The organism is Faecalibacterium sp. Marseille-Q0746, from assembly GCF_017377595.1.
Classification (GTDB): domain Bacteria; phylum Bacillota; class Clostridia; order Oscillospirales; family Ruminococcaceae; genus Faecalibacterium; species Faecalibacterium duncaniae.
The window spans coordinates 1-55,948 of the sequence record NZ_JAFREI010000003.1; the positions used below are offsets into that span (position 1 = coordinate 1).

The 55,948-nt window shown below is 59.8% G+C and carries 52 protein-coding genes, 1 tRNA gene, 1 rRNA gene and 1 riboswitch (1 of these 55 cut by a window edge); of the genes, 12 read left to right on the forward strand and 42 right to left on the reverse strand.

What is annotated here, in order from left to right:
• The 13 genes from J3351_RS02540 to J3351_RS02600 form a co-directional block, all read right to left on the reverse strand.
• Nucleotides 1–108: ribosomal RNA gene (locus J3351_RS02540) — 16S ribosomal RNA — on the reverse strand; the annotation flags it as partial.
• Nucleotides 109–647: 539 nt separating this feature from the next.
• A complete protein-coding gene (locus J3351_RS02545; protein WP_207697067.1) occupies nt 648–1,550 on the reverse strand; it encodes a CPBP family intramembrane glutamic endopeptidase in 903 nt (300 codons plus the stop codon).
• Nucleotides 1,547–1,858: a heavy metal-binding domain-containing protein gene (locus tag J3351_RS02550; RefSeq protein WP_005929259.1), complete on the reverse strand. Its 312-nt coding sequence runs from the start codon at nt 1,856–1,858 to the stop codon at nt 1,547–1,549. The genes J3351_RS02545 and J3351_RS02550 overlap by 4 nt, the downstream gene beginning before the upstream one ends.
• Nucleotides 1,839–2,492: a MerR family transcriptional regulator gene (locus tag J3351_RS02555; RefSeq protein ID WP_207697068.1), complete on the reverse strand. Its 654-nt coding sequence runs from the start codon at nt 2,490–2,492 to the stop codon at nt 1,839–1,841. The genes J3351_RS02550 and J3351_RS02555 overlap by 20 nt, the downstream gene beginning before the upstream one ends.
• Nucleotides 2,493–2,683: 191 nt before the next feature.
• Nucleotides 2,684–3,871, reverse strand: coding sequence for a DEAD/DEAH box helicase (locus tag J3351_RS02560; protein ID WP_005929262.1), 1,188 nt, complete (start codon nt 3,869–3,871; stop codon nt 2,684–2,686).
• A 129-nt stretch (nt 3,872–4,000) separates the two neighbouring features.
• A complete protein-coding gene (locus J3351_RS02565; RefSeq protein WP_207697069.1) occupies nt 4,001–4,312 on the reverse strand; it encodes an HU family DNA-binding protein in 312 nt (103 codons plus the stop codon).
• Between the two features lie 140 nt (nt 4,313–4,452).
• Nucleotides 4,453–7,704, reverse strand: a complete 3,252-nt coding sequence (gene carB / locus J3351_RS02570; RefSeq protein ID WP_207697070.1) for a carbamoyl-phosphate synthase large subunit — start codon at nt 7,702–7,704, stop codon at nt 4,453–4,455.
• Nucleotide 7,705: 1 nt separating this feature from the next.
• Nucleotides 7,706–8,815, reverse strand: coding sequence for a carbamoyl phosphate synthase small subunit (locus J3351_RS02575; RefSeq protein WP_005929268.1), 1,110 nt, complete (start codon nt 8,813–8,815; stop codon nt 7,706–7,708).
• 34 nt (nt 8,816–8,849) lie between these two features.
• Entirely contained in the window at nt 8,850–9,443 is a 594-nt protein-coding gene (gene pyrE, locus J3351_RS02580) for an orotate phosphoribosyltransferase (RefSeq protein ID WP_035393285.1), read from the reverse strand.
• Nucleotides 9,444–9,579: 136 nt separating this feature from the next.
• Nucleotides 9,580–10,506, reverse strand: a complete 927-nt coding sequence (locus J3351_RS02585; RefSeq protein ID WP_005929272.1) for a dihydroorotate dehydrogenase — start codon at nt 10,504–10,506, stop codon at nt 9,580–9,582.
• Complete coding sequence (locus J3351_RS02590; RefSeq protein WP_005929274.1) at nt 10,506–11,279, reverse strand: dihydroorotate dehydrogenase electron transfer subunit; 774 nt, start codon at nt 11,277–11,279, stop codon at nt 10,506–10,508. Before J3351_RS02590 ends, J3351_RS02585 begins: the two co-directional genes overlap by 1 nt.
• Nucleotides 11,260–12,126, reverse strand: coding sequence for an orotidine-5'-phosphate decarboxylase (gene pyrF / locus J3351_RS02595; RefSeq protein ID WP_117506121.1), 867 nt, complete (start codon nt 12,124–12,126; stop codon nt 11,260–11,262). The genes J3351_RS02590 and pyrF overlap by 20 nt, the downstream gene beginning before the upstream one ends.
• A 119-nt stretch (nt 12,127–12,245) precedes the next feature.
• Nucleotides 12,246–13,436 (reverse strand): dihydroorotase family protein, encoded by a 1,191-nt coding sequence (locus tag J3351_RS02600; RefSeq protein WP_005929278.1) that lies wholly within the window; start codon nt 13,434–13,436, stop codon nt 12,246–12,248.
• Nucleotides 13,437–13,918: 482 nt separating this feature from the next.
• Between J3351_RS02600 and epsC the strand changes: the two genes are divergently transcribed.
• Complete coding sequence (gene epsC / locus J3351_RS02605) at nt 13,919–14,590, forward strand: serine O-acetyltransferase EpsC (protein WP_097772761.1); 672 nt, start codon at nt 13,919–13,921, stop codon at nt 14,588–14,590.
• Between the two features lie 141 nt (nt 14,591–14,731).
• Here the strand turns inward: epsC and J3351_RS02610 are convergent, their stop codons facing one another.
• The 16 genes from J3351_RS02610 to J3351_RS02685 form a co-directional block, all read right to left on the reverse strand.
• Nucleotides 14,732–15,151: a DUF3842 family protein gene (locus J3351_RS02610; RefSeq protein ID WP_098923257.1), complete on the reverse strand. Its 420-nt coding sequence runs from the start codon at nt 15,149–15,151 to the stop codon at nt 14,732–14,734.
• Entirely contained in the window at nt 15,151–16,539 is a 1,389-nt protein-coding gene (locus J3351_RS02615; protein ID WP_207697071.1) for a Sapep family Mn(2+)-dependent dipeptidase, read from the reverse strand. The genes J3351_RS02610 and J3351_RS02615 overlap by 1 nt, the downstream gene beginning before the upstream one ends.
• 122 nt (nt 16,540–16,661) lie before the next feature.
• The gene (locus J3351_RS02620; RefSeq protein WP_097769953.1) at nt 16,662–17,147 is read right to left on the reverse strand and encodes a small multi-drug export protein; all 486 of its coding nucleotides are present in this window, start codon (nt 17,145–17,147) and stop codon (nt 16,662–16,664) included.
• Between the two features lie 39 nt (nt 17,148–17,186).
• The gene (locus J3351_RS02625) at nt 17,187–17,939 is read right to left on the reverse strand and encodes an exodeoxyribonuclease III (protein ID WP_035393287.1); all 753 of its coding nucleotides are present in this window, start codon (nt 17,937–17,939) and stop codon (nt 17,187–17,189) included.
• A gap of 14 nt (nt 17,940–17,953) precedes the next feature.
• Nucleotides 17,954–19,327 (reverse strand): MATE family efflux transporter, encoded by a 1,374-nt coding sequence (locus J3351_RS02630; protein ID WP_207697072.1) that lies wholly within the window; start codon nt 19,325–19,327, stop codon nt 17,954–17,956.
• Nucleotides 19,328–19,480: 153 nt separating this feature from the next.
• Entirely contained in the window at nt 19,481–19,660 is a 180-nt protein-coding gene (locus J3351_RS02635) for a hypothetical protein (protein ID WP_207697073.1), read from the reverse strand.
• 189 nt (nt 19,661–19,849) lie between these two features.
• Nucleotides 19,850–21,004, reverse strand: a complete 1,155-nt coding sequence (gene metK, locus J3351_RS02640; protein ID WP_117534534.1) for a methionine adenosyltransferase — start codon at nt 21,002–21,004, stop codon at nt 19,850–19,852.
• 104 nt (nt 21,005–21,108) lie between these two features.
• A riboswitch (SAM riboswitch) is annotated at nt 21,109–21,208 on the reverse strand.
• Nucleotides 21,209–21,344: 136 nt separating this feature from the next.
• Nucleotides 21,345–22,010 carry a deoxyribose-phosphate aldolase gene (gene deoC, locus J3351_RS02645; protein WP_207697074.1) on the reverse strand — a complete coding sequence of 222 codons (666 nt, stop codon included), beginning with the start codon at nt 22,008–22,010 and terminating at the stop codon, nt 21,345–21,347.
• 14 nt (nt 22,011–22,024) lie between these two features.
• On the reverse strand, nt 22,025–22,162 hold the full coding sequence (locus J3351_RS02650; RefSeq protein WP_005929299.1) for a hypothetical protein: 138 nt from the start codon (nt 22,160–22,162) through the stop codon (nt 22,025–22,027).
• A gap of 149 nt (nt 22,163–22,311) precedes the next feature.
• Nucleotides 22,312–22,899, reverse strand: coding sequence for a GtrA family protein (locus tag J3351_RS02655; RefSeq protein ID WP_207697075.1), 588 nt, complete (start codon nt 22,897–22,899; stop codon nt 22,312–22,314).
• 181 nt (nt 22,900–23,080) lie between these two features.
• Complete coding sequence (locus J3351_RS02660) at nt 23,081–24,991, reverse strand: bifunctional 4-hydroxy-3-methylbut-2-enyl diphosphate reductase/30S ribosomal protein S1 (protein WP_005929303.1); 1,911 nt, start codon at nt 24,989–24,991, stop codon at nt 23,081–23,083.
• Nucleotides 24,992–25,125: 134 nt separating this feature from the next.
• A complete protein-coding gene (locus J3351_RS02665; protein ID WP_207697076.1) occupies nt 25,126–25,737 on the reverse strand; it encodes a 1-acyl-sn-glycerol-3-phosphate acyltransferase in 612 nt (203 codons plus the stop codon).
• Nucleotides 25,738–26,403, reverse strand: a complete 666-nt coding sequence (gene cmk, locus J3351_RS02670; RefSeq protein WP_207697077.1) for a (d)CMP kinase — start codon at nt 26,401–26,403, stop codon at nt 25,738–25,740.
• Nucleotides 26,404–26,437: 34 nt separating this feature from the next.
• A complete protein-coding gene (locus J3351_RS02675; RefSeq protein WP_242699283.1) occupies nt 26,438–27,820 on the reverse strand; it encodes an NAD(P)/FAD-dependent oxidoreductase in 1,383 nt (460 codons plus the stop codon).
• A gap of 135 nt (nt 27,821–27,955) precedes the next feature.
• Nucleotides 27,956–28,747 carry a M23 family metallopeptidase gene (locus tag J3351_RS02680; RefSeq protein ID WP_207697078.1) on the reverse strand — a complete coding sequence of 264 codons (792 nt, stop codon included), beginning with the start codon at nt 28,745–28,747 and terminating at the stop codon, nt 27,956–27,958.
• Nucleotides 28,748–28,892: 145 nt separating this feature from the next.
• On the reverse strand, nt 28,893–29,594 hold the full coding sequence (locus tag J3351_RS02685) for a Bax inhibitor-1/YccA family protein (protein ID WP_207697079.1): 702 nt from the start codon (nt 29,592–29,594) through the stop codon (nt 28,893–28,895).
• Between the two features lie 113 nt (nt 29,595–29,707).
• Between J3351_RS02685 and hemW the strand changes: the two genes are divergently transcribed.
• Nucleotides 29,708–30,790: a radical SAM family heme chaperone HemW gene (gene hemW, locus J3351_RS02690; RefSeq protein ID WP_207697080.1), complete on the forward strand. Its 1,083-nt coding sequence runs from the start codon at nt 29,708–29,710 to the stop codon at nt 30,788–30,790.
• A gap of 447 nt (nt 30,791–31,237) precedes the next feature.
• Here the strand turns inward: hemW and J3351_RS02695 are convergent, their stop codons facing one another.
• The 3 genes from J3351_RS02695 to J3351_RS02705 form a co-directional block, all read right to left on the reverse strand.
• On the reverse strand, nt 31,238–31,816 hold the full coding sequence (locus J3351_RS02695; RefSeq protein WP_207697081.1) for an ATP-binding cassette domain-containing protein: 579 nt from the start codon (nt 31,814–31,816) through the stop codon (nt 31,238–31,240).
• The gene (locus tag J3351_RS02700; RefSeq protein ID WP_207697082.1) at nt 31,809–32,585 is read right to left on the reverse strand and encodes an ABC transporter permease; all 777 of its coding nucleotides are present in this window, start codon (nt 32,583–32,585) and stop codon (nt 31,809–31,811) included. Before J3351_RS02700 ends, J3351_RS02695 begins: the two co-directional genes overlap by 8 nt.
• Nucleotides 32,586–32,648: 63 nt before the next feature.
• Entirely contained in the window at nt 32,649–33,671 is a 1,023-nt protein-coding gene (locus J3351_RS02705) for an ABC transporter substrate-binding protein (RefSeq protein ID WP_207697129.1), read from the reverse strand.
• Between the two features lie 178 nt (nt 33,672–33,849).
• Here J3351_RS02705 and J3351_RS02710 point away from each other — a divergent pair, with 178 nt between their 5' ends.
• The 3 genes from J3351_RS02710 to J3351_RS02720 all read left to right on the forward strand — a co-directional run bounded on the left by J3351_RS02710 (nt 33,850) and on the right by J3351_RS02720 (nt 36,238).
• Nucleotides 33,850–34,530, forward strand: coding sequence for a Crp/Fnr family transcriptional regulator (locus J3351_RS02710; RefSeq protein ID WP_156066649.1), 681 nt, complete (start codon nt 33,850–33,852; stop codon nt 34,528–34,530).
• 149 nt (nt 34,531–34,679) lie between these two features.
• Nucleotides 34,680–35,657, forward strand: coding sequence for a glycosyltransferase family 2 protein (locus J3351_RS02715; RefSeq protein WP_117534545.1), 978 nt, complete (start codon nt 34,680–34,682; stop codon nt 35,655–35,657).
• A complete protein-coding gene (locus J3351_RS02720; RefSeq protein ID WP_207697083.1) occupies nt 35,654–36,238 on the forward strand; it encodes a flavin reductase family protein in 585 nt (194 codons plus the stop codon). The genes J3351_RS02715 and J3351_RS02720 overlap by 4 nt, the downstream gene beginning before the upstream one ends.
• Nucleotides 36,239–36,431: 193 nt before the next feature.
• Here the strand turns inward: J3351_RS02720 and J3351_RS02725 are convergent, their stop codons facing one another.
• The gene (locus J3351_RS02725) at nt 36,432–38,516 is read right to left on the reverse strand and encodes an elongation factor G (protein ID WP_207697084.1); all 2,085 of its coding nucleotides are present in this window, start codon (nt 38,514–38,516) and stop codon (nt 36,432–36,434) included.
• A 243-nt stretch (nt 38,517–38,759) separates the two neighbouring features.
• Here J3351_RS02725 and J3351_RS02730 point away from each other — a divergent pair, with 243 nt between their 5' ends.
• The 6 genes from J3351_RS02730 to J3351_RS02755 all read left to right on the forward strand — a co-directional run bounded on the left by J3351_RS02730 (nt 38,760) and on the right by J3351_RS02755 (nt 43,272).
• A complete protein-coding gene (locus J3351_RS02730; RefSeq protein ID WP_035393303.1) occupies nt 38,760–39,239 on the forward strand; it encodes a dCMP deaminase family protein in 480 nt (159 codons plus the stop codon).
• A gap of 328 nt (nt 39,240–39,567) precedes the next feature.
• Entirely contained in the window at nt 39,568–40,566 is a 999-nt protein-coding gene (argF, locus tag J3351_RS02735; protein ID WP_207697085.1) for an ornithine carbamoyltransferase, read from the forward strand.
• 219 nt (nt 40,567–40,785) lie between these two features.
• A complete protein-coding gene (locus J3351_RS02740) occupies nt 40,786–41,358 on the forward strand; it encodes a hypothetical protein (protein ID WP_242699284.1) in 573 nt (190 codons plus the stop codon).
• Between the two features lie 103 nt (nt 41,359–41,461).
• Nucleotides 41,462–41,953 carry an RNA polymerase sigma factor gene (locus J3351_RS02745; protein ID WP_005929342.1) on the forward strand — a complete coding sequence of 164 codons (492 nt, stop codon included), beginning with the start codon at nt 41,462–41,464 and terminating at the stop codon, nt 41,951–41,953.
• The gene (locus J3351_RS02750) at nt 41,940–43,106 is read left to right on the forward strand and encodes a DUF4349 domain-containing protein (RefSeq protein WP_207697087.1); all 1,167 of its coding nucleotides are present in this window, start codon (nt 41,940–41,942) and stop codon (nt 43,104–43,106) included. The genes J3351_RS02745 and J3351_RS02750 overlap by 14 nt, the downstream gene beginning before the upstream one ends.
• An 89-nt stretch (nt 43,107–43,195) precedes the next feature.
• A tRNA-Met gene (locus tag J3351_RS02755) sits at nt 43,196–43,272 on the forward strand.
• 128 nt (nt 43,273–43,400) lie between these two features.
• On the opposite strand, the gene ilvD is transcribed toward J3351_RS02755, so the two are convergent.
• The 4 genes from ilvD to ilvB all read right to left on the reverse strand — a co-directional run bounded on the left by ilvD (nt 43,401) and on the right by ilvB (nt 48,600).
• Nucleotides 43,401–45,059 (reverse strand): dihydroxy-acid dehydratase, encoded by a 1,659-nt coding sequence (gene ilvD / locus J3351_RS02760; RefSeq protein ID WP_005929346.1) that lies wholly within the window; start codon nt 45,057–45,059, stop codon nt 43,401–43,403.
• Between the two features lie 204 nt (nt 45,060–45,263).
• Nucleotides 45,264–46,283, reverse strand: coding sequence for a ketol-acid reductoisomerase (gene ilvC / locus J3351_RS02765; RefSeq protein WP_156066795.1), 1,020 nt, complete (start codon nt 46,281–46,283; stop codon nt 45,264–45,266).
• 75 nt (nt 46,284–46,358) lie between these two features.
• Nucleotides 46,359–46,922, reverse strand: coding sequence for an acetolactate synthase small subunit (ilvN, locus tag J3351_RS02770; protein WP_156059906.1), 564 nt, complete (start codon nt 46,920–46,922; stop codon nt 46,359–46,361).
• Between the two features lie 13 nt (nt 46,923–46,935).
• On the reverse strand, nt 46,936–48,600 hold the full coding sequence (gene ilvB, locus J3351_RS02775) for a biosynthetic-type acetolactate synthase large subunit (RefSeq protein ID WP_207697088.1): 1,665 nt from the start codon (nt 48,598–48,600) through the stop codon (nt 46,936–46,938).
• A 331-nt stretch (nt 48,601–48,931) separates the two neighbouring features.
• On the opposite strand from ilvB, the gene J3351_RS02780 reads away from it, so the two are divergent.
• Complete coding sequence (locus J3351_RS02780) at nt 48,932–50,140, forward strand: ATP-binding protein (protein WP_207697089.1); 1,209 nt, start codon at nt 48,932–48,934, stop codon at nt 50,138–50,140.
• Nucleotides 50,141–50,261: 121 nt separating this feature from the next.
• Here J3351_RS02780 and ilvA read toward each other — a convergent pair whose 3' ends face one another.
• The 5 genes from ilvA to J3351_RS02805 form a co-directional block, all read right to left on the reverse strand.
• Nucleotides 50,262–51,467, reverse strand: coding sequence for a threonine ammonia-lyase (gene ilvA, locus J3351_RS02785; protein WP_156074647.1), 1,206 nt, complete (start codon nt 51,465–51,467; stop codon nt 50,262–50,264).
• Nucleotides 51,468–51,725: 258 nt separating this feature from the next.
• Entirely contained in the window at nt 51,726–52,496 is a 771-nt protein-coding gene (locus tag J3351_RS02790; RefSeq protein ID WP_207697090.1) for a ThiF family adenylyltransferase, read from the reverse strand.
• Between the two features lie 102 nt (nt 52,497–52,598).
• On the reverse strand, nt 52,599–53,702 hold the full coding sequence (mnmA, locus tag J3351_RS02795) for a tRNA 2-thiouridine(34) synthase MnmA (RefSeq protein WP_035393312.1): 1,104 nt from the start codon (nt 53,700–53,702) through the stop codon (nt 52,599–52,601).
• 64 nt (nt 53,703–53,766) lie between these two features.
• The gene (locus J3351_RS02800; RefSeq protein ID WP_207697091.1) at nt 53,767–55,146 is read right to left on the reverse strand and encodes a CCA tRNA nucleotidyltransferase; all 1,380 of its coding nucleotides are present in this window, start codon (nt 55,144–55,146) and stop codon (nt 53,767–53,769) included.
• Nucleotides 55,143–55,948, reverse strand: partial view of a ribonuclease Z gene (locus J3351_RS02805; protein WP_207697092.1) — the 3' portion only. It continues 133 nt past the right edge of the window; only the last 806 of its 939 coding nucleotides appear in the window; its start codon lies beyond the right edge, outside the window — the gene reads right to left on this strand; it ends in the stop codon at nt 55,143–55,145. The genes J3351_RS02800 and J3351_RS02805 overlap by 4 nt, the downstream gene beginning before the upstream one ends.

Sequence of the window (55,948 nt, forward strand, 5' to 3'; positions counted from 1 at the left end):
CCGTTCGCCACTCGATTGAGGAAGCAAGCTCCCTCTCTCTCGTTCGACTTGCATGTGTTAGGCGCGCCGCCAGCGTTCGTCCTGAGCCAGGATCAAACTCTTTATAAATGATATTTATCACTTAAAAAGTGTTAAATCTTCTTCGCTCAGCACGCAATCGCTTGCGTCCTGTGTGAATTACTTTGTTTGGAATTGTTTAACGTGTTTTTCCAACACGAAAATAGGTTCCGTTACAAGTTTTTCGATATTGTTCAATTTTCAAGGTCCTGTGCGCCTCAGCCTTAGCGACTGACGACTTGATTATTTTACCACAGAAGTGATTTTTTGTCAAGCACTTTTTTCGGAAGCTTTTCGATCTTTTCGAACTTGTGGTTCGTTTTTCAACGTATCCATATTGGTTCTTTCGCTTTGCTTCTGCCGCTTTCAGAAGTCATTCTTTCCGGCGGCCCTTGGCGCTCAAGTATAATACCATATCCCTGAGCTCCTGTCAACACTTTTTTGCATCTTTTTTGAGTTTTTTCTATATTTCGCAAAATGAGTACTTCCGGGCAGGTTTTGCGACACTTTTCTGCCTGCTTTCCTTATTTATATTATAGGCACAGAAATCCCCGGCAGTCGATCTGACCGCCGGGGACTGCGTTTTCTTCTTACTGTTCCTGTTTCATCTGATGCAGGGTCAATCCTACTGCCACAGCAAGCATGGGCAGCACAGAGATCAAACCGATGGGCATGGGACCCAGTACATTATAATATGCATCTGCCGGGGTGATCAGTACCTGCGGCAGCGCCGCAATGGCATTGAAAGCCCCATGCGCAATGGCAGACACCCAGATACAGCCTGTTTTCTCGTAGAGGAGATCCAGCAGGGTGTTCAGGGCAAAGCAGACCACACACCACACTACAAGCCCCAGCACCGGTGCGCCCAGATAGTTTGTGCCGTACTCGTAACCCACCAGCAGCATCAGGGGCCAATGCCAGACACCCCACACAACGCCGCCCAACAGACGACCATTCAGCAGGCCGAACCGCTCCTTCAGGCGGGGCATCATGTAGCCGCGCCAGCCGACTTCCTCGCCCAGCGCGGGAAACATGTTGATGGCGGGGGCAAGGATCACCGCAAACAGCCCGTTTTGCAGCAGATAGCTGAGGGTAGAGACCCCCAGCTCGCTGCGCAGGGTCTGGGCATCCATCTCACCGCCGTAGGCGGCTACCAGCCAGCTGCAGGAAAAGTCCAGCCGGGAGGGGAACACGGCAAAATACAGCACTGCGCCCAGCAGGGTGAACACTGCCGGGCCAAACCACGCGGCCAGCCAGAACCGCCGTTTGCCCTGCACCTTCCAACCGATACCGACAGGCTGGCGCAGAAACACTTTTTGCACCAGCTGCACAGCCAGCAGCGGGCAAAACATAGTGGCGATCAGTGCCAGCTGATACAACACGGCATTCTTCTGCTGGAGCAGGGCCATACAGCCGCCCACCTGGCACAGCCACGCCAGACCAAAGGCAATCAGGAAATAAAGGGAAAAGCCCTGCTTTTCTTTTGCACTCATACAAATTTCACCGCCGTTCCGTAAGCAATGACCTCTGCCGCACCCTGCATGACACTGGCGGAGGCGTAACGCATCCCAACCACAGCATCGGCTCCCAGTTCCTCCGCATTCTTTGCCATACGGCCTGTGGCGATCTGCCGGGCCTCGGTGAGCATCTCAGCGTAGTCTGTGACTTCGCCGCCCACAAGGGTGCGGAACCCGGCCATGATGTCGTGGCCAAGGTTGCGGCTCTGCACGGTGCTGCCCCGCACCACCCCCAGAGCCTCGATCTTTTTACCGGGGACTTCGTTAATAGTTACGATAAGCATCTTCTTCTCCCTTTCCAATCTCTTTGAGACGATCCACCAGCACCTTCAGCGTGCCGATGATGCAGCCCGCCGGGATGCCGAACAGCACCACCAGCAGCGGCAGAGGCGGCACATCCTGCGGATCGACGCAGAACGCCCACGCCATGATGCCGATGGACAGCAGCATGATTGCAGTAAACAATCCGGCTCCCACCAGCGCACCCCGGACACGTTCTGCTTTCCGGTCTGTCTGCTCAATGTTCACAAAACTCACTCCCTGTTCTTCCTTTGCAGTCAGGCGCGCCAGCGTCTGTTCCACATCCAGTTCATTGAGGCTGACAGGTTCCCTTTGAAGCAGGGTGCAGAAGTTCACTGCCTCGTCCAGATCGGTGCGGCGGGTGTTCAAGCGTTCCAGCTGGCGGGTCATTCCCTCAGCCAGCGTGCACTCTCCCTCCAGCATCTGCCGGATCTCGGCCAGCGGCACATCCAGTTTGCGCAGCAGCTTGATGCGCCGCAGACGCTCGACATCCGCCTCCGAGTAACTGCGGTAGCCGTTGCCGGGCTCCCGCCGGGGGCTGATGAGCCCCTCTTCCTCATAAAAGCGGATATTCTTTTTGGTCACGCCCACGGCGGCTTCCACCTCGTTGATCTTCATTGGCTCTGCAGCCTCCTTACAGGCACCATCTTACACCTTCCAGAAAGGGGAAGGTCAATGGTTTTTTGAAAAAAGAACTCCCTTCGTCTCGCATTCGCTCGACACCTCCCTCAGAGAGGGAGGCTTACCGCACGGGCAGGCTCCCTCCTTGAGGGGGCTGTCTGCGGAGCAGACTGGGGGAGTTTCTTCCTTTAGAAATAGCACTTGATCTGGAACCGATCGGCATTGTCCTGCTTTTTCTCCACCACGATGCGCTCATGGTTGAAATCAAAGTGGACCGGGGTACACAGGTCGGTGTTGCGGGTCAGGCGGAGAAGCTCCTGCACCCGCTTTTTCTCCTCGGGCACATAGAACAGATAGCTCACGCCCTCCTTTTTGGCGCGGCCGGTGCGGCCGATCCGGTGGGTGTAATGTTCGTTGTCGCCGGGGACATCGTAGTTGATGACCGCATCCACATCCGAGACATCGATGCCGCGGGCGGCCACATCGGTGGCCACAAGGATAGCCAGCCTGCCGTCCCGGAAGTTCTGCATGATCTGGTTGCGTTCCTTCTGGGAGAGGTCGCCGTGGAGGCAGTCCACAGAGAAGCCCAGACGGGCCAGCTGGTTGGCCAGGGTGGCGGTATTGAACTTGGTATCGCAGAACACCATGACCCGCTTGTAGCCCTCGCCAATGATGATCTGGGCCAGGTCGGACAGCTTGTTGCGGCCGGAGGTCTCCAGCATGTACTGGGTGATCTTGGGCTGGCTCTCCTCCCTGGGCTGAACGGTGATCTCCTCGGCGTTGTTCTGATACAGCCAGCCGATGTCCATGACCTCGCGGCTGATGGTGGCGGAGAACATGGACAGGCTTTTGCGGGCCTTCATCAGCTCAATGATATGCCGCACATCCTTATAAAAGCCCATGTTCAGCATCTCATCGGCCTCGTCCAGCACCACCTGGGTCACATGGGCCAGATCGATGCTGTGGTGCTTATAGTGGTCCATCAGGCGGCCCGGGGTGGCCACCACGATCTGACACCCCTCTGCCAAACGCCTGGCCTGCTTTTCCATGTTGGCACCGCCGTACACGCAGGCCACCTGCACCTCAGGCATAAAGTAGGTCAGCTCGGTCAGCTCCTCGGCGATCTGCTGGGCAAGCTCCCGGGTGGGGGCCATGATCACAGCCTGCGGGTACTTTTTTTCCGGGTCGATATGTTCCGCCACCGGGATGCCGAAGGCACAGGTCTTGCCGGTGCCTGTGGGGGCCTTGGCGATCACATCCCGGCCTGCCAGCATCACAGGGATGGTCTTTTCCTGAATTTCTGTCATCTCTGCAAAACCCATCCGCTCCACGGCCTTGTGGATGGCTTCACTGCACTGCAACTCACTGTAAAGCATGTTTGATACTCCTTATCCTTCTACCCTTGTTTTGTTCAGTATACCATGAAACGCGGCGCTTGTCAGCACGCAAAAAGAGCCGCGCCCTTTGGGGGCACGGCTCTGCGGTTGGATCTGGGATGTACGCGCTCAGGCGGTCTCTTCCACGCTCTGAGTGGCGGCACGGCCTGCTTCCAGCTTCTGCTTGAAACGGCCGCTGGCCTTGAAGCCGGGGATGGAGGTGGACTCCAGACGGCTGGAGACCTTGGTCTTGGGGTTGGTGTAAGCCTTGGGCTTGCGGGGACGCATCTCAAAACGGCCAAAGCCGGCAATGGTCACCTTCTCGTCTGCACGCAGGCAGTCAGCGATCTGGTCAAACAAAGCGTCCATCGTGGTCTCGACCTGTGCTTCGGTAAAGCCGGTCTTGCGTGCCACGGTTTCGATCATCTGGGAACGAGTCATTGTATCGATATCCTCCTGGAACGTCCAAAAGTAACGTCTTTTGGCAAATTTTGCGTTGTTGAGTATAACAAATGCAGCCCCTCATTACGAGAGATTGCGCACGAAACGCATAATATTGCGCACGAGTTACATTTTGTGCGTTATTTTTTATGATACAGCGTTGCAATATCCACCAGCGGGATATTCTTCAGGTCATGGTCGCTGCGCAGGCAATCGACCAGTGCGTTGGCGGTATCCACAGCAGTGATGCAGGGGATGCTCAGCTCCACGGCCTTGCGGCGCAGGCGGACAGAATCGCGCTTGGGGTCACGGCCCTTGGCACTGGTGGAGAACACATAGTCCACCAGACCGCTCTGGAGCAGGTCCACGATGTTGGGGGACTCGCCGGACATGTTGCGCACCTCGTTGCAGGGGACCATGTGCTTGTTGAGCCATGCACAGGTGCCGGAGGTGCCGTACAGCTTGTAGCCCATGCTCTTGAGCTTCCAGGCGATATCCACGAACTCGGGCTTGTCGCTGTCCTTCACGGTGAAGATACAGCAAGAGGCGGGGCCGGGGGTCTTAAAGGTATAGCCCGCGCCGATCAGGCCCTTGAGCAGGGCATCGTGATAGTTGGGGGCAATGCCCAGCACCTCGCCGGTAGACTTCATCTCAGGGCCGAACTGGGTATCCACGCCGTGCAGCTTTTCAAAGCTGAACACAGGCACCTTAACGGCCACATAGGGGGCGTTGGGGTGCAGGCCGGTGCCGTAGCCCATATCTGCCAGCTTCTCGCCCAGGCAGCAGCGCACGGCCAGATCCACCATGGGCACGCCGGTGACCTTGGAGATGTAAGGCACGGTACGGGAGGAACGGGGGTTGACCTCGATGACATAGACCTTGCCGTTGGAAACAGCGTACTGGACATTGACCAGACCGGTGACGTGGAGCTCGCGGGCAAAGCGGCCGGTGTAATCCACTATGGTGTCGATCTCGGCCTGGGTCAGATGCTGTGCCGGGTAGACACAGATCGAGTCGCCGGAGTGGACACCGGTACGCTCCACCTGCTCCATGATGCCGGGGATGAGGAAGTTCTCGCCATCGCAGATGGCATCGACCTCACACTCGGTACCCATGATATACTTATCCAGCAGGACAGGGTGATCCATGTCCACATGCTCGGTGATAACGCCCATGTACTCGATGACATCGGCCTTGGTGTAGGCAACGATCATGTTCTGACCACCCAGAACGTAGGAGGGACGCATCAGGACAGGCAGGCCGATCTCATCGGCAGCAGCCAGAGCCTCCTCCAGATTGAACACGGTGCGGCCGGGCGCACGGGGGATCTTGCAGCGCTCCAGCAGCTCGTCGAAGCGCTCACGGTCCTCTGCCTCGTCAATGGCATCCGCCGGGGTGCCCAGGATGGGCAGGCCGATCTCATCCATGTGCTTTGCCAGCTTGATGGCGGTCTGGCCGCCGAACTGGACCACGCAGGCATCGGGCTTTTCGGTGGCGATGATGTTGTCCACACTCTCCGGGTTCAGGGGGTCGAAGTACAGACGGTCGCCGGTGTCAAAGTCGGTGGATACGGTCTCGGGGTTGTTGTTGACGAGGATAGCCTCGCAGCCGTGGTTCTTCAGGGTCCAGACACAGTGGACAGAGCAGTAGTCGAACTCGATGCCCTGACCAATGCGGATGGGGCCGGAACCAAAGACCAGCACCTTTTTCTTCTTGGGCTGGCCGTTGGCGGCAGCCTCTGCCTCTCTGGCAGCAATAAACTCGGCGGCCTCGTTGTCGCCGTCGTAGGTGGAGTAGAAGTACGGGGTGTTGGCCGAGAACTCAGCAGCACAGGTATCGACCATCTTGAAACCGGCGCGGTAGTTCTCCACAGGCAGAGCATCCACCTGTGCCAGACGCTTGATGGTCTTATCCTGGAAGCCATACTTCTTGGCGGTCTGATACTGCTCCAGGCTCAGAACACCGTTGCACTTTGCCAGACCCTTTTCCAGGTCAGCCAGGTGCTGCATCTTATCCAGGAACCACCAGTCGATCTTGGTGATCTTCCAGATGGTCTCGTGGTCGATGCCGCGCTTGAGGGCCTCGTAGACACAGAACACGCGCTCCGCATCCTGCACATGCAGGTGGGCCACGATCTCGTCATCGGTCAGCTCCTCAAAGGGCTTGTGGGTCAGGGTGTCCATACCCAGCTCGATGGAGGAGACCGCCTTCATCATGGCCGCCTCAAAGCTGTTGCCAATGCTCATCACCTCGCCGGTGGCCATCATCTGGGTGCCCAGAGACTTGTCGGCGTAGACGAACTTATCAAAGGGCCACTTCGGGTACTTGACCACGATGTAGTCCAGCGCAGGCTCAAAGCAGGCGCAGGTCTTGCCGGTGACATCATTGGTGATCTCGTCCAGCGTATAGCCGATGGCGATTTTGGTGGCCACCTTGGCAATGGGGTAACCGGTGGCCTTGGAGGCCAGAGCGGAAGAACGGGACACACGGGGGTTGACCTCGATGACCGCGTAATCGTAGCTGTCGGGCTTCAGGGCAAACTGGCAGTTGCAGCCGCCCTCAATGCCCAGCTCGGTGATGATATCCAGTGCAGCGGTGCGCAGCATCTGGTACTCGTGATCGGTCAGGGTCTGGGAGGGAGCCACGACCACAGAATCGCCGGTGTGGATACCGACGGGGTCCAGGTTCTCCATGTTGCAGACGGTGATCACGTTGCCCTTGTGGTCGCGCATGACCTCGTACTCGATCTCTTTCCAACCGGCGATGCACTTTTCCACCAGGATCTGATGGATGGGGGAAAGCCGCAGGCCGTTGGTGCCGATCTCGATGAGCTTTTCCTTGTTTTCGCAGATGCCGCCGCCGGTGCCGCCCATGGTAAAGGCAGGGCGGACAATGACGGGGTAGCCGATGCGGTCCGCACAGGCCAGCGCATCCTGCAGGGTCTCCACGACCTCAGAGGGGATGATGGGCTGATGCAGCTTTTCCATCGTCTCCTTGAACAGCTCACGGTCCTCGGCGCGGTCGATGGTCTCGGGCTTGCAGGCCAGCAGGCGGATGCCGGTGCGGTCCAGATAGCCGGAACGGGCCAGCTCCATGGAGAGGTTCAGGCCCATCTGACCGCCCAGGTTGGGCAGAACGGAGTCGGGCTTCTCGATCTCCAGGATGCGCTCCACCACCTCAAGGGTCATGGGCTCGATATAGACATGATCGGCCACATCCGGGTCGGTCATAATGGTAGCGGGGTTGGAGTTGAGCAGAACGGTCTCAATGCCCTCTGCTTTCAGGGCGCGGCACGCCTGGGTGCCGGAGTAGTCGAACTCAGCGGCCTGGCCGATGATGATGGGGCCGGAGCCGATGACCAGCACCTTTTTGATTCTGGGGTCCTTGGGCATTTCAGCGCACCTCCTTTTTTGCTGCTTTGACATTGTTCAGGAAGCGGTCGAACAGGAACTCCGTGTCTTTGGGGCCGCCGTTGGCTTCCGGGTGGAACTGGACTGTGAAGCAGTTCCACTTCTTGTACTTGATGCCCTCGCAGGTGCCGTCGTTGGCGTTCACCTGTGCCACCTCGCCCATCTCGGCAGGCAGCTCCTCGCCCACGACCGCATAGCCGTGGTTCTGGCTGGTGATGAAGGTGCGGCCCGACTCAAAATCAGTGACAGGCTGGTTGGCACCGCGGTGGCCATACTTCAGCTTCATGGTCTTGGCACCGGCGGCCAGAGCGCTGAGCTGGTGGCCCAGGCAGATGCCGAAGGTGGGGATGCCCAGCGCAAAGATCTGCTTCAGGTTCTCGATGACCTCCACCGGCTCGGCGGGGTCGCCGGGGCCGTTGGACAGCATGATGCCGTCCGGGTTCAGAGCAGCCACCTCCTCAGCGGTGGCAAAGGCGGGCATCACCGTTACCTTGCAGCCGCGCTTGACCAGGCAGCGCACGATATTGCGCTTGCAGCCGTAGTGCATCAGCACGATGTGGGTCTCGCCCTTCTCGTGAAAGACCTCGGGCTTCTCGCAGGTCACGCTCTTGACGGCATCCGTCACGGCATAGGCGCGGATGGTCTCCAGCAGCTTCTCCGTCTCGGCCTTGTTGGCAGGGTCAGCGGGGTCAAAGGTGGTCAGGATGGCACCGTTCATCACGCCGCTCTCCCGGATGATGCGGGTCAGGTGGCGGGTGTCGATGCCCTCGATGCCGATGGTATTGTTTTTCTTCAAAAAGCTGTCCAGCGTCTCCTCACAGCGCCAGTTGGAGGGGGTGGTGCAGGCCTCGCGCACAATGTAGCCCTTGGCCCAGATGCGGTCCGACTCCATATCGTCCTTGTTCATGCCGTAGTTGCCGATGAGGGGATAGGTCTGGGTGATGATCTGGCCGTAGTAGCTGGGGTCGGTCAGGGTCTCTTCAAAGCCCACCATACCGGTGGCAAAGACGACTTCGCCCACGGTAACGCCCTCAGCACCCACTGACTGGCCTGCAAAGACCATGCCGTTTGCCAAAAGAAGATAAGCGTTCATAGGTACTCCTTGTTTCAACACGGTTGTTGTCAAGTTACAGGGTCTGCTTGGCTTCCTGCTTCATCTTGCGGCTGCCCAGGTGCACCAGAGGCAGCTTGCCCTCCTTGCAGATGGGGCACTCCTCGGGTGCGTAGTTGGGCAGGTCCAGTTTCAGGGCGCTGGCCAGGATGGGAATGGGAGACGGAGCCTCAGGCTTGGTGCGGTCTACCACGCAGGTGATGCCCAGGCAGATGCCGCCGGCCTCTTCGATCACGCGCTTGGTCTCCAGGGAGGAGATGCCGGTGGTGACAACGTCCTCAGCAATGATGCACTTCTCACCCGGATGGATGGCAAAGCGCTTCAGGGTCATCACATTGTCCACGCGCTCGGTGAAGATGGCGCGCTTGCCGGTCTGGCGGGCCAGCTCGTAAGCATAGACGATGCCGCCCATGGCAGGTCCCACGATGACATCCACATCCAGCTTCTTGATCTGATCGGCCACAGCCTTCATTACCTCGGCGCAGCGGTCAGGGTACTGCTGCAGGTAGGCCATCTGGCAGTATGCGCTGGAATGGCGGCCGGAGGAGAGCAGGAAATGGCCCTCCAGGAATGCGTCACAGCTCTTCAGAATTTCAAGTGCTTCACTCATTGTAGTTCTCCCTCTCTTTTTTATGAAAAATATCTTTTGAACGGTATTGTACCACGCTTTTGCAGCAATTGCAAATTTATGCGCAAATTTTCACTTTATACGCATAATCCGTGGTTATTCTGGTATATCAGCTCGATTATTCAGCATTTCGTGCGCAGCCGCGGATCTCCTCCAGCGTTTTCACGCCGTGGGCATCCATCCACTGTGCCATCTCGTCGGCAATGGTCTCCATGGCGCGGGGGTTGGCAAAGTTTGCCGCGCCCACCTGTACCGCCGTGGCACCTGCCATGATGAATTCCAGTGCATCACGGCCGGTGGCAATGCCGCCCAGACCCACCACCGGGATGTTCACGGCACCCACAGCCTGCCAGACCATGCGCAGGGCAATGGGCCGCACCGCCGGGCCGGACAGACCGGCAAAGATGTTGTTGAACACCGGCTTGCGCTTTTCCAGATCGATGGCGCAGGCCTGGAAGGTGTTGGTCAGGCTGATGGCATCCGCACCGGCGGCCTCCACAGCCTTGCACATCTCAGGGATGTTCTCTGCCTGGGGGCTCAGCTTGACCATCAGGGGCTTTTTGCAGGCCGCGCGGACCATCCGCACCACCTCACCGGCAGCCTCGGCCTTCACGCCGTAGGCCATGCCGCCCACCTTGACGTTGGGGCAGGAGATGTTCAGCTCCACGATGTCCACTGCGCTCTCACTCAGCAGAGCCGCGCCCTCAACATACTCTTCCTCACTGTGTCCACCCAGGTTGGCAATGGCCACTGTGCCGTATTTCTGCTTGAGCTCCAGCATCTCGTTCAGTTCCACGTCAATGAAGTGCTGAACGCCGGGATTCTGCAGGCCGATGCTGTTGATGAGGCCGGAGGGGGTCTCCCACAGGCGCTCGCCCTTGTTGCCGTACTGACCGTGCAGGGTCAGGCCCTTGCCGGAGATGCCGCCGATCTTGGAAAAATCAGCCAGCTCTTCGTACTCCACACCGTAGCCCACAGTGCCGGAAGCGCCGATGACCGGGCTGTTCATCACAAAGCCCAGCAGGTTTGTTTTCAGGTCAGCCATCAGAAGAACACCTCCGTTGCATCAAAGACCGGGCCATTCTTGCACACGCTCTTGCCCTCGCCGCCCTTGGTCTCGCAGGTGCAGCCAAGGCAGGCACCAATGCCGCAGGCCATCTTCTTTTCCAGGCTCACGAAGCAGGGAGTGCCCTTTTCGGCACAGATCCGGGCAGCGTTTTTCATCATCACGGTGGGGCCGCAGATCAGCACGGCATCGTAATCTGCCGGGTCATACAGCTGGGTCACAAAGCCGTGGAAACCCACCGCGCCGGTATCGGTGGAGACCTTTACCACATTTGCAATAGAGCGGTACTCCTCCATGCAGTAGGGGGTATCCCGGAAGCCGAAGAACACGTCCGGCTTAACACCGGCAGCTGCCAGTTCCCGGGTGACCTGATACATGGGGGCGGTGCCAATGCCGCCGCCCACCACAGCGATCTTATGGTATTGTTCGGCCAGGGCCGGGATATCAAAGCCGTTGCCCATGGGGCCGGTCAGCTGGAAGGTATCGCCGGTCTTCAGCTGGGCAATTTTGTGAGTGCCTTCGCCGATGACCTGATACAGGAACTCAATGGTCTGGGTCTCCGGCTCCCACTTGTGCACGCTGATGGGGCGGGACAGGAAGGGGGCCTCATCGGCACCCCAGGCACGCAGGGTAAAGAACTGCCCGGCGTGGGGGGCATGTTCCCGGTCAGGCCAGAGGGCACGCAGGAGCCGGATGTCCGGCAGGATGCTCTCATGGCTCAGAACGGTGGCTTCACAGCAGGCTGCACGCATGAGCAATGGCCTCCTTCATGTTCACACACTCGTTGTAAGCGGCCTCATCAAAGGCCACGCCGGGCTGCTTCTTGTAGGCCAGCAGGATGCCGCGGCTGGAGTTGACCACGCCGCCGTTGCCCTTGGTCAGGTACTGGGCAATATCCTCCGCCTTGCCGCCCTGTGCGCCGTAGCCGGGGATGAGGAAGAAGCTGTCCTGATACTTGGCGCGGATCTCGGTGGCCTCCTCGATGTGGGTGCCGCCGATGACCAGACCGATGGAGGAGTAGCCGTGCTCGCCCATGTAGTCCTTGCCCAGAGCGTTCAGCTTGTCGCCCACCAGATCGTAGACGTGGCGGCCGTCTGCCAGCTTCTCATACTCAAAGTCCTTGGCACCGCCGTTGGAGGTGCGGCAGAGGACGAACATACCCTTGCCCTGCTTTTCGGCATAGGGCAGGTAGGGGCTGATGGAATCCAGACCCATGTAGGGGGCCAGGGTGACGAAATCGGACTCGAAGTCGCCGGTGAAGTGACCCATGGCGTACATCTCGGCGGTCTTGGCGATATCGCCGCGCTTGATATCGGCGATGACAGGGATACCGGCCTCGCGGACAGCGGCCAGGGTCTCGGCGTAGGCCTTCATGCCCTCCAGACCCAGGGACTCGTAGTATGCGATCTGCACCTTGTAGCAGCCAGCCACAGCCTTGGTGGCATCGATGAGCTTCTTGTTGAAGCGGACGATGTTCTCCCCCTTGGTCAGGGTGGTGTCCACAAAGTCAGCGGGCAGGTAGCTGAAATCAGTGTCCAGACCCACACATACCGGGCCGCGGGCTGCAACTGCTTCGTAAAGCTTGTCCATGTTTGTCATTGTCGGGTTCCTCCATACTCTCTTATTACGAATTAAACCTCTCAGTCAGCGCTGACGCGCTGCCAGCTCCCCTAGTAGGGGAGCCCTTGGCAAAGAGGTGAAGTGATACGTTCTGACTTTTATTCCTCCGCCTGATAGGTCAGCTTGCCGCCCTTGATGGTAGCATAGACCCTGCCGTAGAGCTGTGCACCATCAAAGGGGCAGTTATGGCTCTTGGAGTGCAGCTTTTCTTTGTCCACAGTGTAGGGGGTGTCGAGATCCACCAGCACGAAGTCTGCATCGTAGCCGGGCTCCAGCTGGCCCTTGGCAAGGCCCAGGATCTCTGCCGGGCGGGTGCTCATCAGGTGCACCAGCAGTTCCAGCGGCAGGCCCTCTTCCCTGCAGAGCTTGGTGTAGCAGACCCCAAAGGCGGTCTCGCTGCCCACCATACCGGCCATGCCCTTCAGCTTGTCCTCCTCGGAGTGGGGAGCGTGGTCGGTGGCAATGGCATCCACCACACCGGAACGGATACCATCGATGAGCGCCTGCACATCATCCGCAGTGCGGATGGGCGGGTTGACCCGGTAATCGCAGGTCTCATTGTTGAACCACAGGTGATGCGGGGTCACCTCGCAGGTCACAGGTGCGCCGCGCAGCTTTGCCATCTGGATGGCCTCCAGCGCGCCCCGGGTGGAAACGTGGCACATGTGCAGCCTGGTCTGGTAGTACTCGCTCAGCCAGCAGTTGCGCACGGTCTCCAGGTCTTCAGCCAGCCGGTAATCCCAGGGGCTGATCTCCATATCCTCGGCGTGGCTCATCACAGTGATATCCCGCTGGGTGCAGATGGCAAAGGCCCGGGCCATGGTGGCGTTGTCCTGCACACCGTGGCCATCCTCGGTGATGAACTTCACGCTGGCGGGCAGGGTCTTGAGGTGGTCGATGGTCTTGCCGTCAAAGTTCTCGGTGATGGAAACGGTCTGGTTCACATCGCACAGGCCCACCTCGGCGGCCTTCTGCTCCACCATGGCTGCCTGTGCGGCAGAGGAGCAGACGGGCTTTGTGTTGGGCATCAGGTTGACAAAGGTGTAGCCGCCTGCGGCCGCAGCCATGCTTCCGGTGGCGATGTCCTCCTTATATTCAAAGCCCGGGGTGCGCCAGTGGCAGTGCAGGTCCACAAAGGCGGGCAGCACGGTCAGCCCGCCGGCATCGAGGACAGTCTCCCCCTCCCCGGCCAGTGCGGAAAGATCCTGACCCACGGCGGCGATCTTTCCGTCTTTCACGAAAAGCTCCACCGGGCGGCCCGCAGCGTTTACAGCGTTGATGAGCAGCATATTCTTTTACCTCCCTGTTCGTATTTCGGATGGGCGGATGCGGGCATTGCAGCCCGCGGACAGGCAAAAAAAAGAACTTTTCCACAAACGGAAAAGTTCAAAAAGCGAAAAAAGGAAACACGGAACCCACCGCAAAAACGGCTGCAAACTGCTTTTTCAGTTCAGCGTTCATTTTTGACAGCATTCGTCCGCTTCTCCTTTTCCTTCGCATTTGTTTTCGTTATATTTTATCATAGAAACGCAAAATGTGTCAATGCTTTCTGTAAGATTCCTGTGTGAAAAGGTTTTGACTGTATCTCCCGGAATTTTGGCTACTCTACCGAAAACCCGTTTCCCGCCCCATAATCCCTGCGTGGAGGGGGATTTTTCTCCGTCAATTCCTACCAAAGCACTGTACATTGAAGTTTGCATGTGTTATTATAGTATCTGTCAAAAAGAGAGGGCCGCACCGAGGCGGCTGAACAAAAGGGAGGGTTCCCCACATGAGCTTATTGGAGGACGCACGGAACATCCAGCGCAAAGACCCCGCCGCACGCAGCGTGCTGGAGGTCATCCTGCTGTACCCCGGCTTCCATATCCTGGTCTACCACCGCATTGCCCACTGGCTGTATGAGCACGGGCACTTTTTCCTTGCCCGCTGGGTCAGCCAGCACGGCCGCCACAAGACCGGCATCGAGATCCACCCCGGTGCCCGGATCGGCAGGTGCCTGTTCATCGACCACGGCATGGGCATCGTGTTCGGCGAGACCACCGTGATCGGCGATAACTGCACCATCTACCACGGCGTGACGCTGGGCGGCACCGGCAAGGACACCGGCAAGCGCCACCCCACCCTGGGCAACAATGTGCTGATCGGCGCGGGCACCAAGGTGCTGGGCCCGGTGTATATCGGCGATAACGCCCGCATCGGCGCAGGCAGCGTTGTGCTGCGCAACCTGCCCGCCAACTGCACCGCCGTGGGCGTGCCCGCCGAGGTGGTGCGCATCAACAACAAGGCCGTCAACCCCGCCGATGACCTGGACCAGCAGGATCTGCCGGATGTCATGGCCCAGCGCCTCACCGAGCTGGACCGCCGCATCAGCAGGCTGGAAAAGGACGCGCAGGGGGATGTGCCCCCCAGCATCCACGAGGTCATCCAGAAACAGCAGCGCTGAACCTCTCGGTCCCACTTTGCGTGCCAGCTTTCCTCATAGGGGAGCCGCTGGCATGGCGGTACTATCCGCAAAAACTGAACAAAGCTTCTACAAAATGAAAGCAGCTGCGCTCCGCACACACGGAACGCAGCTGCTTTTCTGTTATTTACAAGGAGTTTCAGCCAGTTCTTTGACCTTTTGTGCCGCTGCCGCCACCAGCTGGCCGATGGGCTGGTCGGGCACGCCCACCACGATGTTCTCACAGTGGTTGATGGGCACCAGCACCCGCCGGGCAGGGCTCTGGCAGACTGCCGCCGCCATGGCGGGGGTGATTTCGCCCAGCAGCGCATCGGCGATCACAATGCCGATGGGCCCCACGATAACATCCGCGGTGCGGCAGTTCACGACCACGGCGTTCTCGCCGGTGGCGGCGCGGACCGTCCCCGCCTTGAGCATGGCCGAAGTCGCAAGGCTGTTGGTGCCCACGGCGGTCAGCCGGGCTTCCGGGCAGGCGGCAGAGATGGCCGCCACCAGCTGGCGGCCCAGACCGCCGCCCTGGCCGTCAATGACCAGAACGTTCATCAGAAGTCGATCTCCTCCAGCCGCAACAGGGCGATGATGTAGATCTTCAGGGCCTCCAGCAGCTTATCGATGGGAGCTGCCTCGTTGGCACCGTGCATCGGGCCGCCGAACTCAGGCAGCACCATGTCCTCGTGCTCGGGGCCAAAGCTCACCGCATAGGGGAAGTGGCGGGCATAGGTGCCGCCGCCCATGGTAAAGGGCGTGGCATTCTCGCCGGTGACCTCGTTGTAGGTCTCGATGCAGGCCTTGATGGCGGGGGTATCGGCTGCAATATAGAAGGGCTCGGCACCCTCGGCCTTCTCCAGAGAAGCACCCGTGCCAATGGCAGCTTTGATCTGCTCCTTCATCTTCTCGGCATTGGTGCAGGTGGGGTAACGGCTGTCCATGGTCTGGACGATCCGGCCCTCCCGCATGAAGATGCGGCCGCCGATGATGGTCAGGGGGCCGAAGGGGCCGTCGGCGCAGTCGATGCCCAGGCCGGTGCCTGCGGTGGAAGCGTGCAGCTTTTTCAGGGCTTCCAGATAGGCGCGCTCTGCATCGTTGCACAGACCGTTGTCCAGCAGGTAGTTCACCACCAGACCGATGGCGTTGACCGTGCCCTCGGGCATGGCGGCATGGCCGCTCTTGCCCCAGCCCCGGATACGCACCCCATTGCCTTCCGGCTCCAGCGTGATGTTGGGGGCATTTTTCAGCTTGGTGATGTCAGTCTCCACCAGTGCGCTGGCGCGGTCGGGGACTGCATTGTTGGCAACGCCGCCCTCGAACTCCTTGATCTCGCCGTTGCACACCGGGCTGACCAGCTCCGCACCGAAATGGCCCTTCTCGCCGTTGCACACCGGGAACTCTGCATCCGGGGTGAAGCAGAACACCGGGGCCGGGTAGTTCTTGAGGTAGTATTCCACATCGTTCATGTGGGTCTCTTCGTTGTCACCAACCATTGCGCGGATGGGATACCGCAGGGAAACGCCCTCCTCCTTGAGGAACTTCAGGGCGTACAGGGTAGCCACCATGGGGCCTTTGTCATCGGCTACACCACGGCCGATCATCCAGCCGTCCTGGATCTGCATCTTGAAGGGGTCCTGGCTCCAGCCGTTGCCCACGGGCACCACGTCCACATGGCAGATGGTCGCCAGATACTTCTCGGGGTCTGCACCGGCCAGCTCGGCATAGCCGATGTAGTTCTCGCAGTTGCGGGTCGCCAGACCCATGCCTGCAGCCAGCTCCAGCGTCTTGTCCAGCGCTGCGCGGGGGCCTGCGCCGAAGGGTGCGCCCTCCTCCGGGGTGCCCTCTACACTGTCAATGGCCACCAGCGCCGCAATATCCTGCAGCAGCTGCTCCTTGTTTTCCGCAATATATGCGTCAATTTTCTGATTCAGTGCCTGATCCATGTTCTACAACGTCCTTTCTGACCGGAAGCGGCTTCCGGTTTTCACACAACTATTATTCAGTGTAGCATACTGCGGGCAGAAAAGCTACCGGCATTTTACACGACAAAAGCGCCCGCGTTTTGTCAGCCTGCCGCAAACAGCCCGCTGACCGCGCCCAGCAGCCCGGCGCTTGCCAGACCCATGATGATGCCCGCCAGCAGCACACCACCCATGCAGGCAATGAGAACATCCTTGAACTTCATGTCCAGAATGGAGGCTGCCAGCGTACCGGTCCAGGCACCGGTGCCGGGCAGCGGGATCCCCACAAAGAGCAGCAGGGCAACGGTCAGACCCTTGCCGGCCTTTTCCTCCAGTTTGCGGCCGCCCTTTTCCCCCTTGGTGATGAAGAACTTGCACACCGGCCCGATGACCGGTTTGTGGTAGCCCCAGATGAGGAATTTGCGGGCAAACAGATAGATAAAGGGCACCGGCAGCATATTGCCGAGCACGCAGACCAGATAGGTGGGCAGGGCGGGCAGGCCCATGCCCAGCCCAATCGGAATGGCACCGCGCAGTTCAATGACCGGCACCATCGAGACAAAAAACACCATCAGATAATTCTTGAGCATCCAGGTTTCTCCTTATCATAAGATCATGATCGTAACGGCTTACAGGTCGATGACCAGCTCCACCGGGCAGTGGTCGGAGCCAAACACCTCGTTGTGGATCTCGGCGGCGGTCACCTTGTCGGCGATGCGGTTTGAAACGATGAAATAATCAATGCGCCAGCCCGCGTTCTTTTCCCGGGCGTGGAAGCGGTAGCTCCACCAGCTGTACTTCACCTCGTCCGGGTGGACAGCGCGGAAGGTGTCGGTAAAGCCCGCTGCCAGCAGCTCAGTCATCTTGGCCCGCTCCTGGTCAGTGAAGCCCGCGCTCATCCGGTTGGTCTTCGCATTCTTGATGTCGATCTCGGTGTGGGCCACGTTCAGGTCACCGCAGAGGATGACCGGCTTTTTCGCGTCCAGCTCCAGCAGGTAGGCCCGGAACGCATCTTCCCAGGTCATGCGGTAGTCCAGCCGCTTCAGGCCGTCCTGACTGTTGGGCGTGTAGCAGTTGACCAGATAGAAGCCGGGATATTCCAGCGTCAGCACCCGGCCCTCGTGGTCGTGCTCCTCCCTGCCGATGCCGGTGGTCACGGCCAGCGGGGCCGTTTTGCACCAGCAGGCCGTGCCGGAGTAGCCCTTTTTCTCGGCGGAGTAGGTGTACTCGGTGTAGCCCTCGGGGGCAAAATCAGCCTGCCCCGGCTGCATCTTGGTCTCCTGCACCGAGAAGATGTCGGCATCCAGCGCCGCAAAGCTTGCGGCAAAATCGTGGGTCAGGCAGGCCCGCAGGCCGTTGACGTTCCAGCTGATCAGTTTCATATCCTGTTCCTTTCTTATGCCTGATATTTTGTTTTCCATGCGCCGCTCTTCATGCGCGCCACAAAGCAGATGACACGGCAGACCCAGTCAATGACCATGGCGATCCAGACACCCACAGCGCCCCAGCCCATCTTGACACAGAGCAGGTAGCTGAATCCCAGCCGCCAGATGGCCATGCTGAGCACAGAGACCACCATGGTAAATTTCACATCGTTGGCCGCGCGCAGGGCGTTGGGCAGAACAAAGGAGGCCGGCCACAGGAACAGGCCGCTGCCTGCGTGGATCTGCACCAGCAGGATAGCCAGCACCATGGTCTCGCCGGAGAGGGCGTAGATGCCCACCAGCGGCTTGAGGAAGAGCAGGATGCCGCCGTTGAAGATCCCCATAGAGATGTAGGCCCAGAGCAGCAGCTTGCGGGTGTAGAAAACGGTCTGCTCATTGTCCCCTGCGCCAACGCAGCGGCCCACCACCGTGATCATGGCCAGACCAATGGCCTGCCCCGGGATGCAGCCCATGCCGTCCAGATTGTTTGCCACGGCATTGGCGGCGATCTGCACGGTGCCGAAGGTGGAGATCATGCTCACCACCAGAATGCGGCCCGCCTGGAACAGGCTGTTCTCAAAGGCAGACGGGATGCCGATGCCCAGGATGCGCTTTGCCATCCGGCCATCCAGCCGGAGCGTTCTGGGCACGGTGAGCATGTGGCCCTTCTGGTAGCAGCGGTTCAGGATGAGCACCGCCGCCACAGCACGGGAGAGGACACTGGGCCAGGCAACACCGTCCACGCCCATGCCCAGCACAAAGATGCAGACCGCATTGCCCACGATGTTGATGATGTTCATCAGGATGCTGATCTGCATGGAGATTTTGGAGTTGCCCATGCTGCGGAAGAGCGCCGCACCGGCATTGTACATGGCCAGGAACGGGTAGCTGACCGCTGTGATGCGCAGGTAGAGCACACCGGCCTCCAGTACGTCGGCATCGATGCTGCCATAGCACAGCCGGATCATGGGACGGGCCAGCACAAAGCAGAACACCCCCACACCCACGCCCAGCAGAGCGCTGAGCAGGATCAGCTGACCCGAGCTTGCGTTGGCGTGCTTCTGCTCCTTTGCACCCAGATACTGGCTGACCACCACCGCGCCGCCGGTGGCCAGCGCCGCAAACAGCACGATGATGAGGTTGTTGATCATATCCACCAGGCTGACACCCGAGATGGCGGCTTCGCCGCAGCGGGAGACCATCATGGTATCGGCCATGCCCACCGTCACGGCCAGCAGCTGCTCCACCAGCAGCGGCCCCACCAGCCTGAGCAGGTCACGCTGGCTGAACAGCGGGGCCCGCCCGCCAAAGCATGGAGCCTTGTTTTGTGCAATCGTATGTTCCATTCTATCCCTCGCTTCTTCCCACACCTTTTCTGCCCTTCCGGGCCGCAGAGCGTCTTTTCCTCATAGATGTATCCATCATAACACAGCCGCATCCTGTTGTAAAGAATCAGCTTCTGTAATTCCGAGCCTCTGCCCCGGCCCGTGCTTGTTTCATCACTTTGCCAAACGCATCTCTCCCATTTTTGTGCGTTGTGACAAAATTACTTTTTTTGCTCGAACAAGAGAACTTTTTTCAAAAAAGCTCTTGTATTTTTCTGTGAAAAGTGTTATCTTGTATCCAACAGGAGCGTCAGTTGGATACAAAGCGAAACGACGCGCTTTCCTTTCCGGCACTCCTGTTGTTCATCCTTCTATTATTATGCTATTTTCTTCATTTACCTTCTTATCATTTAGCCTGTCCTGCAAAGGACAAACAAAAAACGCTTCCCCACCTGCACGGGGGAGCGTTTTTTGTTTGTCTGCCGCCCACCATAGAAAAGCGCCCTGCACCTTTCACGGTACAGGGCGCTTTGCGTTTCAGTTTTACAGCGCTGCAACAGCGGCCTTGAGCTCATCCACGCGGTCGGTGTTCTCCCACTTCACGCCCAGATCCTCGCGGCCCATGTGGCCGTAGGCGGCCAGCTTGCGGTAGATGGGTTTCCGCAGGCCGAGGTCACGGATGATGGCGGCGGGGGTCAGGTCAAAGACCTTCTCCACTGCCTGCTCGATCTTCTCATCGGCCACGGTGCCGGTGCCAAAGGTATCCACCATGATGGACACAGGCTTTGCCACGCCGATGGCGTAGGCCACCTGCACCTCACACTGCTTGGCCAGACCGGCAGCCACGATGTTCTTGGCCACCCAGCGGGTCGCATAAGCGGCACTGCGGTCCACCTTGCTGGGGTCCTTGCCGGAGAATGCGCCGCCGCCGTGGCGGGCGTAGCCGCCGTAGGTGTCAACGATGATCTTGCGGCCGGTCAGGCCGCTGTCACCCTGCGGGCCGCCCACAACAAAGCGGCCGGTGGGGTTGATGTAGTACTTGGTGTTCTCATCCAGCAGCTCGGCAGGGATGGTGGCCTTGATGACCTTCTCCATGATATCGGCCCGGAGCTGCTCCATGGTCACGCTCTCGCTGTGCTGGCTGGAGATGACAACTGCGTCCACACGGATGGGCTTGTTGTTCTCGTCGTACTCCACGGTGACCTGGCTCTTGCCGTCCGGGCGCAGGTAATCCAGCTCGCCGCTCTTGCGCACCTCAGTCAGCTTCTTGGCCAGCTTGTGGGCCAGGCTGATGGGCATGGGCATCAGCTCAGGGGTCTCATCGCAGGCATAGCCGAACATCATGCCCTGGTCACCGGCACCGCCCACCTGGTCGTTGGTGCCCAGTGCGATATCGGGGCTCTGGCCGTCGATGTTGGAGATAACGGCACAGGTGTCAGCATCAAAGCCGTACTTTGCACGGGTGTAACCGATCTCAGAGATGACCTCGCGGACGATCTTCTGGAAATCGACATAGCAGCTGGTGGTGATCTCGCCCATGATGTGGACCAGACCGGTGGAAGCGCAGGTCTCGCAGGCCACGCGGGCATCGGGGTCGTGGGTCAGGATCTCGTCCAGGATGGCATCGGAGATCTGGTCGCAGATCTTGTCAGGATGTCCCTCGGTGACGGACTCAGAAGTAAACAGGTGTCTTGCCATAAATTTTGTCCTCCATGTGTGTGGTGAATCTTGCACAGCTTCATACACGTCCATCAAGTTTGCGCAAACAAAAACGCTCAGAACCGAAGCTCTGAGCGTTTGCACTCTTATCTTTCGGTTTCCCGCAGGATTTGGCACCTTATGCTCATCGCACAGGTTGTCGGGCTTCACAGGGCCTGTCCCCTCAGCCGCTCTTGATAAGTCGGTATTCAGTTGTTTTCTGAGAGATATCTTATCATCTCTTCGTCAGATTGTCAAGAAGAGTATCACTCTTTTTAGACATCTCAACGAAATTGATTAGGATTTCCCCTAGAAGTGCCGGGAGTTTCTTGATGCTCTCTTAGTAACCCTTGGCCTGTTCGCCGTTCAGCAGCTTGACCGCGCGGGAGGTGCCCAGACGGTCTGCGCCCAGAGCGAGGAACTTTTCCATATCCTCCACGGTGGAGATGCCGCCGGCAGCCTTGACCTTGCAGCGGCCATGCACACCCTTGACCATCAGCTCCACATCGTGGAAGGTAGCGCCTGCGGTGGAGAAGCCGGTGCTGGTCTTGATGTAGTCAGCGCCTGCCTCGCAGACGATGTCGCACATCTTTTCCTTTTCCTCGTCGGTCAGCAGGCAGGTCTCAATGATGACCTTGAGCACCTTGTCGCCCACAGCCTGCTTCACGGCACGGATGTCCTCACGGACAGCATCGTACTCCTTGTTCTTCAGGCGGCCAATGTTGATGACCATGTCCACCTCGGCTGCGCCGTTGGCGATGGCAGTCCTGGCCTCAAAGGCCTTGCTGGCGGTATCCATAGCACCCAGAGGGAAACCCACCACGCAGCACACCGGGATGCGGCCCGCCATATACTCGACCGCCTGCTTTACATAGCAGGTGTTGATGCAGACGGATGCGGTGTGGTTGGCAATGGCCTCATCACAGATGGTCTGGATCTGGGGCCAGGTGGCCTCGGGCTTCAGCAGGGTATGATCGACATGGGAGAGGATTTCTTCACGGGTCATATTATTTTCCTCCATCAATTCTTGCTGGCACGGCGGACCTTTGCCATGCCCACAGCGCTCAGGGCAATTGCCGTTACGGATGCGGTGGCACCAATGATGCCCAGAACAAGACCGGAAACCAGGAATGCAAAACCTTTCAGACCACGTTTCATAATACCGTACCTCCATTGTTTTGTTACTTAAAACTCCCTCAGTCACCTTCGGTGACAGCTCCCTCTGAGAGGGAGCCTTGTCGGCAAATGCAAGGCAATGCCTCCCTCCCAGAGGGAGGTGGCTGCACCGTAGGTGCAGACAGAGGGAGTTACTTTTTCTTAAAGATGATCAGCTTACTGAACACATAGTTCAGCACAATCACCAGTACATTGGAAAACACTTTCACCACCATGCCCCACAGTGACTGGAGGTCTCCGGTGACAAAAATTGCCGTGGGGCCATCGGCCCCGCCGATGACGGCAATGGCAGCGCTGGAATCCGTTGTGTGGACCATTGTGGATGTAATGCCCACCAGCGTTTCGGGGTTCAGGTGGGTGAACACGCCCGTCAGCAGCCCCTCCATCCACGCGGCACCCTGCGCGGCCATCAGGTTGCCGCCGATCATCATAATGGCGGCATCCAGTACCATGGTGCCCAGACGGCAGGTGACAAATGCACCAAACTCCTTTGCCATCGCCCTGCCTCTGGTCTTGCTGTTGAACACAAAGGCCCGGTTGGTGGCGTAGGCAAACAGGATGCAGAGGATGTTGTCCAGCACATTGCCCCAGCTGTTGGCGGCTGTGTAGCCGAACAGCCTGTTGAACAGCGCGTACAGCACAATATTCAGCAGGGTGGTCAGCACGCCGAAGATCAGGTAGGAGATGACCTCCCAGTGCTTCTTTAACCAGTTAATCATACCGTCAAACCTTCCTCATTCAGTCCAAAGTTCCCGGTTTTGCCAAGGGCTCCCCTATTAGGGGAGCTGGCAAAGCCGCAAGGCTTTGACTGAGAGATTTAACAAAAACAGCCCCGCCGCCGTTACCCGGCAACGGGGCTGCAGTCGCATTGTGTCTGAAACTCAGCGAACCACGGACTGATTACTCAGCGTCGTCGTTCAGCAGAGCCTTCATGGACAGGCTGATGCGCTTCTTGTCGAAGTCAACATCCAGCAGCTTCACATCGACCATATCGCCGACCTTCAGTGCGTCGGAGACCTTCTCAACGCGATCATTGCTGATCTCGCTGATGTGGACCAGACCGTCAACACCCGGCAGGATGCGGACGAATGCACCGAACTTGGTCAGGGACACGACCGGAGCATGGAAGGTGCTGCCGATGGGGTAGTTGTTCTTCAGCTGCTCCCAGGGGTTGTCCTCAGCCTTCTTGTAGCCCAGAGAAACCTTGTGGTTCTCGGTGTCGATGTCCTTCACATACACTTCGATGGTGTCACCAACGGAGACAACCTCGGAGGGATGCTTGATGCGGTTCCAGCTCAGCTCGCTGATGTGGCACAGGCCGTCCACACCGCCGATATCGACGAATGCACCGTAAGAGGTCAGGCTCTTGACAACGCCGGTGTAGGTCTTGCCCACCTCGACATTTGCCCAGAACTCCTCACGCTTTGCCTTGTTCTGCTCAGCGGTGACCTTGTTGATGCTGCCGACGATCTTGCGGCCGGAGCACTCGGTAACAACCAGCTGGACATGCTGGCCAACCAGAGCAGTGTAGTCCTCGTCACGGCGCATCGTGGCCTGAGAACGGGGAACGAACACCTTAACACCCTTGACGTTGACGACAACGCCGCCCTTGTTGAACTCGGTGACATCGCCCTCGACGACCTCGCCGGATTCAGCAGCCTTGGCGATCTCTTCCATGCCCTTGCGAGATGCGAGCTTCTTGCGGGAGAGCTGGATAACGCCGTCCTGGTCCATAACCTTCTCGACGATGAGGTCCAGCTCATCGCCAACCTTCACCAGGTCTTCGACCTTGGCGGAGGAATCATCGGTCAGCTCGCTCAGCTTGACAAAGCCGGTCTGCTTGGCTCCGATATCCACCTGGATCTCGTTGGCAGAGATGCTGGTCACGATTCCTTTCACAATACTGCCTGCATGAACACGCTTCTCCTCGGATGCGTTCAGCATCTCCTCGAAGCTCATGCTGTCATTGATTTCTGCGCTCATACTGTTAAGTACCTCCTCAATAATAGACGATGGCGTTGAAGCCCCTGCTGTTACGCCCGCCGTTTTTACATCTGCAAACCATTCCGGCCGAAGTTCGCTCGCTGTCTCGACCGTCACGGCTTTCGTATGCTTTGCGGCGACCTGTACCAGCTTTTGGGTATTGGAAGAATGATGACCGCCAATGACAACAATGATGTCGCATTGTTGGCTGAGGTCTTCCGCTTCCTGTTGCCTCGCCCACGTCGCATTACATATTGTATCAAAAATTCGGGCGTTTGTATAGGCTTTTTTGAGAAACTCCGAACTTTCTTGCCATTTTGTTACCTGAAATGTGGTCTGTGCAACCGCAAAAATGGGCTTTTGGGGGTCAGAAGGGCCTTTCCAGGCCTTCAGCTCGTCCAGATCGCTGAACACAAATACCTCTCCCCGGGTATGGCCCACGATGCCCTGCACCTCGGGGTGGGCAGCATCACCGGCCACCAGAAGCACCGCGCCCTCGGCCTCGGCCCGGGCGGCAATGCTCTGGATCTTCTTCACAAAGGGGCAGGTGGCATCGTGGTAAACAAGGCCGCGCTGCTCCAAAGTATCATAGATGGTGCGGGGCACGCCGTGGCTGCGGATGATGACCTCGTACCCGGTGGGGATATCGTCCACGGTATCAGCCACCAGCGCACCGCGCCTTTCCATATCGGCCACCGCCTGCGGGTTATGGATCAGCGGGCCCAGCGTTGCCACCTTATGGCCCTCGTTCAGCAGATTGTAGGTCAGCTCCACCGCGCGGTTCACGCCAAAGCAGAAGCCAGCGGTTTTGGCAAGACGAATTTCCATAGCGTTTCTCCTTCTCTAAACCTCTCAGCCTCGCATTCGCTCGGCAGCTCCCCTGATAGGGGAGCCAAGTTTACGCTGTTGTTTTCCTGCCTCCCCTACCAGGGGAGGTGTCACCGAAGGTGACGGAGAGGTTCTCACTTCAGCTGTTCCCAGGTATCCAGCAGTGCCTGCTTATTGGCCCGGAGCACCTTCATATCCCGGCGGCTCTCCATGGCGAACTGGGCGGCGGGCATCGGCTCGCCGTAGATGACGTTCACCCGGCAGAACAGCCGCATCTTCCCGTCCGGCGTATCGTAGCGGATGCGCACCGGCACCACATCCACCCCAGCCTGCGCCGCAATGACAAACAGGCCGCTCTTGGGCGGCAGGAGCCTGCCCTCTTTTTCGCGGGTGCCCTCCGGGAAGATGAGCAAAGTCTCCCCCGCCCGGCAGGCCTCCACGGTCCGGTCAATGATCTCCAGCTCCTCCTTGGTGCCGCGCACGCAGAGCGCGCCGCTGCAGCGGAAGAACCAGGTGAGCAGGGCGTTGATCTCAAACAGCTCCTTTTTGGCAAAAACGAGCATCCGCCTGCCCCAGAACCGGCTGATGACGATGAATACCGGGTCAATGGCTGAAACGTGGTTGGGAGCAATGATGCAGCCTTTGGTCTGCACCTTGCGCAGGTTCTCGCGGCCAATGGTATGGACCCGGAAGCCGATGTGGAACACCAGCCAGGCCAGCGGCAGCAGTATGTAATATAGTACCATTTAATTAACCTTTTCTGCAATAATCTTTTTCATCGCCGCAAGGCTCTGCTCAAAGTTGAGGTCAGAGGTATCCAGCAGCACTGCATCCTCGGCCTGCTTCAGGGGGGCGGCGGCACGGTGGGTGTCCTGATAGTCCCGCTGCTTCACATCAGTCAGCACATCCTCAAAGGCGACCTCCATGCCCTTCTGCTGGTATTCCAGCCAGCGCCGTCTGGCCCGGGCTTCGGGGGCCGCGGTCAGGAAGATCTTGACCGTGGCATCCGGCAGCACCACAGTGCCGATATCCCGGCCATCCATCAGGACGTTCTGGGTCTTGGTCATGCCGCGCTGCAGCTCCAGCAGGAAGGCGCGGACTTCCGGGTTGGCACCCACGGCAGAGGCGGCCATGCCGGCCTCCTCCGTGCGGATGGCGGTGCTCACGTCCTCACCGTTCAGATAGATATGCTGCTCCCCGTCAATGCAGTCCACCCGCAGGCCGATCTCCGGCAGCAGGGTGTTGACCGCCGCATTGTCCTTCGGGTCCACGCCCTTGCGCAGGGCATACAGGCCGATGGTGCGGAACATGGCACCGGTATCCACATAGATGTAGCCCATCTCTGCGGCCAGCCGCCGCGCCAGGGTGGATTTTCCTGCCCCCGCAGGGCCGTCGATTGCAACTGAAACCATTTGATACGCTCCTTTTGTAATATAAGCTTTTCTTTCATCGGTCAGTATAAACTTTACGTAATGCCAAGGGCTCCCCTACTAGGGGAGCTGGCATCAAGCGAAGCGCAGATGACTGAGAGGTTTCGTCCAGATTCCTCGCAAAGCTCTGCGCCGTACAGAAAGCGATCTGCAGGTTGTAGCCGCCGGTATAGGCATCCACATCCAGCACCTCACCTGCAAAGTAAAGGCCCAGCGCCTTCTTGCTCTGCATGGTCCTGGGGTCCACCTCCCGCACGGACACGCCGCCGGAAGTGATGACCGCATGGGCCAGGTCGCCCCGGGCATCGATGGGCACGTTCCAGTGCTTCATCAGGCGCACCAGCTCCCGCTTCTGCTCCCGGGTGATCTGGTTGGCCTTTGTGGCGGGGTCAATGCCCCAGCGCGCCACCATGACCGGCTGCATACTGGCAGGCAGCAGCTTGACCAGCGCCCCCTGGGCGGCATGGTTGGCCAGCAGGGCAAAATCCCGGGTGATGCGGTCATAGAGCTGCTCCTCGCTCAGGGCGGGCTTCAGGTCGATCTCGGCGTGGTACTTGTGCTTTTTCATATCGCCCAGATGGCTGGACGCGCTCAGGGTCAGCGGGCCGCTGATGCCAAAGTGGGTGAACAGCATCTCGCCCTGCTCCTCAAAGATGTCCTTGCCGTCCTCAAAAAGGGTCAGGGTCACATTTTTCAGGGCAAGACCCATCATCTTTTTGCAGTCCGGATCATGGCTGACCAGACTGACCAGACTGGGCACCGGCTCCACAAGGGTGTGCCCGGCCTGCCGGGCCAGCCGGTAGCCGTCACCGGTGGAGCCGGTGGTGGGGTAGCTCACACCGCCGGTGGCCACCAACACGGCATCGGCCCGGTATTCTTTCCCGGAAGTCCCCCGCACACCGACACAGCGCAGGGCAGGCCCGGCTTTTTTCTTTTTGGGATGGCGCGGATTTTCCGGCACGGCAGGGGCGGCTTCCGGCTCCGGGGGCAGCTCTTCCAGAAGCAGCTTTTTTGCCCCGTCATAGACGATCTCCGCGTCCTGTGCGTAGCGGAGCAGTGCCTGCCGGATCTCTTCGGCTTTGTCGGACACCGGGAACACCCGGCGGCCACGCTCCACCTTCAGCTCCACGCCCAGGCTCTCAAACAGCTCCATGGTCCTGGCGGGCGGGAACGCCCCCAGCGAGGAGAACAGAAAGCGCGGATTGGTGCGGACATGGTGCAGAAATTCCTCCGCAGTGCAGTCGTTGGTCACATTGCAGCGCCCCTTGCCCGTGACCAGGATCTTCTGACCGGGCTTGTCGGTATGCTCCAGCACCGTTACCTGATGCCCCTGCCGCACAGCGGCCCCCGCCGCCATCAGCCCGGCCGCACCGGCCCCCACGATCAACACCTTTGCCATTCTGGTTCCTCCCGCAATTCACTGCCTGTCGAAATTTGTTCTAGTTTATCATACCAGAATCGGCCCGCAATTGCAATCTGCATTCCTTTGGAAAAGCACAGAAAAGCGGCAGACAGTCGTGTCTGCCGCTTGGGGTCACTGCATCAGTTTTGCGGGGTCAAGATAACTGTCGTCCTGCTTCACTTCCAGGTGGATATGGCTTTCCTCGGCGCATTCACAGCTGACGCTGCCCACTTTGCCCAATGTCTGCCCGGCACTGACCGTCTCACCCTCCTTCACCGCTGGGCTGGCCACGCCGCAGAGCCGCCAGACACGGCCCGCACTGTCCTTGATGGCCACAGTGGGGCCCCAGCTGCCATCGGAACCGGCCAGCACCACCGTGCCCGCCGTAGGACTCTGGACGGCAGCATCCTTTGCGCAGGCATAGTCGATGCCGTTGTGGGTGCGCCAGTCGCCCAGGGTCTTGTTGTAGACCAGCTCATCGCCGCTGTATCCATTGAGCACCCTGCCAGAGATCGGCTGCGTGGAAGCAGGCGCTGCCGAACTGCTGGCAGGCGAGGATGCACCTTGCAGCGCGGATGGTTCGCGCACCGAGCCAGAGCCAGCCTGCGGCGCAGAGGAGGCCGAAGATGCACTCCGCGATGCCGAGGAGGCCGCCTTGGGCACATTGCTTACACTGTTTGCGGCGGGTTCGGTCGGCCATTCCCATGTTGTTTCGTCCTCCTGTGGCGTGGTGGTGGAAAGCCCCTCATCGATGCCGGGGGCCGTGGATGTGCTGTCCGGTGTCTTCAGGCCCGAAAGGTTCTTGTCCAGCTCGTCGCGCACGGTGCGCACCGCCCAGACCCCCGCCGCCGCTGCCGCCACCAGACAGGCCAGCAGTGCCAGTGCAAACCCTTTGTCCCGCAGAAATTTCCTGATCTGTTCCATGTTCGTTACTCCAATCCGTCATGGTTTCGCTTGATTTTCTGATTGCAGTATGCGATTCCGGAACCGGGTTTATACACATTTTATAAAAAGAAAACCCTCTCCGTCAAGGCCTGAGGCCTTGACGGAGAGGGCTGAAATACACAGATCAGCTGCGGCGGCGGTTGTTGCCCATCAGGCGGACAACATACAGGAAGATGTTGATGAAGTCCAGATACAGGGTCAGCGCGCCATAGATGGAAGCCTTTTCGACCATCTCAGCATCAGCGGAGTAGTAGCTGTACATCTGCTGCAGCTTCTGGGTATCGTAAGCGGTCAGCAGCATGAACACCACCAGACCGATGCCGCAGTAGAGCACCGAGCCGCCAAAGCCGAAGCCGAACAGCATCCCCACAAAGCCGGTGATGATCATGGCAATCAGAGCCATCATCAGGCGGGGGCCCCAGCCGGTCAGGTCCTTATGGGTGGTGGTGCCGTAAACAGCCATCAGCCCGAAGTAGAGGGACGTTGCCAGCAGCGCCATGATCAGGGTGCTTGCAGAGAAAACAAGGAAATAGTAGCTCAGCACCATGCCGTTGAGCAGTGCATAACCGAAAAAGGTCGCGCGGGCAGCTCCCACCGACATGGTCTGCACCCGGGAACTCAGCACGATTACCAGCGCCAGCTCCGCAATGGTCAGCACAAGATAGAGCGAATCGACCAGATAGATGAGCGAGGTCGTCGCAGTGAGATAGGCCATGGCGAAGGTGATGAGCAGGCCGCAGGCCATCCAGCGGTAGGTGCGGGTCATATAGTCCGATGCGCTCATCGTGGGCTCCGCATAGCCGCGGTCATAATTTCTGTAATCCATTGTGGAACTCCTCCAGTCTTTTTGCCGGGGCGGGCATTCCGCCTTGCTCCGGTCTACGTTTTATAGTATACTGCATAGAAATGAACGTTTCGTGAAAAAGGCTGTGATATTGTATGTCTCTTGGACTTTATCTGCATATTCCCTACTGCTTTTCCAAATGCCGGTACTGTGATTTCTATTCTGCCCCCGGCCAGCGCGGCGTGCCCACCCAGTATGTGGATGCCCTTCTGCGGGAGCTTGCCCGCTTTGCGCCGGAAGCGCCTCTTCACCCGGACACGATCTATTTTGGCGGCGGCACCCCCAGCCTGCTCTCCCCTGCTGATGCCGCCCGGCTCATTGCGGCGGCAGCTCCGACACCCGGGGCGGAGATCACGCTGGAGGCCAACCCTGAGACCGTAACCGAGCAGACCCTGTGCGGTTTCCGGGAAGCTGGGGTGAACCGCATCTCTTTCGGGGTACAGTCGGCCCGGGACAGCCAGCTGAAAACGCTGGGCCGCCCCCACACCGCCCGGCAGGCCCGGGCTGCCTTTGCGGCGGCACGGCGGGCAGGCTTTACCAACATCAGCGGCGACATCATGCTGGCCCTGCCCCATTATACGCAGGCCGAGTTTGACGAGACACTGGAGCTCATTGCGGAGGGCGGGGCAACGCACATCTCCGCTTACCTCTTAAAGATCGAACCGGATTCCGCCTTTGGCAGGCACCCGCCCGAGGGCCTGCCCTCCCCCGACGAAGCGGCAGACTTTTACCTCTACGCCGTGGAACACCTGGAGCACCACGGATACCGGCAGTATGAGATCTCGAACTTTGCAAAGCCCGGCTATGAGGGCAGGCACAACCTCATCTACTGGGACTGTGGGGATTACCTCGGCCTTGGCCCGGCGGCGCACTCCTGCATGGGCGGCAGACGATTCTATTACCCCGCCGACACCGAGGCCTTCCTGAACGACAAAGCAGCCCCCGTTATGGACGGAGGCTGCGGCGCAGAGGACTATCTCATTTTACAGCTGCGGCTGCGCAAGGGGCTGGATCTTGCCGCCTATAAGGCCCGCTACGGGAAGGAGTTTTCCACCGCCCAGCTCGCCTTTGTGAAAAACTGTGTGAAGTCCGGCTATGCCACCTTCGATGGCAGCACCCTTGCCCTCACCCCCGCCGGGCTCATTGTGCAGAACAGCATTCTGGCGGAGCTGCTGTGACTTTTGCTTGACAATTTACGTTGAAACGTATATACTGAAATTACAAAAGGTGCTGCCCTCCAAACGGCTAGCTCCTTACGTTACTCGTATCAAAAAAGATTGACCGATTTGCTTGGGGAAGCATAGATGGCGGTCAGTCTTTTTTGTTTTTATATCTTTTGTCGTCATGGCTGATTTTCCATGTGATGTCAAAAACACCATATGCTACGCTGGAAACAAATGTCAACAGCAGCAGCACTTCTGACAAAGTCATGCGCATTCCTCCTTTCGCCGAAGCGTCGGGATTGTGCGCCCAAAAAAGCCGCCCTCCCGATGCCTGTTTACCAGTAAGTAAAACCTTTGCGGTTCGGTAAGGAGCGTTCAGCCGCCTACGTTTAAGGCAACACCTGATGACAGCTTAAAAGCTGTATTTTTAGGATATCATATTTTCTGACAAAATACAATCACTTACGTCAGGTCAATGACCCTCCACCCCAGCTCCCGGATGGCTTCCCGGTCATGGGTAGCCAACAAAACAGCCCGTTCGCCGCGGCGCTCTTTCAGGAGCGCTGCGGCTTTTTTCATGGTCTCGGGGTCCATGCCGGTGAAGGGTTCGTCCAGCAGCAGGGTATCGCACCCGGCCCAGAGAGCGCGGAGCAGGGCCGCACGGCGCTTCTGCCCGCCGGAAAGCTTCCGGGCAGGCAGGGCAAGCGCCTGCTCATCATATCCAAATCGTTGAAAATCCGGCGCAATTTGCGTTTTGTATTGTGTTTTCCCCTCCGGAAGCACCAGTTCCACGTTCTGCACGGCGGTCAGCTGCGGGCAGAGCCGATCCTCCTGAAAGACAGCACCGACCCGGCCCACGCCCTGCACCGTGCCGGAATCCGGTGCTTCCAGCCCCATCAGGATGCGGAGCAGAGTGGTCTTGCCCCAGCCGCTGGGTGCCCAGAGAACGGCAGGCTCCGCAAGGGTCAGATCCAGATCCTCAAAGAGCGTTTTTTCTCCAAAGCGTTTTGTTAATCCGCAAATTTCCAGTTTGTTAATCATTTTTCGTCACATCCTCTCCCAACACACGGGCCACTGCCTTGTCCAGCAGGGCCAGAAACAGCTTCTCAAAGCCTGCGCTCAGCAGGATGATGACGAACGTCCAGGCGAACAGCTCCCCGGTAGAGAGTGTGATCTTTGCCCGGTAGAGGGCATCTCCGATGCTGCCATCGGGCAGGCCGATGACCTCGGCGGCCACACCGCTCTTCCAGCAGATGCCCAGCGCCACGCTGCACCCCTGCCGGAAGGCTGGCAGAATGGCGGGCAGCCAGATGGCTTTGACCCGCCGGGCCAGCGACAGACGGAACACCTGTGCCATTTCCAGCAGCTGCACGTCCGCGCTCTCGATGCCGGTGCGCACGGCACTGTACAGCACGGGCAGGACCATCAGAAAGCTGATGAGGATGGAGAGCGACCGCCCGCTGACCCACACCAGCGCCAGAATGATGAAGCTGGCCACCGGCGTGGCCTTGACCAGCTGGATGACCGGGGCCAGCAGCGTGTCCACCCAGGCCCAGCGCTCGGCGGAAGCCGCCAGCAGAACGCTGACCACCACGCCCAGCGCAAAACCCAGCAGGATATGCCCGGCGCTGAACCCCACCCGCTGCCAGAAATCGGCCTGCGGCAGCAGCTCCATCAGGGTGCCCGCCGCCTGAATGGGTGACACCAGAAAGACCTCCTGCCCGATGGCCATAGCCGCCGCCTGCCAGACGGCCAGCCAGAACACCGCCGCTGCCAGCAGCCCTGTGCGGCGTTTTTTTGTCTGTTTCATTTTACCTGCTCCGTTCTCACTCAAAAAGAGCCGTGCGGCTGCACGGCTCTCCTTTTTATCGGTTTACTGAAAGCTGCGCTGGACGCTTTTCCAGAACACCTGGCCGGGCGTAGCCTTTGTGTAGTAGAAGTTTGCATCCGGCAGCTTGCCGCCCACTGCAGCGGGGGAAGCATCATACAGCACCTTGAGGTAGGCGTTGACATCGGCCTTCATCTCGTCCCCCACACGGTAAACGATGTTGCACTGGGGCAGCGCCTTCTGGGCAATGGCCTTTTTGGCCACCACGCCGGTCTCCTCGCAGAGAGCCGCCGTACCGGCAACATCTGTCTGGGCGGCCTTGATGCTCTTCTCGTAATCTCGCAGGAAATTTGCCACGATGTCCGGGTTCTCTTTGGCGTACTCCGTGCGGACAACGGTGACCCCCGTGATGAGCTGGGTGTCACAGACCTTGTTCCACTCCTTGGTCAGGTCCAGCACCACCCGCAGGCTGCTGTCCTTCAGCTGGGCAGCGGTCACATAGGGCTGGGGCAGAACGGCAATGGCATCCTTTTTGGAGGCGGCCATCTGGGCAGTCACCTCGGATGCCTCGCTGTAATACTCGATCTTCACATCCTTGTCGGGGTCCAGGCCATTCTTGGTGAGCAGGTAGCGCAGAACATACTCCGGCGTGGTGCCCTTGCCGGTGGACAGGATGGTGCGGCCCTTCAGGTCGGCAAAGCTGTGGACACTGTCGCCCTTTTCCACTACATACAGCACGCCCAGCGTGTTCACTGCCATCACCTGGATGCCGCCATTGGTCTTCTGGTAAAGGGTCGCGGCCAGATTGGCGGGGATGGCGGCCATATCCAGCTCACCCTTGATGAGCTTGGGCACGATCTCGTCCGCTGCACCGTAGAGCTGCAAGTCGTAGTGCTGGCTGGCCTTGCCGCTGCGCTCCATATCCAGCAGATTGACCAGGCCCATGGTGGTGGGGCCCTTCAGGCCCGCAATGCGCACGCCGCTTTCTGTTTTGGCGGCAAAAGCCCCGCAGGCCAGCAGGCTGATCATCAGCGCCGCCGACAGCAGCAGGGAGGTCATTTTTTTCATCATGGTTCAGATTCCTTCCTCTCTTTGTTGTTTCAACCAGAAACAAAATTTGCAAATTTTGCAAAATCATTTGCTTTACGCGCTCAAGTTTACTATAATGGAGCTAAAAATACCGTTGCCCATGCAACGGAATTGCAGAAGGGCGGTGAGGGCCCGGGGAAAACCTCACGGAACTGACATGGAAAACTATCTGCCGCTGTTACAATCCACCTCTCTTTTTGCCGGGATCTCTGCCGGGGAACTGCGCCCCCTGCTCAGTGAGCTTGGGGCCTGCATCCGCAGTTATGGCCGGGGCGAGGCGCTGGTGCAGGCCGGGGCCCCCAGCCGCCGGGTCGGCGTTGTGCTGACCGGAAGCATCGAGGCCTACCGCCCGGCACCGGGCGGGGCACGGATCCCCATCACCCACATGGGGCCGGGGGGCGTGTTTGGTGACGTGCTGGGTGGTTCCAGCCTGGACAGCCCGGTCACAGTGGTGGCATCCGCCCCCTGCGAGGTCCTGCTCTTCCCCTACGAAAAGCTGCTTCAGCCGGACGGCTCCACCGCCCGCCAGCGCCTGCTGCAGAATCTGGTGCGGACCATCAGCGATAAATATTTCCTGCTCTCCCGCCGGGTGGACCTGCTGGTGATGAAGACCCTGCGGGCCAAGGTCTGCGCCTACCTGCTCAGCGAGGCCGAGCAACAGGGCAGCATGACCTTTACCATCCCCTTCTCCCGCATCCAGCTGGCCGATTACCTCAACTGTGACCGCAGCGCCCTTTCCCGGGAGTTGAGCCTGATGCAGCGGGACGGCCTGCTGGACACCTACCGTTCCAGCTTCAAGCTGCTGGAGCCGGAAGCTTTGCGGCAGATGATTCTATAAACCTCTCAGTCTCGCTTCGCTCGCCAGCTCCCCTAATAAGGGAGCCCTTGGCAGGCCGGGCAAGTCCGAGTATTTCGCCTGCGGCTCCAAAGGCTTTCGGCCCTTGCTGTTTCGGGTAGATTTCTATAAGATGAAAGTGATATGTAACTATGTCTAAACCAATTCTCTGGATCGTGATCCCCTGCTACAACGAGGAGCAGGTACTGCCCATTACAGCGCCGATGTTCCTGCAAAAGATCACCAGCCTCACCGAAAAAGGCATGATCAGCGACAAGAGCCGGGTGCTGTTCGTCAACGATGGTTCCCGCGATAAGACCTGGGAGCTCATCTGCGGCTTTGCAAAGCAGGATGCGCATTTCATCGGCATTTCCCAGAGCCGGAACCGGGGCCACCAGAACGCCGTGCTGGCGGGCCTGATGGAGGCCCGCGCCAACAACTGCGACATCACCATCTCCATTGACTGCGATGGTCAGGATGACATCAACGCCATGGACGAGATGGTGCAGAAATATCTGGACGGTGCCGAGGTGGTCTACGGCGTGCGCAGCCGCCGGGACACCGACACCTTCTTCAAGCGTTTCACTGCCGAGGGCTTCTACCACCTGATGAATGCCCTTGGCGCGGATATCGTGTTCAACCACGCCGACTACCGGCTCATCAGCGCCCGGGTGCTGGACAGCTTTGCCGACTACAAGGAGGTCAACATCTTCCTGCGCGGCATGGTGCCGCTGGTGGGCTTCCAGAGCGAGCAGGTGTTCTACGAGCGGCACGAGCGGCTGGCCGGTGAGAGCCACTATCCCCTGCGCAAAATGCTGGCGCTGGCCTTTGATGGCATCACCAGCCTTTCCAACAAGCCCATCCGGCTCATCACCGGGGCAGGCATCGTGGTCAGCCTCATCAGCTTCATCGGCGTGATCTGGGCCATTGTGCAGGCGGCCATGGGCAGCGTGGTGGCCGGCTGGGCCTCCACCATCTGCATCGTCTGCTTTGTGGGCGGCGTGCAGCTGGTCTGCCTGGGTGTCATCGGCGAATACATCGGCAAGATCTATATGGAAACAAAGGCCCGCCCGCGCTACATCATCTCGGAGCGCACCTGGGCCCCCTATGAAAGGAAGTATCACGGATGAGCAAACAGAGCTGGCGGGGCAGCACCCTGCTGAACCCGGAGCCGCCGGTGCTGGTCTCCTGCGGCGGGCTGGAGCAGCCCAACCTCATTACCATCGGCTGGACAGGCACCATCTGCACCCAGCCCAGCATGGTATCCATCAGCGTCCGCCCCGAACGGTACAGCCACCACCTCATCAAGGAGAGCGGACAGTTTGCCATCAACCTGCCCACTGAACAGCTGGTGCGTGCGGTGGACTGGTGCGGCGTGAAGAGCGGCCGCGACAACGACAAGTTTGCCACCTGTAAGCTCCATGCCGCCCCGGGCAGCGTTCTGACCGACTGCCCCATCCTGGAGGAGAGCCCGGTCAATCTGGAATGCAGGGTCACGCAGGTCATCCCGCTGGGCAGCCATGACCTGTTCCTGGCCGAAGTCGTGGCCTGCGATGTGGATGAGAGCCTGCTGGACGAGAACGGCAAGCTCTGCCTGGACAAGGCAAAGCTGATCGTGTACAGCCACGGCGAGTACCTGAGCCTGGGCAAAAAGCTGGGCACCTTCGGGTACAGCGTGCGGAAAAAGAAACCCGGAAAACGGAAAAAATGATCTGACCTGCAAAAGGCGGGGCATCAGTGCAGTAAGCTGATGCTCCGCCTTTTTCTGTTTTGTTCCCTTCCCCCCAACAACAAAAAGCCCCGCCGGCAGAGGGAATTGCCAGCAGGGCTCCGGTAATGTCAATAGGAACTTAACTTGGCTCTCCTACCGGGAGAACGGCCGAGCGTATGCGAGACGGAGTGGTTTAATCCTCCGCACCCTCATCCAGGTTGCCCAGCTTCTTGGCCTGCTCCACCACGGCAGGCACCAGCATCTCGGGCAGGATCTCGTAGCGGGCAAACTCGGTGGTGAACCAGCCGCGGCCCTGGGTGATCTGCCGGATAAAGGTGGTGAAGTTGCTCAGCTCAGCCAGCGGGACCTCGGCAATGACGGTCTGCATGCCATCCTCATCGGGTTCCATGCCCAGCACGCGGCCGCGGCGCTTGGTCACATCGCCCATGATATCGCCGGTGTTGTCGTTGGGGACATGGGCCTTCAGGGTATGGATGGGCTCCAGAATGACGGGGCCTGCCTCGGGCATTGCAGCCTTATAGGCCAGCTTTGCAGCCATGATAAAGGCCATCTCGGAGCTGTCCACGGGGTGGTAGCTGCCATCCAGCAGGGTGGCCTTCAGGCCGACCACAGGATAACCGGCCAGCACGCCCTTTTCGGCGGCAAGGCGGACACCCTTTTCCACTGCCGGGAAGAAGTTCTTGGGCACGCTGCCGCCGAACACCTTTTCCTCAAACACGACCTGCTCGCTGTCACAGGGCTCGAAGTTGATGACGACATCGCCGAACTGGCCGTGGCCGCCGGTCTGCTTCTTATGGCGGCCCTGCTTCTGGCAGGCCTTGCGGATGGACTCACGGTAGGCAATGCGGGGAGCTTCCAGACCGATCTCCACGCCGAACTTATTCTTCAGCTTGGCCTTGACCACATCCAGATGCTGCTCACCCAGACCGCCAATGATCTGCTGGTGGGTCTCAGCATTATTGATGTAGCTCAGGGTCGGATCTTCTTCCATCAGGCGGGCCAGTGCGCTGGAGATCTTGCCCTCATCGCCCTTTTTGGCCACGGTGACTGCCATGAACAGGCTGGGCAGCGGGAAGGCAGCGGCGGGCAGCTTGACCACGCGGGAAGCATCGCACAGAGTATCGCCGGTCTTTGCGCTGACCAGCTTTGCCACAGCGCCGATATCACCGGCACCGATGCCGTCGGTCTCGACCTGCTTCTTGCCGATGACGGTCAGGGGCTTGCCGATCTTCTCGGTCTCGCCGGTGCGGGCGTTGACCAGAGCAGCGCCGCCGGTCACCTTGCCGCTGATCACGCGCAGGTAGCTCAGCTTGCCCACGAACGGGTCAGCCACAGTCTTAAAGACATAGGCTGCGGTGGGCTCGGTCTCATCACAATGCAGCTCCACAGGCTCACCATTGGCATCCTCGGCCAGGATGGCGGCATCGTGCTGCGGGCTGGGCAGGAGCTTGTGCATATTGAACAGCAGCATATCCAATGCCTGCTGGTTGACAGCGCTGCCGCAGAACACGGGGGTGATCAGGCCGTCCTTAACGCCCTTGCGCATTCCCTCAACGATCTCCTCGGTGGTAAAGGGCTCACCGCCGAAGAACTTTTCCATCAGCTCATCGTCGGTCTCGGCAATGGCCTCGCTCATAGCCTCGATCAGGCCCTGGAAGCGGTGGCCGATATCGGGCAGCTCCACCTGGATCTGCTTGCCGCTCTCATACTTGAAGGCCTTCTGGCTGAACAGGTTGATGTAAACAGGGGTGCCGTCGTCCAGCTTGGCGGGCACAACACAGGGGCAGACGGTGGAGCCGAACTTGATCTTCATCTCCTCCAGGATCTTGAAGTAGTTGGCATTTTCCAGGTCGCACTTGGAGATGAACACCATGGTGGCCTTGCCGTTCTTGCGGGCCAGCTGGAAGGCTTTCTCCGCGCCCACGGTCACGCCGCTGCGGCCGGAAACACACACCAGCACGCTCTCGGCAGCGCGGATGCCCTCATACTCACCTGCCTCAAAGTCGAACAGGCCCGGCGCATCGATCAGGTTGTACTTGATGCCTTCGTACTCCACCGGCACCACGGATGCCGACAGACTTGCCTTCCGCTTTGCTTCCTCAGGGTCAAAGTCCGAAATCGTGGTGCCGTCCTCAACACGGCCCATACGCTCTGCTGCGCCCGAAAAATAGACCAGTGCCTCAGTCAGCGTCGTTTTGCCGCTGCCGGCATGGCCTGCAATCAAGATATTACGGATGTTGTTGCTTGCGTATTTCATATCGGTTTTTCCCTCATTTCCGCCGCACGGAGCAGTCTCTCCGTTTTTGTGGCATATTTTACAAAGATAATACCACACTCAAAATGATTTTCAAATAGATTGTCCGAAATTTTCTTTCACCTGCCCGCCAAACTTCCCAGGGTTCTTTTGTGCATTTTGACCGGATGCGCGCAAAATCGATTGCAGGACGTGGGTTGGCATGGTACAATAGACCCAATAAAAGATAGAGGGAGGCACTTTGCCATGAAACGCACCGATTACATCAACTGGGATGAATACTTTATGGGCATCGCCCTGCTCACCGCCATGCGCTCCAAGGACCCCAGCAGCCAGGTGGGAGCCTGCATTGTCAGCCCGGAGAACAAGATCCTCTCCCTGGGCTACAACGGAATGCCCATTGGATGCGATGACGATGCCATGCCGTGGGAGCGCGAGGGCGACCCGCTGGACACGAAGTACATGTACGTCTGCCATGCGGAGCTCAACGCCATCCTGAACAGCGCCCACAACAACCTGAAGGGTGCCCGGGTCTACGTGACCCTCTTCCCCTGCAACGAGTGCGCCAAGGCCATCATCCAGTCCGGCATCTCCGAGGTGGTGTACTACGGCGACAAGTACCACGATTCCGATTCCAGCGTGGCGGCGCGGTTCATGTTCAAAAAGGCAGGCGTGCGCCTGACCGCCTACACCCCCAGCGGGCGGAAGGAACTGCTGGAGCTGTAAGGGGAGTTAAACCTCTCCGTCATCATCGCTTCGCTCGATGCCACCTCTCCTAGTAGGAGAGGCCTTGGCATACCGTTGCGTTTTCGTGGGTCAGCGCTTCGCTCCTGTTTGCCCTGCGGCAGGCATCGGTTTTGGAGCGCCAGCGATCATTGCGAAAAATGAATCCTCTGCCAAGGGCTCCCCTACTAGGGGAGCTGTCGCGGCAGCGCCCGCGACTGAGAGGTTTCTCCCAAAACTTTCCCTTGAAAATACAGTTTATTCGTTATATAATAGGACCATCTTATCGAATAAATATACATTTTGCATTGCATAGAGAGGAAAGTATACAATGAGCCTGAAAAATCGCAGTTTTCTGAAGCTTCTGGACTACACCCCTGCCGAGATCGAGGAGCTGCTCGATCTGGCCGCTGACCTGAAGGCCAAGAAAAAGGCCGGCATCCGCCACAATGAGCAGCTGGCAGGCAAGAACATCGCCCTGATTTTTGAAAAGACCTCCACCCGCACCCGCTGCAGCTTTGAGGTCGCCGCTCACGATCTGGGCATGGAGGTCACCTACCTTGACCCGTCGGGCAGCCAGATCGGCAAAAAGGAATCCATTGCCGACACCGCCCGGGTGCTGGGCCGGATGTTTGACGGCATCGAGTACCGCGGCTATGGGCAGGAGATCGTGGAAGACCTGGCCCATTACGCCGGTGTTCCGGTCTGGAACGGCCTGACCAACGAGTTCCATCCCACCCAGATCCTTGCCGACTTCCTGACCATCCGGGAGCACTTCGGCAGCCTGAAGGGCATCCATTTCGTCTACTTCGGCGATGCCCGCTACAACATGGGCAACAGCCTGATGGTGGGCTGTGCCAAGATGGGCCTGCACTTCACCGCCTGCGCCCCCAAAAAGTATCAGCCGGATGCCGCCCTGATCGCACAGTGTCAGGCCATTGCCGCCGAGACCGGTGCCACCCTGACCTTTGAGGAGGACCCCGCCAAGGCTGCCCAGGGTGCCGATGTCCTTTACACCGATGTGTGGGTTTCCATGGGCGAGCCCATCGAGGTCTGGGCCGAGCGCATCCACGACCTGGCCCCCTATCAGATCAATCAGGAGCTGATGAATATTGCAGGCTCCAAGGCCGTGTTTATGCACTGCCTGCCCGCCTACCACGACCACAAGACCGCTGTGGGCAAGGAGATGGGCGAGCGCTTTGGCCGCGATGCCATGGAGGTGACCGATGAGGTATTCGAGAGCCCCCAGAGCATCGTCTTTGACGAGGCCGAAAACCGGATGCACACCATCAAAGCCGTGATGGCAGCTACGCTGGGCTATCAGAAGTAACTGCGTCTCTCTCAGCACAATATGCACAGGCCCGGTCGTTTCCGAACGATCGGGCTTTTTGTTCCTGTCTCCCGTTTTGGTCTGCCGGAGGCTCCCCCGCAAAGGGTTCTGGCCGCGCGGGAAAATTTCCCATTCTCCGAAAGCGTTGCAATTACAGTTGAAAATCCGTTGCAAAACCCATATACTAAAAGCGTAATGCTCTGGAAAAGGAGGGAGACTATGGGCGGAGGACATCTTTCCCGGCCGGACTTCGGGATGCCGCAGCCGGACCCGGACCACCCGCTGACCGAATTCTATCTGCTGCTGCAGCACGGGCTGGACAAGGCGGGCGTTTTCCACCTGCCTGCGCTCTATGCCAGCTTCCGGGCACCGGCCCGGCGCATCTATGCCGACGAGGCCGCCGGGTGCCTCACCCTCAGCGAAGCGGCGGACAAGGGTGCTGTTCTGCTCTCTGCTCCCCGGAACCTCCAGCTGCTTTACAGCAGCCTGCATGTGGAGCCGGATGGCTCCCCCGCCGCCCTGCTGCTCACCGAGGAGTGTTCCCGCGCTGTCTGCGCGGTGCAGCTGCTGCCTCCCTTTGTCTGGGAGGACCCGCTGCCTCCCCTGCCGGATGTCCCGGCCGCTCTGACCCTGCAATTGACCCTGCAGGATGTGGAGGCCATCGACACCGACCCTGCCGCCCTTGCCCGCCGCCTGTGCCAGACCACCCGGCAGAAGCACTGGCTGGCCCACCCCAAAGCAGATCTGTATCTTGCGGAGAAAATTGCCCTTTTCCAAAGGCTTTATCGTTAATGCAATAATCCGTGCGCTTCACCCGTATATGGGGTGAAACGTCCCTTTGAAACAGTTGTTTCCACCAGCCCCGCCCGGGGCCGCAAAGGAGAGAAAGAGACTTATGGGACAGTTGACCAAAGACGAAGTTTTTGCGCTGGCTGTACAGCGATACAGCGACACCGTGTTCCGCGCCGCGATGCACAATTGCAGCTGCGCCGCCGACGCGGAGGACGTGGTGCAGGATGTGTTTGAAAAGCTCCTGCGCTACGAAGGCCGCTTTGAGAGTGAGGAGCACCTCAAAGCCTGGCTGCTGCGGGTCGCTATCAATCGCTGCCGGGATATCACCCGGGCCGCGCGCCAGAAGGACACCGAACTGGACGAAAACATTCCTGCCCCGGAATCCGGAAATGACGGCAGTGTGCTCGATGCGGTGCGCACTCTGCCGGAAAACTACCGCAACGCCGTGTACCTCCATTATTACGAGGGCTACACCGCCGCCGAGGTAGGCCGGATGCTGGGTGCGCCCACCAACACGGTGCTCAGCTGGCTGCGGCGGGCACGCGCCCAGTTACATACGCTGCTGAAGGAGGAGATCGAAGATGAGGTGGTATGAATACAAGATGGAAGTGGACGATCTGCACGCTTCCGATGACCTGAAGGCAAAGCTGCTTGCCTTGCAGGCCAATGCCGCCGAGACCCCCGGTGCCAAGAGCATCGCCATGCCCGCGCCTTCCCCGACCCCCAAAAAACAGAAGAAGCCACTCCGCTTCCCCGCCCGGCGCTGGGCCCAGCTGGCCGCCTGCGTGGCAGTCTGCGGGGTCTGCCTGTACGGTGCCGTGTATGCCTACGAATGGAAAGGGGTCACCCTGCTGGGCGGCGGCTCTTCCTCCAACTACTCTGCCGCCGCCACCAGGGCAGCCGCCCCGCAGGCAGCTGTTTACTCCATGGAGGACACCGAAAACGCCACCTACGGTTCTGCGGACAACGGTATCTCCTCCTTCAGCGCAGAGGACGGCCACCGGTCAGCAGACACTGCCACCGGCGGTTCCCTGCTGACCTCCGGCGAAGCGGAGAGCGATGCTTCCACCCGCACCGCCGACAGCGCCAAGATCATCTATACTGCCAACCTCACGCTGGAGACCCGGGATTACGATACCGCCCGTGCGGCACTGGATGCGGCCCTTTCTGACGCGGACGGCTATATGGAATCCAGCAGCGAGTACACCAACACCGACAGCACCCGGAGCGTCAGCCTGACTTTGCGGGTGCCTCAGGACAGCTACAAGAGTTTTCTGGCCGCCGCTGCCCAGTCCGGCAGCGTGACCTACCAGAACCAGCAGGCGGAGGATATCACCACCCGGTATATGGACACCGAGGCCCGGCTGGCCAGCCTGACCGCCCAGCGCACCCGCCTGCAGGAGCTGCAGGCCCAGGCCGACACCCTGGCCGACCTGCTGGAGATCGAGTCCAGCCTGAGCGATGTGCAGTACCAGATCGAGAGCTGGCAGAGCCAGCTGGACTGGTACAGCAATCAGGTTTCCTGCTGCACCGTCTATATCACCCTGAACGAGGTGGAGACCCTGACCCCCACCAGCACCAGCTTCGGCGCAAAGCTGCTGGCCGCCCTGCGCAATGGCTGGACCGGCTTCGTGTCCGGTGCACAGGCCGTGGCGGTGTTCCTTGTGGGTGCATGGCCCGCCATCCTCATTGGCGCGGTCTGCGGCGTGATCTACTACCGTGTCCGCCACCCCAGAAAGAAAAAGTAAAAAACTTTTCCAAAACCCTTGACATCCACCCGCCTCTGTGGTATTATACTTGAGCAGTCAGCGAACAGCTGATGCAGACAAGTAAATATCGCGGGGTGGAGCAGTCTGGTAGCTCGTCGGGCTCATAACCCGAAGGTCGTTGGTTCAAATCCGGCCCCCGCAACCACCAAGCATCTTGAAGTGATTCAGGATGCTTTTCTTTTTGTCCCATTTTCTGTATCCCGCTGTTTCGGATAAAAAAAGCTCCCGACGTTCTGCGCGTCGGGAGCTTTTGCTGTTATGCGGTCTTCCGGGTCACTTCAGCACCGCACCCAGGTTTGCACTGGTGACCATGCGGGCATAGCGGCTGAGCCAGCCGGTCTTGATGTTGGGCTCGGGCGCAACGTACTTTGCCTTGCGCTCGGCCAGCACCTCGTCGCTGACCTCCAGCGTGATCTTTGCGTTGGGGATATCAATACTGATGGTATCGCCCTCCTCGATCAGGCCGATGGGGCCGCCGGAAGCAGCCTCGGGGCTGACATGGCCGATGGCCGCGCCGCGGGATGCACCGGAGAAGCGGCCGTCGGTGATGAGGGCCACGGTCTTATCCAGCTTCATACCGGCCAGAGCGGAGGTGGGGTTGAGCATCTCGCGCATACCGGGGCCGCCCTTGGGGCCCTCGTAGCGGATGACCACTACATCGCCCGGAACGATCTGGCCTGCGTAGATGGCTGCAATGGCGGTTTCCTCGCTGTTGAACACGCGGGCCGGGCCGGAGTGCTGCTGCATCTCGGGGGCCACGGCACTGCGCTTGACCACGCAGCCGTCCGGAGCGATGTTGCCCCACAGAATCTGCAGGCCGCCGGTCTGGGAGTAGGGGTTCTCGATGGGGCGGATGGCCTTTTCGTTCAGGATGTGGGCACCCTTGATGTTCTCGCCCAGGGTCTTGCCGGTGACGGTAGGCACATCCAGATCCAGCAGGCCCTTCTTGGCCAGCTCGGCCTGCACAGCGGGGATGCCGCCTGCGGCGTAGAGGTCGGGCATGTGGGTGGGGCCTGCGGGGGCCAGATGGCAGAGGTTGGGGGTCCTGGCGCTGATCTCGTTGAAGAGCTTCAGGTCAATGGGCACACCGGCCTCGTAGGCAATGGCCAGCAGATGCAGGACGGTATTGGTGGAGCAGCCCAGCGCCATATCGCAGGTCAGTGCGTTGCGGATGGAGCGCTCGTTGATGATCTGGCGGGCGGTGATGCCCTTGTTGACCATGTCCATGATGGCCATACCGGCGTGCTTTGCCAGCTGCAGGCGCTTGGAGTAGACTGCCGGAATGGTGCCGTTGCCGGGCAGGGCAATGCCGATGGCCTCGCACAGGCAGTTCATGCTGTTGGCGGTGTACATGCCGGAGCAGCTGCCGCAGCTGGGGCAGCAGTTGCAGGTGCAGTCTTCCAGCTGCTCGTCGGTGATCATGCCGGCCTTGTAAGCGCCCACGGCCTCAAACATCTTGGAAAGGCTGACTTCCTCGCCGCCGTAGCTGCCGGCCAGCATGGGGCCGCCGGAGCAGACCACTGCGGGCACATCCATGCGGACAGCGGCCATGACCATGCCGGGCACGATCTTATCGCAGTTGGGCACCAGCACCAGGCCGTCCAGCTGATGGGCCATCAGCATGGTCTCCACGCTGTCGCAGATCAGCTCGCGGGAGGCCAGGGAGTACTTCATGCCCACATGGCCCATGGCGATGCCATCGCAGACACCGATGGCCGGGATCAGGATGGGGGTGCCGCCCGCCATCTCCACACCGGCCTTGACGGCATCGGCGATCTTATCCAGATTCATGTGGCCGGGCACGATCTCACTGTAAGCGCTGACCACGCCGATCAGCGGGCGCTCCAGCTCCTCGGGGGTGTAACCCAGTGCGTAGAATAAGCTTCGGTTGGGGGCCCGCTCCGAGCCCTTGGTCACGTTGTCACTTCTCATGGTTTGTTCCTCTTTTCCTTATAACAAAAGACCCCCTCCCAAAGGAGGGAGCCTTTCTTAGTTTTAAAAGCAGCTTTGGGCTGAACTCCTTCCGTCATCGCTTGCGCGATGCCACCTCCCTCACGGAGGGAGGCTTCACGCTGCGGTCAGACAAAAGGCTCCCTCTTTGAGGGGGCTGTCGCCGCAGGCGACTGGGGGAGTTAATTACTTCTTCAGCCAGCTCATCATGCTGCGCAGCTCTGCGCCCACCTTCTCGATGGGGTGTTCGGCCTGCATCCGGCGCTCAGCCAGGAAGTGGACCTTGCGGCCGCCGTTGGGGCTCATCTCGGTCAGGAACTCGGAAGCAAAGGTGCCATCCTGGATCTCGGTCAGAACCTTCTTCATCTCCTTGCGGGTCTCCTCGGTGATCAGGCGCTTGCCGGTACGGTAATCGCCGTACTCAGCGGTGTTGGAGATGGAGTAGCGCATCTTGGAGAAGCCGCCCTCGTTGATCAGGTCAACAATCAGCTTCATCTCGTGGCAGGTCTCAAAGTATGCCATCTCGGGCTCGTAGCCAGCCTCAACCAGCGTATCGAAGCCTGCGTGGATCAGCTCGCAGACACCGCCGCACAGAACTGCCTGCTCGCCGAACAGGTCGGTCTCGGTCTCCTCCTTGAAGGTGGTCTGCAGGATGCCTGCACGGCCAGCGCCGATGCCGGAAGCGTAAGCCAGAGCGATGTCCTTTGCCTTGCCGGTGTAATCCTGCTCCACGCAGATCAGAGAGGGGCAGCCCTCGCCCTCGGTGTACAAGCGGCGGACGATGTGGCCGGGGCCCTTGGGAGCGATCATGATCACGTCAACGTTCTTGGGAGCGGTGATGGTCTTGAAGTGGATGTTGAAGCCGTGTGCAAAGGCCAGAGCCTTGCCCTCGGTCATGTAAGGTGCGACCTGCGTGTTGTAGATATCGGCGCACAGCTCATCGGGCACCAGCATCATCACAACATCGCCAGCCTTGGCAGCCTCTTCGACCTCCATGACCTTGAAGTTGTCGTGAGTGGCGGCGAACTCGGAGGCCTTTGCCCAGTGGGCAGAGCCCTTGCGCAGACCGACAACAACGTTCACGCCGCTTTCGGCCAGGTTCTCGGAATGGGCGTGGCCCTGGCTGCCGAAGCCGATGACAGCAACGGTCTTGCCGTCCAGCACGCCGAGGTTGCAGTCGGAATCGTAGTATTTCTTGATCGCCATGGTAGTAGTCTCCTTTTACTCTTTCCTGTTTTATTTTTATATTTTGATTTTTATGGAAAACTGAGAGATTATGCCTTACTGCGGGCAATGGGTCCCGGGCAGGGGCAGCTGGGCTGCCCGCACCTCCTGCGGGGGCTTCTGCATGTGCTGGTGCATCCCGCCGCGCTCCAGGGCGGTCACGCCGGTGCGGCACTGCTCAAGGATCTTGTAATCTGTCAGGATCTTGAGGAACGCGTCCACCTTTTCAGGGCGGCCGGTCAGCTCCAGCACCATGCTGTCGGGCGAAAGATCAATGATCTTTGCCTTGTAGATGCTGGCGATCTCCCGCAGCTCACTGCGGTTGTGGACATCGGCAGCCACCTTGAGCAGCAGCAGCTCCCGTTCCAGCGAGTTCTCGTGGTCCAGCACGAACACCTGCCGGGTCACTTCCAGCCGCTCGGTCTGGAGGATGAGCTGGCTCAGCGCCTTTTCATCGCTGGTGATGGTCACGGTGATGCGGCTGACCGCCGGGTCGTTGGTGGCGGACACCGTCAGGCTGTCGATGTTGAAGCCGCGGCGGCAGAACAGGTTGGACACCCGGGCCAGAACACCGCTCTGGTTGTCCACCAGCAGACTGATGACTCTGCGTTTGGATTCCATGGGTCAGTCCTCCTTATTCCATGATGATATCATTGATGTCGCCGCCGCCGGGGATCATGGGCAGGACCTTTTCGTCCTTGTCGATAATGCACTCGATCCAGGTGGGGCCCTTCTGCTTGAGGGCATCGGCAAATGCGGCCTGGAACTCGGGGAGGTTGGTGCAGCGGTAGCCCTTCAGGCCAAAGCCCTCGGCCAGCTTGACAAAGTCGGTGCGGCGGTGGGGGTCGGTCTGGGAGTAGCGCTTTTCGTAGAAAGTGGTCTGCCACTGGCGCACCATGCCCAGCACAGAGTTGTTGAAGATGACCGTGATGATGGGCAGCTCATAGCTGACAGCGGTGCAGGCCTCGTTGAGATTCATGTGGAAGGAACCGTCGCCCGTGAACATGACCACCCGCTGCTCCCGGCCCAGCGCCATCTGCGCGCCGATGGCCGCGCCATAGCCAAAGCCCATGGTGCCCAGGCCGCCGCTGGTGATAAAGCCGCGGCTCTTGGTGTGGCGGATGTACTGGGCCGCCCACATCTGGTGCTGGCCCACGTCGGTGACATACACGGCCTCAGGGCCGCACTGGCTGCACACCTCGCCGATGACCTGATGGGGCATCAGGCGGGTGGGGTCGGACACAGGGTGGTAATCCTGTGCCTGCCACTCGTGGATCATCTTCAACCAGTCGGGGTGCTTCTTCTCCTCAATGAGGGGGAGCATCCCGCTCAGAACGTAGCAGACATCACCGGCAATGGCAAGATCCACATCCACATTCTTGCCCAGCTCACTGGGGTCGATATCGATCTGGATGATGGTGGCGTTCTTGGCAAAGGTCTTGGGGTTCAGGGCCACGCGGTCAGAAAAGCGGGTGCCCAGTGCGAGCAGCACGTCACAGTCCGCGACCGCCCGGTTGGAGGTGTAGCAGCCGTGCATTCCGACCATGCCGATGTTCATCGGGTCACCATAGGGCACAACGCCTGCAGCCATCAGAGTATAGGTGGCGGGGATCTCCGCCTTGTGGATCAGGTCACGCAGGGGCTGGCAGGAAGCCGCGCTCCGCACGCCGCCGCCAAAATAGACCAGCGGGCGCTTGGCCGCGTTGATGATATCGGCGGCCCACTTGACCTGCTGTTCGTCGTAGGTGGTCACGGTGCGGATCTGCTCCGGCTGCTTGGGAGTGAACTCACAGACAGCAGCGGTGACATCCTTGGGGATATCCACCAGCACCGGGCCCTTGCGGCCGCTCTGCGCAATGCGGAACGCCGCACGCATGGTGTCGGCCAGCTCTTCTACCTTGCGCACCGTGAAGTTGTGCTTGGTAATGGGCATCGTAATGCCCTCGATGTACGCCTCCTGAAAGCCGTCCTTGCCCAGACCGGGGGTCGGCACATTGCCGGTAAAAGCGACCATGGGCACGGAGTCCATGTAGGCAGTGGCAATGCCGGTGACCAGATTGGTGGCACCCGGGCCGCTGGTGGCCAGCACCACACCGGTGCGGCCCGTTGCGCGGGCATAGCCATCGGCCGCATGAGAAGCGCCCTGCTCGTGGGCGGTCAGCACATGGTGGATGCGGTCAGAATTCTTATACAGCTCGTCGTACAGGTTCAGCACAGCACCGCCGGGGTAGCCGAAGATGGTGTCCACGCCCTGTTCGCAGAGGACTTCAACAAAAATTTGCGAACCATTTAACTGCATGGTAAGTTGCTCCTGTTTCTTTTCCTCTTACACTCTCAACAAAATTTCCCTCAGACACGTTACTTTTCTCATCTTGCATTCCGATTTGAACGTTGGGTCAATTATACTATAAATCGGGCCTTTGTCAATCGACGATTTGTAAAGTGAATCAGCCGAAAGATGAAGATAATTGAACACGCCCTTGCTAAGCGCCTTTTCCAAGAGTATAATCAATTCTACACTGTTATAAAAATAAACAGCCTTCTGACCGGCCTGCCAATGGCTCCCCCTTTGGGGGAGCTGGCGCGGCGCGCCTGAGAGGGCAAGGCCGTTAAAAAGAGAGGATTTTCCTATGCAACTTCGTGAATGGAACGCCCGGCTCCACGGGCTTGTTGTTTTCCGTGCCCTGCTGGGCGACCCCGTTGTGGCAAAGCTGGCGGCGCTGACCGACCGGCTGGAAGCTGCCGACGACAGCATCGCCCCCCTGTGCGATGCTGTGGCCGCCTTTGAAGCTGCCCTGTTTGCCCACACCACCAATCTGGGCGATTATCTTTCCAACGCCGTGCTGGAGACCGAGACCGTCTGTGTGCGGCAGGCTGCTGCGGGCCAGCTCTCCCCTGTGATGGAGGCCGCCCTGAACAGTGAACTGAACTTTTTGCAGAAGCTCTGCGGCCTGACGCTGGACGCGCTGCTGGAAGCCGCCGACCGGCAGAGCCGGGAGCTGGCGTTCCTGCCCCGCTGGGAGGCAAGGCAGCTCGACCTGCCCGCCGCCTACAACCAGCGGATGCGGGAAGCCGGGAAGAAGGGCTACGGCATGTTTGCCAAGCACCATGTGTTCACGGTGGAGAACGGCCAGCTGGTGCCCGTGAAGTACCCCGACCCCCAGAAGCTCAGTGAGCTGCCGGGCTACGAGAAGGAGCGGGAAAAGGTCATTGCCAACACCCGCGCCCTGCTGGCCGGTTCCCCCGCCAACAATGTTCTGCTCTACGGCGATGCCGGCACCGGCAAATCCAGCACGGTCAAGGCCATTGCCAACGAGTACGCCGCCGACGGCCTGCGGCTGGTGGAGGTCAAGAAGAACCAACTCTACCAGATCCCCGACCTGATGGATCAGCTGGCGGCCAATCCCCTCAAGTTCATCCTCTTCATCGATGACCTGAGCTTCTCCTCCAACGATGACAACTTTGCCGCCCTGAAAGCCATCCTTGAGGGCAGCGTTGGCGGCCGGGCCCGGAACATTGCGGTGTACGCCACCTCCAACCGCCGCCACCTCATCAAGGAGACCCTGACCGACCGCACCGGCGACGACATCCACGAAGCCGACACCCGGCAGGAGCTGATGAGCCTTTCCGCCCGGTTCGGCCTGACTGTCACCTTCCAGCGGCCCGAGAAAGCCCGCTTTGCCGCCATTCTGGAAGAGCTGGCAAAACAGCACCACATCCAGATGCCCATGGAAGAGCTGCTGGTCAAGGCCGAGGCCTTCGCCATCCGCGCCGGCGGCCGCAGCCCCCGTGTGGCCAAACAGTTCATCGAACAGTGCGAGAGCGGCGTGCAGAAATAATGTTTGCTTTTTCGTTTTTATTGATAAGAAAAAGCGCTGTGCAGTGAGATGACTGCACAGCGCTTTTTGCTGTTTTGAAAGAAACCTGCCGCCGCAGGCGGCGGATGAGGCAATCAGAAAATCAAACGCGCTCGGCCACCAGCTGGAAGCCCTCTTTGGTGAGCTCCTGCCGGATCTGCTCGATCTGGGCATGGTCGCGGGTCTCCAGCACCAGCTTGAGGAAGCAGCTGGAGATGGGCATGTTGGGGTCAGAGCCGTCATGCAGGACAGAGACCACATTGCTGCCGCAGCGGGAAACGATGGCGGCCACCCGCTCCAGCTGGCCGGGCTTATCCTCCAGCGCGATGGTCAGGTTGGCCTTGCGGCCGCTCATCACCAGACCACGGGTGATGACGCGGTTGAGGATGTTCACATCGATGTTTCCGCCGGAGATCAGGCAGACCACCTTTTTGCCCTCGATGGGCAGCTTGTGGAACAGCGCCGCTGCCACAGGCACCGCACCGGCCCCCTCGGCCACCAGCTTCTGGTTCTCCATCAGAGAGAGGATGGCGGCGGCGGTCTCGTCCTCGCTGACGGTCACGATGTCGTCCACATATTCCTCGCAGAGCTGATAGGTCAGCTCGCCGGGGGTCTTGACCTGAATGCCGTCCGCGAAGGTGGCCACATTTTTCAGGGTCTGATACTTGTGCTCATGCAGGCTGCGGTACATGCTGGGGGCACCCTCGGCCTGCACACCGTAGACCTTGACCTCGGGGCGCAGGCTCTTGATGGCAAAGGCCACGCCGGAGATCAGGCCGCCGCCGCCCACGGGCACGATGACGGCATCCAGATCGGGCAGCTGGTCAAGGATCTCCAGACCAATGGTGCCCTGACCTGCGATGACCTGTTCGTCATCGTAGGGGTGGATGAAGGTCATGCCGGTCTCGGCCTGCAGCTCCACGGCCTTGTCGTGGGCATCATCATAGGTGCCGGGCACCAGACAGACCTCCGCGCCCAGGCTCTTGGTGTTTTCCACCTTCATAATGGGGGCACCGTCCGGCATACAGACGATGCTCCTGATGCCCCGGCGGGTGGCGGCCAGAGCCACGCCCTGTGCGTGGTTGCCAGCCGAGCAGGCGATCACGCCCTTTTCGCTCTCCTCCCTGGAGAGCTGGCTGATCTTATAATAGGCTCCCCGCACCTTGAAGCTGCCGGTCACCTGCAGGTTCTCGGTCTTGAGGTAGAGGCGGCAGTCCTTGGAGAGCTTGGGCGCTTCAATCAGGTCGGTCTTGCGGGCAACGTCCTTGAGCACAAAGGCGGCGTGGTAGATCTTATCCAGAGTCAGCATGACGATACTTCCTATCTTCTATCCTTGATTTTTGCATGTGAATATGCATCCCAGTATAAATTAGCAAAAGTATTTTGTCAAATGAACGTATTTCAACATTGTGTTTGCTGGGGTGACCGCCAATGGCTACGCCCGGGCAGGCGGCAGCCCTGTGGCCCGATGCACGCTCCACCTGTGCCCATGCCGTGGGAGCGGTTTCCCCTGACCCAAAACGCCCCTCTCCGGCATCTGTGAGACCGGAGAGGGGCGTTCTCGTTTTTAACCTTTTATCGGCACAAATCCGACCAGATCCTTCACGACCTCGCCGCCGATGATGAGCCCGGCCACCGAGGGCACAAAGGCGTTGGAGCCGGGGACCGAGCGCCGGACGGTGCACTTGCGCTGAGTGCCCGGGGGGCAGATGCAGTGGTTCTTGCAGCTGATGGAATCATCCTCGATGGGGGTCATGGCAGGCTCCTTGGAGTAGACGACCTTCAGGTGCTTGATCCGCCGCTTGCGGCACTCGGTGCGCATCACCTTGGCCAACGGGCAGACGGAGGTCTTGTAGATATCCGTCACCTCAAAGCGGGTGGGGTCCATCTTGTTGCCTGCACCCATGGCGCAGATGATGGGGGTACCGGCCTCCTTGGCCTTGACCACCAGCGCAATCTTGCCGGTAACGGTGTCGATGGCATCCACCACATAGTCGTACTGGGTGAAATCGAACTGATCCTGCGTTTCCGGGGTGAAGAAGATCTTGTAGGTGGTGACCTTGATGTTGGGGTCGATCTCGTGGATACGCTGTTCGGCCACATCCACCTTGTACTGGCCCACGGTCTTGCGGGTGGCCACGATCTGGCGATTCAGGTTGGTCAGGCAGACCTTGTCATCATCAATGAGGTCCAGCGCACCCACACCGCTGCGTGCCAGCGCTTCCACCGTGTAGCCGCCCACGCCGCCAATGCCAAACACCGCCACACGGGAATTGTGCAGCTTTTCCATTGCTTCCTTGCCCAGCAGCAGCTGGGTGCGGGAATATTGATCCTGCATAGATACTTGCTCCTCCATTTTACACTGTGCCGTTCATTTTACCGGTTCGGCACAGCTGCTTTCGTTTTGCTTTATCACTTTCCTGCAAAGCGCCTGAGAGGTTTATTCCACCGCAACGATGGTGCCGCCCCCCAGCACAACATCCCCCTGATACAGCACCACGGCCTGACCGGGCGTGGGAGCACGCTGGGGCTGGTCAAATTCCAGCCGGAACTGCCCCTCTCCCGCCGGGTAGACGGTGGCCGCCTGCTCGGTCTGGTGGTAGCGGGTGCGGGCCGTGACCCGCAAGGGCGCGGTCAGCTCTGGGATGGCGATCCAGTTCACCTCGTCGGCATAGACGATGCGGTCAAACAGGTTCTCCTCCGGGCCCACCGTGACGGTGTTGGCCTGCATATCCTTGGCGCAGACATACACCGGCGCACCCATGGCAAGGCCAAGGCCCTTACGCTGGCCGATGGTATACCGCACCGCGCCATTGTGAGTGCCCACCTTTTTGCCGTTCTCGTCCAGAAAATCGCCTGCCGGGTAATGCTTGCCGGTGAAGTCCTCCATGAAGCGGGCGTAGTCGCCGTCCGGCACAAAGCAGATATCCTGGCTGTCATGCTTGCGGGCGTTGATGAAATGCTGCTTTTCCGCGATCTCACGCACTTCGGCCTTATGCAGCCCCCCCAGCGGCAGGCGCACATGGGCCAGCTGCTCCTGGGTCAGGTTATAGAGCACATAGCTCTGATCCTTGCCCTCGTCCAGCCCCTTTTTCAGCAGCCAGCGGCCGGTGGCCTCGTCCTGCTCCACCCGGGCGTAATGGCCCGTGACCACATACTCCATGCCATGGCTCTCAGCCCAGCGGAGCAGGTGGTCGAACTTCATATACCGGTTGCAGTCGATGCAGGGGTTGGGCGTGCCGCCCATCTCGTATACCCGGATGAACTTTTCGATGATCTTCTCCCGGAAGTCGGCGGTGAAATCCAGCACCTCATAGGGGATATCCATCGCAAAGGCCACCTCGGCGGCATCCTCGATATCCTTTTCGGAGCAGCAGGTGTGGAAACCGGACTGCCCCAGCGTCTCGTTGCGGGTGAGCCGCATGGTGATGCCGGTGCAGTCGTACCCTGCCTGCTGCATCAGCCATGCCGCCACCGAGCTGTCCACACCGCCGCTCATGGCGATGAGTGCCCCGGGGCGCTTCGTGTTCTGTGCTTCTGTCATATCGTTCCTCATTCAATAACATACTAAAACAGTAGTATAATACTACCGCAGCTTCTTTCTCTTGTCAAGACGCAGAAAATTGGGCCGCCGCTGCCAGCAGCGCGTCTTTTTCGTTGGGTGTCTGCCCAGTGATGACAGCCTCCAGCAGGGCGTTCAGCACCTGCCGCAGACCCGGGCCGGGTCTGACCCCCGCCGCCATCAGGTCACGGCCATTCACGGCCAGCTGGCTCACCCGGCAGCAGGCATTTTCTGCTGTCAGCCGCTCTGCTTCGGCCCGCAGGGCAGCAAAGGCCTCGGTCTGTTCCGGATGCCGGGCACTGCAAAGGGCGGTCAGGCGCTGGATCGTCGGCAGCTCATAGCGGCCCAAAAGACGTTTGGCCATAAGTGTCTGGTCGGAGCCGGGCGTACCGGGAGCTTCCTCTTCGGACACGGTTCGGGCCATTCCATCGCCCGCCCTACTGCCTGCGGCAGCAGGGTCCCACCCCAGCGGACGGTCCTCAGAGGAACTCCCGGCCCACCTGTCTCGGCTCCGGGGCAGGAGAAAGCTCCCGGCACCCCCTCCAGCTTCCCTTTCCAACGCTGTCACCTCATCTGTGAGCGCGTTGGAGCATTTCAGTTTGCGCAGTGCCTTGCGGGCACCGGCTTCCCCCAGCGGGCAGAGAAGGGCCGCCAGCCGGGCGGGCACGTTCTCCGCTGTCGGTTCGATCCGGTCGATGGTACGGCAGAGTTCCGCAAACCGTTCCGGCTGTTTTTCCGGTTCCAGCTCCGGCAGGATAACGGCAAGAACGGCGGGTTCCAGATAGCTTCCGGGCCGGGGGGCCGCCAGCAGCTTGAGCAGTTCTTCCTGGATGCGCTCCGCCGAAACGCAGTCCAGATGCGGCCCCAGTGCCCGGGCAGCAGCACCGGTGGCTGGGTCGATGGCAAAGCCGAACCGGGCCGCGAACCGGTAGAGCCGCAGGATGCGCAGCGCGTCCTCCTCAAAGCGGCGTTCCGGCTCCCCCACCGCCCGCACGAGATGGGCGGCAAGGTCGTCCCGCCCGCCAAAGGGGTCGATGAGCCCTTCCTCGGCGCTGTATGCCATAGCGTTGATGGTGAAATCCCGCCGGGCAAGATCCTCCCGCACCTCCGGCACAAAGCAGACGGCATCCGGGTGGCGGCCATCGGAGTAGGTCCCCTCGGTGCGGAAGGTCGTTGTCTCATAGAGCCTGCCGCCCTGCTTCACCGTCACGGTGCCGTGCTGCAGGCCGGTGGGGATGCACTTTTCCGCCCCGAACAGCGCCATCACCTGCTCCGGGCGGGCGCTGGTGCAGAGGTCCCAATCGTGGGGATCCAGCCCCAGCAGGCTGTCCCGGACACAGCCGCCCACAGCGTAGGCCGCATGGCCCGCCCCATGGAGCGCATCCAGCAGCAGGGCTGCACCCGGGTCAAGTTTGATCGTTGTCATGTTGTTTCCTCGTCATATTGCAGGATGATCTGTTTGCCGTCAAAGCCGCACTCCGCCGCCGGGAATACCGCCTGCGCATTGGGCAGGGCGGCTTCCGGTTCAAGGATCATGGGCGAATAATGCATCAGCCAGAACCGGCGCACATCGGCCTTTTTTGCAATGGCCGCACCCTGCGCAAAAGTGCTGTGCCCCCACTGCTTTGCCTGCGCCTCCTGCTCGTTGTCGGGGTAGGTGGCATCGCAGAGGAAAAGGTCGGCGTTCTGCGCGGCCTGTTCCAGTGCCGGGCAGGGAGCGGTATCACCCGAGAACACGAACCGCAGGCCCCGGCGTGCCGGGCCCAGCACATCCGCGGGAGCGACCACCGCCCCGCTTTCCAGCGGGATGCTCTGGCCCCGCTGGAGCAGTTTCCATGCAGGCACCGGAACGTTCAGTGCCCGGGCCTTTGCAGGGTCAAAGCGGCCCGCCCGGGGCAGGTCGAGTCGATAGCCCCGGCTGGGCACCCGGTGCCGGGTGCGGAAAGGCGTAAGCTGCGCCCCCGCAGGCCAGCCGGAGGAGAGGGTGGTCAGGTCGATGGGGTCTGTGTCCAGCTGCACAGCCCTGACCGGATACGGCAGCGGCCCGGCCAGGGTGCGCAGGGCGGGCCAGACCTCCCCCAGCCCCTCCGGGCCGTAAAGGGTCAGCGGGCGCTCCCGGCCCTGACAGCCCAGCGTCTGCAGCAGGCCCGGCAGGCCGAAGATATGGTCGCCGTGATAGTGGGTCAGGCAGATGGCATCCAGCTTCATCAGGTTGACCCCGGCGCGGC

Coding starts and splice junctions, on each gene's coding strand:
- J3351_RS02590 (WP_005929274.1), bottom strand. CDS start 11,279: ATGCGTGCAGCCTGCTGTGAAGCCACCGTTCTGAGCCATGAGAGCATC.
- J3351_RS02585 (WP_005929272.1), bottom strand. CDS start 10,506: ATGGCTGACCTGAAAACAAACCTGCTGGGCTTTGTGATGAACAGCCCG.
- hemW (WP_207697080.1), top strand. CDS start 29,708: ATGTCTCTTGGACTTTATCTGCATATTCCCTACTGCTTTTCCAAATGC.
- J3351_RS02600 (WP_005929278.1), bottom strand. CDS start 13,436: ATGCTGCTCATCAACGCTGTAAACGCTGCGGGCCGCCCGGTGGAGCTT.
- mnmA (WP_035393312.1), bottom strand. CDS start 53,702: ATGACAGAAGCACAGAACACGAAGCGCCCCGGGGCACTCATCGCCATG.
- J3351_RS02560 (WP_005929262.1), bottom strand. CDS start 3,871: ATGCTTTACAGTGAGTTGCAGTGCAGTGAAGCCATCCACAAGGCCGTG.
- deoC (WP_207697074.1), bottom strand. CDS start 22,010: ATGACCCGTGAAGAAATCCTCTCCCATGTCGATCATACCCTGCTGAAG.
- J3351_RS02780 (WP_207697089.1), top strand. CDS start 48,932: ATGCAACTTCGTGAATGGAACGCCCGGCTCCACGGGCTTGTTGTTTTC.
- ilvN (WP_156059906.1), bottom strand. CDS start 46,922: ATGGAATCCAAACGCAGAGTCATCAGTCTGCTGGTGGACAACCAGAGC.
- J3351_RS02660 (WP_005929303.1), bottom strand. CDS start 24,991: ATGGAAATTCGTCTTGCCAAAACCGCTGGCTTCTGCTTTGGCGTGAAC.
- J3351_RS02720 (WP_207697083.1), top strand. CDS start 35,654: ATGAGCAAACAGAGCTGGCGGGGCAGCACCCTGCTGAACCCGGAGCCG.
- J3351_RS02740 (WP_242699284.1), top strand. CDS start 40,786: ATGGGCGGAGGACATCTTTCCCGGCCGGACTTCGGGATGCCGCAGCCG.
- J3351_RS02790 (WP_207697090.1), bottom strand. CDS start 52,496: ATGCAGGATCAATATTCCCGCACCCAGCTGCTGCTGGGCAAGGAAGCA.
- J3351_RS02650 (WP_005929299.1), bottom strand. CDS start 22,162: ATGAAACGTGGTCTGAAAGGTTTTGCATTCCTGGTTTCCGGTCTTGTT.
- epsC (WP_097772761.1), top strand. CDS start 13,919: ATGAGCTTATTGGAGGACGCACGGAACATCCAGCGCAAAGACCCCGCC.
- ilvC (WP_156066795.1), bottom strand. CDS start 46,283: ATGGCGATCAAGAAATACTACGATTCCGACTGCAACCTCGGCGTGCTG.
- J3351_RS02665 (WP_207697076.1), bottom strand. CDS start 25,737: ATGGTACTATATTACATACTGCTGCCGCTGGCCTGGCTGGTGTTCCAC.
- J3351_RS02565 (WP_207697069.1), bottom strand. CDS start 4,312: ATGACTCGTTCCCAGATGATCGAAACCGTGGCACGCAAGACCGGCTTT.
- pyrE (WP_035393285.1), bottom strand. CDS start 9,443: ATGAGTGAAGCACTTGAAATTCTGAAGAGCTGTGACGCATTCCTGGAG.
- J3351_RS02745 (WP_005929342.1), top strand. CDS start 41,462: ATGGGACAGTTGACCAAAGACGAAGTTTTTGCGCTGGCTGTACAGCGA.
- J3351_RS02620 (WP_097769953.1), bottom strand. CDS start 17,147: ATGCTCAAGAATTATCTGATGGTGTTTTTTGTCTCGATGGTGCCGGTC.
- cmk (WP_207697077.1), bottom strand. CDS start 26,403: ATGGTTTCAGTTGCAATCGACGGCCCTGCGGGGGCAGGAAAATCCACC.
- J3351_RS02630 (WP_207697072.1), bottom strand. CDS start 19,327: ATGGAACATACGATTGCACAAAACAAGGCTCCATGCTTTGGCGGGCGG.
- J3351_RS02615 (WP_207697071.1), bottom strand. CDS start 16,539: ATGGATCAGGCACTGAATCAGAAAATTGACGCATATATTGCGGAAAAC.
- J3351_RS02750 (WP_207697087.1), top strand. CDS start 41,940: ATGAGGTGGTATGAATACAAGATGGAAGTGGACGATCTGCACGCTTCC.
- J3351_RS02700 (WP_207697082.1), bottom strand. CDS start 32,585: ATGAAACAGACAAAAAAACGCCGCACAGGGCTGCTGGCAGCGGCGGTG.
- J3351_RS02655 (WP_207697075.1), bottom strand. CDS start 22,899: ATGATTAACTGGTTAAAGAAGCACTGGGAGGTCATCTCCTACCTGATC.
- ilvB (WP_207697088.1), bottom strand. CDS start 48,600: ATGCAGTTAAATGGTTCGCAAATTTTTGTTGAAGTCCTCTGCGAACAG.
- J3351_RS02555 (WP_207697068.1), bottom strand. CDS start 2,492: ATGAAGATCAACGAGGTGGAAGCCGCCGTGGGCGTGACCAAAAAGAAT.
- argF (WP_207697085.1), top strand. CDS start 39,568: ATGAGCCTGAAAAATCGCAGTTTTCTGAAGCTTCTGGACTACACCCCT.
- J3351_RS02800 (WP_207697091.1), bottom strand. CDS start 55,146: ATGACAACGATCAAACTTGACCCGGGTGCAGCCCTGCTGCTGGATGCG.
- J3351_RS02610 (WP_098923257.1), bottom strand. CDS start 15,151: ATGAACGTTCTGGTCATTGACGGCCAGGGCGGCGGTCTGGGCCGCCAG.
- ilvA (WP_156074647.1), bottom strand. CDS start 51,467: ATGCTGACTCTGGATAAGATCTACCACGCCGCCTTTGTGCTCAAGGAC.
- J3351_RS02730 (WP_035393303.1), top strand. CDS start 38,760: ATGAAACGCACCGATTACATCAACTGGGATGAATACTTTATGGGCATC.
- J3351_RS02685 (WP_207697079.1), bottom strand. CDS start 29,594: ATGGATTACAGAAATTATGACCGCGGCTATGCGGAGCCCACGATGAGC.
- J3351_RS02710 (WP_156066649.1), top strand. CDS start 33,850: ATGGAAAACTATCTGCCGCTGTTACAATCCACCTCTCTTTTTGCCGGG.
- J3351_RS02725 (WP_207697084.1), bottom strand. CDS start 38,516: ATGAAATACGCAAGCAACAACATCCGTAATATCTTGATTGCAGGCCAT.
- J3351_RS02715 (WP_117534545.1), top strand. CDS start 34,680: ATGTCTAAACCAATTCTCTGGATCGTGATCCCCTGCTACAACGAGGAG.
- J3351_RS02545 (WP_207697067.1), bottom strand. CDS start 1,550: ATGAGTGCAAAAGAAAAGCAGGGCTTTTCCCTTTATTTCCTGATTGCC.
- metK (WP_117534534.1), bottom strand. CDS start 21,004: ATGGCAAGACACCTGTTTACTTCTGAGTCCGTCACCGAGGGACATCCT.
- J3351_RS02575 (WP_005929268.1), bottom strand. CDS start 8,815: ATGAACGCTTATCTTCTTTTGGCAAACGGCATGGTCTTTGCAGGCCAG.
- J3351_RS02550 (WP_005929259.1), bottom strand. CDS start 1,858: ATGCTTATCGTAACTATTAACGAAGTCCCCGGTAAAAAGATCGAGGCT.
- pyrF (WP_117506121.1), bottom strand. CDS start 12,126: ATGACAAACATGGACAAGCTTTACGAAGCAGTTGCAGCCCGCGGCCCG.
- J3351_RS02625 (WP_035393287.1), bottom strand. CDS start 17,939: ATGAAACTGATCAGCTGGAACGTCAACGGCCTGCGGGCCTGCCTGACC.
- J3351_RS02680 (WP_207697078.1), bottom strand. CDS start 28,747: ATGGAACAGATCAGGAAATTTCTGCGGGACAAAGGGTTTGCACTGGCA.
- J3351_RS02675 (WP_242699283.1), bottom strand. CDS start 27,820: ATGGCAAAGGTGTTGATCGTGGGGGCCGGTGCGGCCGGGCTGATGGCG.
- J3351_RS02705 (WP_207697129.1), bottom strand. CDS start 33,671: ATGAAAAAAATGACCTCCCTGCTGCTGTCGGCGGCGCTGATGATCAGC.
- carB (WP_207697070.1), bottom strand. CDS start 7,704: ATGCCCAAGGACCCCAGAATCAAAAAGGTGCTGGTCATCGGCTCCGGC.
- ilvD (WP_005929346.1), bottom strand. CDS start 45,059: ATGAGAAGTGACAACGTGACCAAGGGCTCGGAGCGGGCCCCCAACCGA.
- J3351_RS02695 (WP_207697081.1), bottom strand. CDS start 31,816: ATGATTAACAAACTGGAAATTTGCGGATTAACAAAACGCTTTGGAGAA.